The following is a 56,103-nucleotide window of genomic DNA, read 5'->3' as shown; positions in this document are numbered from 1 at the left end:
GGGAGTTAGATCATGGCAAATATCGGTTTCATCGGCCTCGGCATCATGGGCACCCCCATGGCGCGCCACCTTCAGAACGCTGGCCACACCGTCTTCACCTCGAAGTTCTTCATCCCGCCGCACAAGGATCTGGTCGACAACGGCCTGCAGATCGTCGAGAGCCCGAAGGCGCTTGCCGAAACGGTCGACACGATCATCCTGATGCTGCCCGACACCCCGGAAGTCGAAGACGTGCTCTTCGGCCAGAACGGCGTCTCCTTTGGCCTCAAGGCCGGCAAGCTCGTCATCGACATGAGCTCGATCTCGCCGATCGCCACCAAGGAATTCGCCAAGAAGATCCGTGAAACCGGCGCGGAATATGTCGACGGTCCGGTCTCGGGCGGTGAAGTCGGCGCCAAGAACGCATCGCTCTCCATCATGGCCGGCGGTTCGCAGGAAGCCTTCGACCGGGCGCTTCCGCTCTTCCAGCTCATGGGCAAGAACATCACGCTCGTTGGCGATTGCGGCGATGGCCAGGTGACCAAGGTCGCCAACCAGATCATCGTGGCGCTCACCATCGAAGCCGTTGCCGAAGCCCTCGTCTTCGCCTCCAAGGCCGGTGCCGATCCGGCACGCGTGCGCTCGGCGCTGATGGGCGGCTTTGCCTCCTCGCGCATTCTCGAAGTGCACGGCGAGCGCATGGTCAAGCGTACTTTCGATCCGGGCTTCCGCATCTCGCTGCACCAGAAGGACCTCAACCTGGCTCTCCAGGGCGCCAAGACGCTGGGCGTTTCGCTGCCCAACACGGCTTCGACGCAGGAACTCTTCAATCAGTGCGCCGCCCATGGCGATGCAGGTCTCGATCACTCAGGTCTCGTCACGGCGCTGGAGCGCATGGCGAACCACGCCGTCGCATGACGGCCTGACCGGGCGGGGAGGGGAGCCCCGCCCGGTCATCCTTTCTGGAGGAGGAAAGACAGCCTCTCATCCCGCCGGCCGTTTCGCAGGAGACGGCGCTGGCGTGCGGATGAGGGGCTGTTTAATATGATACGCCCGCCTGTTTGCCCGCATGATTTGGAGGAACCGCATGCCGCCTGTCGCCGATCCGCGCGCCTTTCTTGAAAACCTCTTTTCCGTTGCGGTCGCCGCCGCCGACCCGGACAAGGTCCTGGCCGCCAACCTGCCGGAAAAGCCGAAGGGCCGCACGGTGGTGATCGGCGCCGGCAAGGGCGCCGCGCAGATGGCCCGCGCCTTCGAGCGCCTGTGGGACGCGCCGCTGACCGGCGTCGTCGTCACGCGCTACGGCTATGCGGTGGCCTGCGAACGCATCGAAATCCTCGAAGCCGCCCATCCCGTGCCCGATGACAGCGGCCTTCTTGCTTCCGGCCGGCTGATGGCCGCCGTACGCGGCCTGACGGAAGACGACCTTGTCGTCGCCCTCGTCTGCGGCGGCGGCTCGGCCCTTCTGCCGGCGCCCGCCGGCGACCTGACGCTTGCCGACGAGATTGCCGTCAACAAGGCCCTGCTCGCCTCCGGCGCGCCGATCAGCGCCATGAACGCCGTGCGCAAGCAGGTCTCGCGCATCAAGGGCGGCCGCCTTGCCGCGCTCGCTCATCCGGCCCGCGTCGTCTCGCTGGTCGTGTCCGATATTCCGGGCGACAATCCCGCCCTCGTTGCCTCCGGTCCCACCATTGCCGATGCGACGACCCGCGCCGATGCGCTCCGCCTCATCGAGCGCTACCGCCTCGACCTGCCCGAAGCCGTCATGCGCCATATCCGCGACGGCAAGGACGAGCCGCCGCTGCCGTCGGACGCGCGCTTTGCCCGCAACGAGGTGAAGCTGGTCGCCTCCGCCGCCGTCTCGCTGGAAGCCGCAGCGCAAGCCGCGAAGAAGGCCGGCGTCGAAGCCGTCATCCTGTCGGACGCCATCGAGGGCGAGGCTTCGGAAGTCGGCCGTGTCCATGCCGCCATTGCGGCGGAAGTCGTGCGCCGCGACCGGCCGTTCCGCAAACCCGTCGTCATTCTCTCGGGCGGTGAAACCACCGTGACGATCAAGGGCAAGGGCAAGGGCGGCCGCAACGGCGAGTTCCTGCTTTCCTTCGCCTGCGCCACCGATGGCCTCGAAGGCCTGTTTGCGCTGGCGGCCGATACGGACGGTATCGACGGTTCGGAGGACAATGCCGGCGCCTTCGCCGACGGGACCACCGTTGCGCGCTTCGCCGACAAGGGCAAGGATGCGGCCGAGTTCCTGTCGCGCAATGACAGCTGGTCCGTCTTCGATGCGCTGGGCGATCTCTTCGTGCCCGGCCCGACCGGCACGAACGTCAACGACTTCAGGGCGATCCTCATCCAGTGACGAACGCTCCGCCCGAAAAGACGAAGGCCGGCGAAGACGCCGGCCTTTTGCGTTTCAGGCCTTGCCCGATTCCCAGCCCAGCATGGCGCGCTTGCGCGTCAGGCCCCAATGGTAGCCGGTGAGTGCGCCGCTCTTGCCCAGCGCCCGGTGGCAGGGCACCACGAAGGAGATGGGATTGCGGCCGACGGCAGCGCCGACGGCGCGCGAGGCGGTCGGCTGGCCGAGCTTTTCGGCGATGGAGGAATAGGTGACGGCGCAGCCCATGGGAATGCGCAGCAGCGCCTCCCAGACGCGGACCTGGAAATCCGAACCGATCAGCACGACGCGCAGCGGCTCCTTCGGGTCCCAGCGCTCCGGGTCGAAGATACGTTCCGCATAGGCGGCGGTCGCCTCGCGGTCCTCGACATAGTCGGCATTCGGCCAGCGCGAGGACATGTCCTCGAAGGCATCCATGCCGTCCGTCTCGTCGGTGAAGGCAAGGCCGGCGAGCCCCCGGTCGGTGATCATCACGAGCGCCTGGCCGAAGGGGGAGGGGTGCAGGCCGTAGCGGATCGTCAGGCCCGCCCCACGCGCCTTCCATTCGCCGGGCGACATGGCCTCGTGCGTGACGAAGAGATCATGCAGCCGGCCGGGGCCGGAAAGGCCCACCTCGAAGCTCGTTTCGAGCAGCGGCAGCTCTTCCTGGCGCAGCAGGCGCTTGGCGTGGTCGAGCGTCACGGCCTGCAGAAAGGCTTTCGGTGAAAGGCCGGCCCAGCGGGTGAAGGTCTTCTGCAACTGTGTCGGCGACTGGCCGAGACGGCCGGCAATATCCTCCAGCCCCGGCTGGTCGCGATAATCCTCGGTGATCATCTCGATGACGCGGCGGACGGTCGTGTAGTCGTCGCCTTCGGGGGTGATGTCGGTCTGCAACGTCGCGGCAATATTCATCGTTCTTCTCCTGTGCCGCCAGAAAAGCACGCCCTTGGCGTGCTCGCCACCCGATTCCTGCCGATCCCTAATATCCCCGCTTCACGCGGGCAAGCGCGCCGGAAAAGGCGGAGGCGAAGCGCTCGCGGTCGTCGAGCGGCAGGAAGGTGCCGATCTCGGTCTCGCGGCCGTTGCCGCGCAGGCGCATGGCGGTGATGCCGATCTTGGCCTTGCGCGAGACAAGGAAGCGCGCCCAGAACGGGTTGAAGACGGTCTCCGTCTCCTTGCCGGCCGGGCTGATCTTGCGGATGGAAATGTTGGTGCGCGAGAGCGAGACGATTTCCTTCGCCTTGGCCGCGCGGTTGTTCAGCCAGAAGGCGCCGAAGAGGATCAGGAAATCCACGCCGAAGAACATGACCACCGGCCAGGCGCCGGAGATCATGAAGACGGCCATATGGGCGAAGCTGAGCGCGCCCGCGATGATGAAGAACACGCGGTGCCCGTTCCGTCCGAGCGAGCGATAGGGGTGCAGCTCGGCGGAAAAGACCGGCAGGTCGTTCATCGTGATGTCGGCGTTGCCTTGGGTCATGACGCATGACTATAGAAGCAGGATGGAAAACGGAAAGACCAAAAAGAACGCGCCCCCCGCCCCGCAGCGCCGCAAGCCGGCCGCGCGGGTGAAGAGCCTCTATTCGCAGGACGAACTGAAGGAAATCTTCCGGCGCTTCTCCATCCAGCGGCCGGAGCCGAAGGGCGAGCTGGAGCATGTGAATCCGTTCACGCTCGTCGTCGCCGTGGCGCTGTCCGCCCAGGCGACGGATGCCGGCGTCAACAAGGCGACGCGCGCGCTTTTCAAGATCGCCGACACGCCGGAAAAGATGCTCGCGCTCGGCGAGGAGAAGGTCCGCGACTACATCAAGACGATCGGGCTTTACCGCAACAAGGCGAAGAACGTCATCGCGCTCAGCCAGATGCTCGTCGACCGCTTCGGCAGCGAGGTGCCGCGCACCCGCGAGGAGCTGGTGATGCTGCCGGGCGTCGGCCGCAAGACGGCCAATGTCGTGCTCTCCATGGCCTTCGGACAGGCGACGATGGCGGTCGATACGCATATCTTCCGCATCGCCAACCGCCTGCGCCTCGCGCCCGGCAAGACGCCGGACGAGGTTGAGGAGAAGCTGATGCGGCTCATCCCCGACGAATATCTCTACCACGCCCATCACTGGCTGATCCTGCACGGGCGGTACTGTTGCAAGGCGCGCAAGCCCGAATGCGAGCGCTGCGTGATTGCCGATCTCTGCAAGTCGCCGGAAAAGACCTGCGACATACCGGCCCCGCTGGTCGAGCTGCCGGCGCAGATGTTCGGCCCTACGCCCTGACGAGCCCGTCGAGAAGCGCCGCGATCGCGTCCTCATAGGCTTTCCGGTCGGCGCCCGCCTCGATGGCGATTGCCGCCCGGTCGAAGGCGGCGGAGAGGAGGCCGGTCAGCGCCTCCAGCTTTCCGGCGTCCGCGCCCGGCCCGAGCAGGCCGGCAAGACCCGTCTTCAGCGTGCCCTCGGCATTGTCCCGGTCGATGTCGCTCACCGCCTCGAAACCGAGCACGGCCGGCGCTTCGAGCAGCAGCAGGCGCGTGCGGCCAGGCACCGCCATCGCGTCGAAATAGGCCGACGCGCCGAGCAGCAGCGCCGCCCGCGCGGAGCCCGCCGGTATGGAGACGGCTTCGATATGCGACGCCACCGCTTCGGCCTCGCGTTCCAGCGTGGCGCGGAAGAGCGCCCTCTTGTCCTCGAAGTGATGGTAGAGCGCGCCGCGCGTCACCCCGGCCTCGGCCACGATGTCGGGCGTCGCCGTCTCCGCATAGCCCTTTTCCACGAAAAGCCGCCGTGCGGCCTCGATCAGGGCGAGGCGTGTCGCCTCCGTGCGTTCCTTGTTGCTGCGTGCCATTGCGCCTCTTTACATACAAACAGAATGTATGTTAATTGATGGAAACATACAGACTGTATGTTAAATCCAACGAAAGGGAAAGCGATGAAGACGACCAGTTACTATCCCGTGATCATGACCGACGATGTCGCTGGCACGGTGGCCTTCTACGAGGCGCATTTCCGCTTCGAAGCTCTCTTCACCAGCGACTGGTATGTCCACCTCCAGTCGAAGGAGGACGAGAAGGTGACGCTCGCCGTGCTCGACGGCAGCCACGAGACGATCCCGGCCGTGGGCCGCGGCAAGGTCTCGGGTCTGCTGCTCAATTTCGAGGTCGAGGATGTGGATGCCGTCTATGCGGCCCTATGCGCCGCGGGCCTCCCGATCCTGCGCGATATCAGGGACGAGGATTTCGGCCAGCGCCACTTCATCACCGCCGATCCCAACGGGGTGCTGATCGACGTGATCAAGCCGATCCCGCCAAACGCGGATTATGCGGCGCTGTACGACGCGTCAGTTCTGCCGCAGTGAAAAGCCGGGGTCCTTGCGGCTCAGCGCCTTGTGCAGATGCACCATCAGTCCGGCGGCAAAGAGCGGCGTCAGCAGGTTGACGACCGGGATCGCCAGGAAGGCCGTCACCAGCATGCCCGCGATGAGCACCGTGGACGCGTGCTTGGCGCGGAACAGCCGCGCTTCCGCCGGCGTGCGGTGGCGCATCGCCGCGAATTCGAAGAATTCCCGGCCGAGCAGGTAGCCGTTGACGAGGAAGAAGGCGACGAGATTGACGCCGGGAATGAACAGCAGGAACAGGGCGAGGAGGTTGCCGAGGAGGACGATGCCGAGGAACTTGACGGAGCCGGCGATCGCCTGTCCGAGTGGCAGCGCGACGCCCGGCCTGTCCGCGGCGTAGTCGCGCTTCTCGATGACCTCGGCGACGTCGTCGAGGAAGAAGCCGGCGATGATCGCCGTCACGGGTGCCAGCAGCAAGGCAAGGCCGAGTGCCAGGCCGAGGCTGGCGACGATACCGAAGACGAAGGTGAGCCAGCCGGCCCATTGCGGCAGGTCCGGCATCATCGCCCCCTCGAGCCATGGCCAGGCGAAGGCGATGAAGCTCTCGCGCAGGCCGAACCAGAGAACGACGAGGGCAAGGAAGGTGAGGCCCAGGACCTTCCAGAAGACGCTGCGCGTCTCGGGCGCGAAAAGATTGGCGAGCGAAAGCCGGGCAGCGTCGAAGATCATCGAAAACTCCTGTTCGCCCTCGCATGTAGGATGTGGAAAAGCCGGCGGCAAGGCGCGTCGCGACGGCCGGCATTAAGCCCGCGTTAAACGGCCGCTCCTAGACTTTCGCGCACCCGCAGGAAGCCGGGCCGCCAGAAAATCAGGGAACTGTCATGCGTAATGTTCGGATCAGCAGGCTCCTGCCCGCGCTTTTTGCCCTCATGGTCGTTCTGGGCGCGCTGCAAGGCGCCGTCGCTTTCCGTTCCCTCTCGGCGATGACCGGCCATATCGAGCGCATCGGCACCGAGCGCATGCCGCAGATGAGCGCGATCCTGCAGCTTAGCCACGCTTTCGCCGAACTCAACGCCACCTATTCCGAACACCTCCTGTCGATGGACCCGGACGAGATCGGCCGCGTCGAGGCGCGCATCAAGGAACGGGCGGACGCCTTTGCCGGCATGGTGGCATCCTACGCCGCCGCCAACAGCGCGGATGCGGCCACGGTCACCGAGGTCGACGGCATCAAGGCGACGCTGAAGACCTATCTCGATGATGCGGCCAAGCTGATCCAGTTCTCTGCCATCGCGGCCAAGGGCCCGGCGCTGGAAGTCTACAAGGGGCCGATGCAGGCGAGCGCCGATGCGATCACAACGTCGCTCAACGACCTCGTCGCGCGCACCCAGGCGGTGACGGACGAGACGATCCAGGCCGCCCGCGGCGAGGAAGGCACCGCCTTCGCGCTGACCTGGGCCGCGCTCGCCGCCGCAATGGGCCTTGCCATTGCGGCCGTCTTCCTCGTCAACCGCCGCGTCGTGAAGCCGCTGAACGGCCTTGCCGGTGCGATGAAGCGCCTCGCTTCGGGCGATACGGCTGCTGCCATTGCCCATGCCGACCGCACGGACGAGATCGGCGAGATGGCGGGTACGGTCGCGGTTTTCCGCGACAACGCCGCCGAGCGCCAGCGCCTGGAGCGTCAGGGTGAGGACGACCGCCGGCGGGCCGAGAGCGAGCGCCATGCCCGCGACGCCGAGCGTACCCGCGACAGCGGCCGCGTGCAGGAGGCCGTCGCCAGCCTTGCAGAAGCGCTGGGCAGGCTTGCGGGCGGCGACATGACCTGCCGTATCGATAAACCCTTCGACGGCGATCTCGACCGCTTGCGAGAGGATTTCAACGCCTCCGTCGCGCGCCTCAGCGATGCGTTGCGCGAAGTCGGCGAGAACGCCCGGGCGATCGATGCCGGGGCGAGCCAGATCCGCGCTGCCGCCGACGATCTGTCGCGCCGCACCGAGCAGCAGGCCGCTTCCGTCGAGGAGACCGCCGCCGCGCTGGAAGAAATCACCACCACCGTCAAGGATTCGACCCGCCGGGCGGAAGAAGCCGGCGCGCTCGTCGCCCGCACCCGTTCGGGCGCGGAAAAATCCGGCGAAATCGTGCGCCGCGCCGTCGCGGCCATGCAGGAGATCGAGAAGTCCTCCAGCGAGATCACCAGCATCATCGGCGTCATCGACGAGATCGCCTTCCAGACCAATCTGCTTGCGCTCAATGCCGGCGTGGAAGCCGCGCGTGCGGGAGAGGCCGGCAAGGGTTTTGCGGTCGTGGCGCAGGAGGTGCGCGAGCTTGCCCAGCGTTCGGCCAAGGCGGCCAAGGAGATCAAGACGCTGATCAATACGTCCGGCGAGCAGGTGCGCGCCGGCGTGTCGCTGGTCGGCGATACCGGGCGCTCGCTGCAGACCATCGTCACCGAGGTTCAGGAGATCAACGGCCACGTCCAGGCCATCGTGGAGGCCGCGCGCGAACAGTCGACCGGCCTTTCTGAGATCAACACGGCGGTCAACGCCATGGACCAGGGCACACAGAAGAATGCCGCCATGGTGGAGGAGACCACGGCGGCCAGCCATGGCCTCGCCTCGGAAGTGCAGGCGCTGAATGCCCTGATCGCCCGGTTCGACGTCGGCGGCGCCGCGGCTCCCGGCCGCACCATGCACGCGCCGCATCTGCATATCGTGCCGGCCACGCCCCCGGCGCCGCCGGTCGCGCCCGCGCCGGAACCCAAGGTCGCGCGCAAGTCTCCCGGTCAATGGAACATCAAGGCCGCCTCCGAAAGGTCCCGCCCCGTCACCTCGCCCGCCCTCGCCCTCAGCGAAAAACTCGCCGGTGCGCTTGGCGTGCGGCAGGACAAGGGGAATGACGGGGATTGGGAAGAGTTTTGAGATCGGCCTGACGCGAAGGGCGGCGGCGCACATCGTTGCCGCTGCCGACCCTCAGCCAGAACCCGCCATCCTTCCGATTTGATCCGGCAGGATGGAGAAGAGGGCGGCGTGTTCGCGAGAGAAAGGCCAGGTTACGCCTGTTCCTCGCCCGGCGGATAGGCATGGGTCTTACCGCGGAAGTCGCGCACGCGGAAACAACCGTCGCCCGCCTCCTCCACCGCCGTGGAATCCGCCCGCACCTTGCCGTGCCCGCCGGGAATATCGAGGATATAGGCCGGCTGGCAGAGGCCGGAAACGCGGCCGCGCAGCCCTTCGACCAGCGCCCGGCCCTCGGCGAGCGTCAGGCGGAAATGCGCGGTGCCGGGCGCAAGGTCCGGGTGGTGCAGGTAATAGGGCTTGATGCGGTTTTCCACGAAGGTGCGCATCAGGTCGGCCAATACGGCGGCATCGTCGTTGACACCCTTGAGCAGCACGGTCTGGCTGATCATTACCAGGCCCGCATCGACGATGCGTCCTATGGCGGCGCTTGCCTCGGCCGTGAATTCGCGGGGATGGTTGGCGTGAAGCGCCACATAGGTCGTCTTGCCGGAGGCTTTCAGCGCGGCGATGAGGGCGGCGTCGACCCGTGCGGGATCGACCACCGGCACGCGGGTGTGGAAGCGCACGATCTTCACATGCGCGATGGCGGCCAGCCGTTCCAGGATCGCCTGCAGGCGGCGCGGGGAAAGCACGAGCGGATCGCCGCCCGTCAGGATGACTTCCCAGATTTCCGGCCGTTCCGCGACATAGGCGATGGCGGCATCCAGCGCCTTGGCGGACAGCGTGCCGAGCCCTTCCGGTCCCACCATCTCGCGGCGGAAACAGAAGCGGCAATAGACCGGGCAGACATGCACGGCCTTCAGCAGCACGCGGTCCGGATAGCGGTGCACGATGCCCTCGACGGGGCTGTGGGCAAGGTCGCCGATCGGGTCGGCGCGCTCTTCCGGCAGGGTGACGAGTTCGGCCGCATCGGGAACGAACTGGCGGGCGATGGGATCGTGCGGATCGTTCCGGTCGATCAGCGGCACCAGCGCCGGCGTGATGGCGACGGCATACCGATCGGCCACGGCCGTAGCGCCGGCGCGCCCGGCCTCGGAGACGAGGCCGGCATCCACGAGTTCGGCGACTGTCGTCAGGCTGCGCGCGGCCGTCATGCCTGCGTCTCCGCGACCGGCGCCCAGAGCACCTGGTCGATGCGCGCGGCGCCCGTCGCCAGCATGACCAGCCGGTCGAAGCCGAGCGCAATGCCGCTCGCCTCGGGCATGAGGGCGAGCGCGGCGAGGAAATCCTCGTCGAGCGGATAGGTCTCGCCGTAGACGCGGGCCTTCTCCGCCATTTCCAGCTCGAAGCGGCGGCGCTGCTCGGTAGCGTCCGTCAGTTCGCCGAAGGCATTGGCGAGTTCCACGCCGCAGGCATAGAGCTCGAAGCGCTCGGCGACGCGCCCATCGTGCGGGGCGGGCCGCGCCAGCGCGGCCTCGGCCGTTGGATATTCGCACAGGATGGTGGCGCGGCCGAAGCCGAGTTCCGGCTCCACCTTCTCCACCAGCACGCGGCTGAAGAGGTCGGCCCAGGTATCGTCCGCGGCGACCCGCAGTCCGGCCGTCCGCAGGCGCGCGGCAAGACCCTCGCGATCCGTGGAGCCGTCGGTGTGGATCGTCGCGAGAAGGTCGATGCCGGCATGCCGCGTGAAGGCATCGGCGACGGTCAGCCGCTCCGGGGTGAGTGCCGGGTCGCAGGTCGCGCCGCGATAGCTCAGCATCGTCGCGCCCGTGACCTCGGCGGCAAGCGTGAGCATCGCGCCGCAGTCCGCCATCAGCACGTCATAGGTCTCGCCTGCCCGGTACCATTCCAGCATGGTGAATTCGGGATGGTGCAGCGGCCCGCGCTCGCGGTTGCGGTAGACATGGGCGAAGCAGGCGATGCGCTGCTCGCCGGCTGCCAGGAGCTTCTTGCAGGCGAATTCCGGCGAGGTGTGCAGGTAGAGCGGCGTCGCGGTGCCGGCATGGCCGATGGCGGCGGTCGCAAAGGCGTGCAGATGCGCCTCGTTGCCGGGCGAGACCTGCAGCGTCGCGGTGTCGACCTCGATGAAATCACGCGCCGCGAACCAGCCGCGCAGCGCCGCCTGGATACGGTTGCGCGCGAGAAGGAACGGCCGGCGGTCGGCATGGACGTCGGGCGTCCACCAGGGCGAAGGCTTGGGGCTTGTGGCGCTCATGTGACAGGTTTCTTCAGCCGAACCGGCGGTGAGACTGGTCTTTTGCCGGAATATAGGATAGTTGCGGCCCCGAAAACGGTTTTTCAGCGTTCGGGAAAGCGTCTCTTGGCGGTCCTCTACGACGCGATCCATCCAGTTACAAGGAAGACTTATGGTAAAGATCATCGCCTCTTCCGTCCGCAAGGGCAATGTCCTCGAGGTCGAAGGCAAGCTCTATGTCGTGCTGACGGCGCAGAACTTCCACCCCGGCAAGGGCACGCCGGTCACGCAGATCGACATGCGTCGCATCTCGGACGGCACGAAGGTCTCCGAACGCTACCGCACGACCGAGCAGGTCGAGCGCGCCTTCGTCGAGGACCGCGAGCACAACTACCTCTACGAGGACGGCGACGGCTTCCACTTCATGAACCCGGAAAGCTACGACCAGCTCACCATGTCGCATGACGACATCGGCGACCTGAAGGCTTACCTCCAGGAAGGCATGACGGTCATCCTGTCGGTGCATGAAGGCGTTGCCATCGCCATCGACCTGCCGCGTCACGTCACGCTCGAAATCACCGAGACGGAACCGGTCGTCAAGGGCCAGACGGCCTCCTCGTCCTACAAGCCGGCGATCCTGTCGAACGGCATCCGCACGCTGGTGCCGCCGCACATCACGGCCGGCACGCGCGTCGTCATCGCGACGGAAGACGGCTCCTACGTCGAGCGCGCCAAGGACTGATCGGTCTCGCACCGAGGCATCGAGCCGCCCGCCGGAAACGGCGTGGCGGCTTTTTTCTTTCAACTTCCGCAAAATCCGTTAAGACCGAATCCCGGCTCTTACCAAATCGAGACGGGACTTCCGCATGACCAAATTCGACGTGCTGACGGTCGGCAACGCCATCGTCGACATCATCGCGCGCTGCGACGAGAACTTCATCACCGACAACGGCATCATCAAGGGCGCGATGAACCTCATCGATGCGGACCGGGCGGAACTGCTCTATTCCCGCATGGGCCCGGCGCTCGAAGCCTCCGGCGGCAGCGCCGGCAACACCGCCTCGGGCGTTGCCAGCTTCGGCGGCAAGGCCGCCTATTTCGGCAAGGTCGCGAACGACCAGCTCGGCGACATCTTCATCCATGACATCCGCGCCCAGGGCGTGCATTTCGAGACGAAGCCGCTTCAGGGCACGCCGCCGACCGCCCGCTCGATGATCTTCGTGACGCCGGACGGTGAGCGCTCGATGAACACCTATCTCGGCGCCTGCGTCGAGCTTGGCCCTGAGGATGTCGAGGAGCAGGTCGTCGCCGATGCCAAGGTCACCTATTTCGAGGGTTATCTGTGGGATCCGCCGCGCGCCAAGGATGCGATCCGCGAATGCGCCCGCATCGCCCATGCCAATGGCCGCGAAATGTCGATGACGCTGTCCGACAGTTTCTGCGTCCACCGCTATCGCGGCGAGTTCCTGGATCTCATGCGCTCCGGCACCATCGACATCGTCTTCGCCAACAAGGCCGAAGCGCTGGCGCTCTACGAGACCGAGGATTTCGAGGAAGCCCTGACGCGCATCGCTGAGGATTGCCGGCTTGCAGCCGTCACGATGAGCGAGGAAGGCTCGGTCATCCTGACGAAGGGCGAGCGGACCAAGGTGGACGCGATCAGCGTGCCGAGCGTGGTCGACACGACGGGCGCAGGCGATCTCTACGCCGCCGGCTTCCTGTACGGCTATACGGCGGGTCGTTCGCTGGCCGATTGCGGCCGCCTCGGCAGCCTTGCCGCCGGCCTCGTCATCCAGCAGGTCGGCCCTCGGCCGCTGCTGTCGCTGGCGGAAGAAGGCCGAAAGGCCGGCCTTATTTGAAGGCTTCGCCGGGATAGGCGCCCCAGATCTCGTTCTGCGAGACCCAGCCGGCCGTGCCGTCCACTTCGGCACGGCACCAGTCGCCGTTGCATTCGCCGACCTTGACCACGACGCCAGGCTGGATCTTGGCGACCAGCGTGGCGTTCGGCATGCCTTCGCGGCGCATGTTGACGAAGATGTTGTCGCCCTTGCCGCGCATCCACGGTGCGGCGACGGCGGTACGCTCGCCGGAGAGCAGCGCCTGGTTCACCCAGCCCTCGGTGCCGTCGGCATCGCGGATGCGGCGCCAGTTATCGTATTCCTGGATGATTTCCACCGGCATGCCGGATTTGAGGTAGCGCCAGGCCACGGCATAATCGACGCTGGGGCCGACGCGGAGGTTGACGCTCTTGGCCTTCAGGCTGACGAAGCGCGGCAACGGCAGGCCGCTCGGGCCCTTGGCCGCCTGGGCATGGGCGAACTGGACGCCCGCGACGGATACGAGGATGCCCGCAAGGGCGGCAAGGCTGAGACGCACGACAAGGTTACGCATGGAAAATCCGCACATATTTTTGAAGGACATCGGGCTGCCGGACCGGTGCAAGATGGCAAATCGCGGGAACGGCCCCATGGGCGGATTGTCTTCGCGACCGGGTCTGGTAGAAAATGCCCCTGATGAAGCAATCCTTGCCCAACTTGGTTAAGGACCCGTCAACAGGACGCCGGAACATCCCATGACGCAGAAGAAAAAACCGAAGGTCTATATCACCCGCCGCCTGCCAGAGGTGGTGGAGACCCGGATGCGCGAACTGTTCGACGCCGAACTCAACATCGACGACACGCCGCGCAGCCAGCCCGAACTCGTCGCCGCCGTGAAGAGCGCGGACGTGCTCGTGCCGACGCTGACGGACCGAATCGATGCCGCGCTGATTGAGCAGGCCGGGCCGCAACTCAAGCTGATCGCCTGCTTCTCCAACGGCGTCGACAATGTCGATGTGGAGGCGGCGGCGCGAAAGGGAATCACCGTCACCAACACGCCGAACGTCCTGACCGAGGATACGGCCGACATGACGATGGCGCTGATCCTCGCCGCACCGCGCCGCCTCGCGGAGGGTGCACGCATCCTTACAGACCGCCGGGGCGAATGGTCGGGCTGGTCGCCGACCTGGATGCTCGGCCGGCGCATCTGGGGCAAGCGTCTCGGCATCGTCGGCATGGGCCGCATCGGCACGGCCGTCGCAAAGCGCGCCAAGGCCTTCGGCCTTTCCATCCACTATCACAACCGCAACCGCGTGAATCCCCAGACGGAAGACGCGCTGGAAGCGACCTACTGGGACAGCCTCGATCAGATGCTCGCCCGCGTCGATATCGTTTCGGTCAACTGCCCCTCGACACCCGCCACCTTCCACCTGCTTTCGGCCCGCCGCCTGGAGCTGATGCAGCCGACCAGCTACATCGTCAACACGGCGCGCGGCGGCATCATCGATGAGACGGCGCTGATCAAGTGCCTGCGGGAAGGCAAGATCGCCGGCGCCGGCCTCGACGTCTTCGAGAACGAGCCGTCGGTCAATTCGAAGCTCCTCAAGCTGGCCGCGGAAGGCAAGGTCGTTCTGCTGCCGCATATGAGCTCGGCGACGATTGAGGGCCGCGTCGACATGGGCGAGAAGGTGGTGATCAACATCCGCACCTTCTTCGACGGCCACCGCCCGCCGGACCGGGTGCTGCCGAGCCGGGTCTAAAGCGACTTGCGCATCTCGATGGCGGTGATGCGCGTAAAGCCGGGATGGGCGTAGGCGCCCGTCCGCACGAAACCCCAGCGGGCGAAGGTTTCATGGTTGGCGGTCAGCTCGATGCGGGTTTCGAGCCGCAGGGCCGGCAGGTTCCTTGCGCGGGCGAGCGCTTCGGCGCGCTCCAGCAGGCGACGGCCGAGACCCTTGCCCTGCTGGTTGCCGGCAACCGCGAGCTTGCCGATATAGAGCGCCCCGTCTTCAGGCCGGCAGAAGATGCAACCGACGAGGGCCTCTCCATCCTCTGCCATGAAGGCGATCTCCTGCTGGGCCTTGGCGGCAAGCGTCTCCGGCGTCAACAGATGGGCGGACGACGGCGGGTCGATGATGCCGTCCATGGAAGCGAAGGCCGCAAGGATGAGCCCCAGCAGATCCTCCCAGCGGTCGAAATCCGGGCCGATCTCGACGATATCCGTCATCGGGCCTCCGGTGTGCGCCGCTTGTATTTCAGCGTCTCGAATCGCGCAGCCAGCCCGTCGTAGAGCAGCAGCCGTCCGACCAGTGGTTCGCCGGCGCCCGTGACCAGCTTGATCGCCTCCATCGCCATCAGCGTGCCGATGACGCCCGTCAGCGCGCCGACGATGCCGGCCTCCGCGCAGGCGGGCACGACGCCGGGCGGCGGGGCGGAGGGGAAGAGATCGCGGTAGCCGGGATTGAGCGCCCCGTCCGCGCCAGCCGTATAGGGCTTCAGCACCGTCAGCGACCCGTCGAAGCGGCCGACGGCGCCGGTGACGAGCGGAATGCGTGCTGCTTCCGCCGCATCGGCCGCGGCATAGCGCGTATCGAAATTGTCCGAACCGTCGATGAGAAGGTCGTAGCCGGCCAGCATGCGGGGGGCATTGTCCGCGGTAAGCCGCTCGGCGATGCCGGTGAAGCGCACATGCGGGTTGAGACGGGAAACCGCCGCCTCGGCGCTGGCGATCTTCGCCGTGCCGAGGCCCGCGGTGTCGTGGATCACCTGGCGTTGCAGGTTGGAAAGAGAGACCGTGTCGTCGTCGAGAACGCCGATATGGCCGATGCCCGCGGCGGCGAGATACTGGATGACCGGCGCGCCGAGGCCGCCTGCCCCGACGATCAGCACATGGGCCGCCTTCAGCTTCTGCTGGCCTGCCCCGCCGATCTCGGCGAGCACGATATGGCGGCGGTAGCGGTCGATCTCTTCGGAACTCAGCGGGTCGGTCATGAAAGGATGCCTCCGTTCGAGACGGTGAGAAACTGCGCGCGCGCGCCAAGCGCATCGAACATCGCACGGTCGGTGCCGGTCATGAAGGCCTGGCCGCCGAGCGCATCGACGCGGTCGAAGAGCGCGGCCCTGCGGCCTTCGTCGAGATGGGCGGCGATTTCGTCGAGCAGCAGCACCGGCGCATGGCCCGTCATGCTGGCCACGAGACCGGCATGGGCGAGGATGAGACCGACAAGCAATGCCTTCTGTTCGCCCGTCGAGCAGCGCTCGGCCTCCATGTCCTTCTCGCGGTGGCGGATGAGGAGGTCGGCGCGGTGCGGGCCGTCCAGGGTGCGGCCGGCGGCGGCGTCGCGGTAGCGGCCGTTTTGCAGCATCTCGAGATAGATCTCCTCGACCTCGTAGGCCGGGCGCAGCCATTCCTCGTCGAGAAAGCCGGACAGGCGCATCGTGGCGGAGGGGAACGGCCCGTCGTCGCGCGCCGCCTCCACCAGGCCTGAGAGGAGACCGACGAGTTCGTGGCGGGCATGGGCCATGGCGACGCCCAGCTCGGCCATCTGCTTTTCCAGCCCCGTCAGCCAGACGGGGTCGGGCCGCGGTTCGGAGAGCAGGCGATTGCGCCCGCGCATCGCCTTCTCGAAATCCGTCGCCCGGCGGCCGTGCTCGGGATCAAGCGACAGCACGAGCCGGTCGATGAAGCGGCGACGGTCGGCCGAGGGGCCGGTGAAGAGACCGTCCATCGAAGGGGTGAGCCAGAGCACGCGCAGGTGATCGAGCAGTTCGTCGACCGTGCGGGCCGGCGTGCCGTTGATGCGCAGTTTCCGCGCCTGTCCGTCCTCGCCGCCTTCGGTGCCGGTGCCGATATCGACCTCGCCTGTCATGCCCTCGAGGGTGGCGAAGACGGAAAAGCCGTTGGCACTGCCGGCGCGCGGCACGTCGCCATAGGCGGCGCGGCGCAGGCCCCGGCCGGGCGAGAGGAACGAAACGGCTTCCATGAGATTGGTCTTGCCTGCGCCGTTCTGTCCCGTCAGTACGACATGCCGCCCGTCGAGCGGCAGCGACAGGCCCGCATAGTTGCGGAAATCCGTGAGTTTGAGGCGGGAGAGGAAGACCTTGTGCGGCATGGGTCGAGAGCTAGAGCATTTTTCGCCGGAGTGGAATCACTTCGCGGCACATTCGTCGGGCAACAACAGAAAGATGGGATGGCGGGCCGGCGGACACAACCGTGTGAGCGCGGTTGCTTCACGCAGCGGCAGCGGGTAATCCAAGGGTCCGCCCGCTTTGCACACTCCCCTCCCAGCCAGCAGGTTCCCCTTGTCCGCACGTCCCGTCTTTGCCCGCAGTTTCTCCGCCTTCCTCTTCGACATGGACGGCACGCTTCTCAATTCCGTTGCCGCCACCGAGCGCGTCTGGGGCCGCTGGGCGCTGAAGCACGGGCTCGACGTTGCGACCTTCCTGCCCACCATGCATGGCGTGCGCGGCATCGACACGATCACCCGGCTCGGCCTGCCGGGCGTCGACCCGGCCGAGGAGGTGAAGGAACTGGAACGCGGCGAGCTCGAGGATCTGGGCGGCATCGTGCCCATTCCCGGCGTCCTGGCCTTCCTTGCCGCGCTGCCCGCCGACCGCTGGGGCATCGTGACCTCGGCGCCCGTGGCGCTCGCCCATCGCCGCCTTGCCGCCGCCGGCATCCCGCTGCCGAACATGATCGTAACGGCGGAAGATGTCAGCAAGGGCAAGCCCGCGCCGGAAGGCTATATCCTCGGCGCCACGCGCCTCGGCTTCGATCCGGCCGATTGCCTCGTCTTCGAGGATGTGCCGGCAGGCATTCTGGCCGGCGAGAGCGCCGGCGCGCATGTGGTCGCGATAACGGCGACGCATCACCACGCCATCGAGACCAGCCATCCCCGCCTGTCGAGCTACGAAGACGTCGCCACCGAAATCGAGGCGGATGGCAGCCTGCGGCTCGTCTACACGGCGGGCTGAACGATCAGGCGGCCGGCTTTACTTCGATGCCGGCCAGCACCATGTCGAGCACGCCCTCGATCTCGGCGTCGGAGACCTCCAGCCGCTCGGTGAGGAGGCGGCTCCAGGCGAAGCTCGAAAGCATTTCCATCACCAGTTCGGGGTGCACGTCATCGCGCACCTCGCCGCGCGCCTGTGCTTTCTCGATGATCTTGCCGCTCTGGCTGCGGCGCTCGGCCATATAGGCGGAAAGGGCGGCGAGCGCATCCGGCTCGCCCTGTGCCTTCGCCACCACGCAACGGAAGACCGCGCCGCTGGTGCCTTCGCCCCAGGTGGCCAGAAGCCCTGTCAGATAGGCCCGCAGGTCGTCGCGCACATTGCCCTTGTCGGGGAAATTGAAGTTCACCTTCTTGCGGCAATGATAGACGTCGAGCAGCAGCGCGGCCTGCGAGGGCCACCAGCGATAGATGGTCGGCTTGCCGGCGCGCGCGCGCCGCGCCACCGCCTCGATGGAAAAGCCGCCGAGCCCGTTTTCCAGAAGCACCGCTTCGGCCGCCTGAAGGATCGCCTCCTGGCTGGCGGGGTTGCGCGTGGCGCCGATGGAGCGGCGCGGAGCCTGTGTCTCTGCCTCTGTCATGTCCATTTCCTTTTTTCCTGCTGTAGCACGAAAGGTACTTGAACGGAACGTTTCGTTTCTATATAAACGAAACGTTCCGTTCTATAAAGGCTCCTTAGATGACCCAGGCCTCTCCCGCCCGCAAACTCTCCAAGCCGCATCTCGCGCTTGCCACGCTCCTGCCCGTCTATCCGCTGATCACCGCGATACTCTTCATCGTGCTGCCGCTGACCGAGGGCTGGACCACCTGGCAGCGCACGGCGGTCATTACGCCGATCATGGTGTTCGCCATGGTCTTCGTGGTTTCCCCCTTCGTGCAGAAGCGCTTCGCCAACTTCATCCTGCGCGTAAAATGAAAAAGCCGGGGTCTTGCGACCCCGGCTTTCCTTTGGTCCGGTTCTAAAATGCTCAGGCGGCCGGCTGGCGCGTCTTGCGCAGGTAAGGCAGCACCGTATCGAAGGAGCCGAAGCGCGTGATCGCGTCTTCGTTGGAAACGGCGGCGGTGATGATCACGTCGTCGCCCTGCTGCCAGTTGGCCGGCGTTGCGACCTGATGCTTGCTGGTGAGCTGGATCGAATCGATCGCGCGCAGGATTTCCGCGAAGTTGCGGCCCGTCGTCATCGGGTAGGTGAGGATCAGCTTGATCTTCTTGTCCGGGCCGATGACGAAGACCGAGCGCACGGTGGCGTTGTCTGCGGGCGTGCGACCTTCCGAGCTTTCGCCGGCAGCGGCCGGCAGCATGTCATAGAGCTTGGCGACCTTCAGGTCCTTGTCGCCGATCAGCGGATATTCGACGTCGAAGCCGGTGGCGGTGCGGATGTCGGCCTTCCACTTGGTGTGGCTGTCGACCGGATCGACGGAGATGCCGATGATCTTGACGCCGCGCTTGCGGAATTCGCCTTCGATGCCGGCCATGGCGCCAAGCTCGGTGGTGCAGACCGGGGTGAAGTTCTTCGGGTGCGAGAAGAGCACGGCCCAGCCGTCGCCGATCCACTCGTGGAAGCCGATCTGGCCGGCCGTGGTGTCGGCGGTGAAGTCCGGAGCGATGTCGTTGATGCGAAGGCTCATGGGTTCGTCCTCTCTGTCGTGCGGGGAGCGCGGGCAAGGTGCCCGCAAGAATAGGTCCGGCCGGTAGATAGACCGAAAAACCGGCCTTGCCTATAGCGGCACGCTGCCGCGCGGAGGCGGGAAAGAGCGCAACTTTGCGCCGATCGCGGCGCGGGGAAGACGCCTTTCGGCAAGTCCTCGCCGAGACGCCAAACCGTTCTCTAAAGCCGGTGCGGGAAGGAAAGGCGATTTTATTTCAAACGGACGGGAAAACCGTCCCTCAGCCGTCGATTTCCGCGCGTCCGCTGGTGAGATCGATAATCAGGCGGCCGATCTCTTCGGCCCTTTCCGCCGGCACGCGGAAGGAAAGGCGCGCGCCCGTATCGTGATAGGTTTCCTCGTCCATCACCAGGCCGGCAAAGGCGGCAAGCCGCGCCTTGACCAGCGCGAGGTCGGAAAAGCCGAGCGAGACGGAGAGTGCGGTGCGCTCGACATATTCGGTCTTGACCGCTGCGCGCAGGCAGGTCGCCGCCGTGCCGCCATAGGCGCGAATGAGGCCGCCGCTGCCGAGCAGGATGCCGCCGAACCAGCGCGTCACCACCACCAGCGTGCGGTCGAGCGCCTGGCCGTCGATGGCCTGCAGGATCGGCTTGCCGGCGGTGCCGCTCGGTTCGCCATCGTCGCTGAAGCGATAGGCCTGACCGATGCGCCAGGCCCAGCAATTGTGGTTCGCCGCCGGTACCGAGACCTCGGCCAGCCGCGCCTTCGCCTCTGCCTCGCTGTCGACCGGGCAGGCAATGGCGAGGAACCGGCTCTTGCGGATCTCCTGCTCGAAATGTTCGGGTCTATCCAGCGTGTACAAGGCGGTTACCGGGTGGGTCGTGACCGTCTCGTATCCGTTCCGGCCCGCAGGCTTCAAGGGGCAAGTAGAACACTAAATCTATAGACTATTGACAGTCGCCACGATTTCGCCATGATGCTGAACGGATCGTAACAACGACGGAGGCAGTGGCATGATGTATCTCGGTGGCGTGACGCTCGGTTACTTCAACCTCTATCCGGTCGGCTTCCAGCCGAAGACCGAAGACGCCGGTTCCGACAAGGATCGGGGCAGCGTCACGGAAGAACGGCTTCCGCTCGAAGGCAGCCGTCTTTCCGCATCCCGCCGGCCGGTCCAGTGGCCGGTGCACGTCTTTTTCTGACGCGCCCTGAAAAATCATCCCTGATTTCTTGCAAGTCCCCGGCCGTCGTCGTCAGAAGGCCGTGATGGATTCGAGGCTGAGGCCGCGGATATCGCCGGACGGTCTTGTCGCCGGATCGGTGCCGGGGCGCGGCGCAAGGCGGATCTGCTTCACGCTATCGGGCGCGAGGTGGAACCAGTTGTCCGACGGCAGGAAGCTCTCGGCCTCGATCGCCACGGATTGGGCGAAGCGTTCCGCCGACAGATCGAGCACCCAGCCCTTTGCATCCTGATGAAGCATGGCCGTGAGCTTGGCGGGAACCGCCGCCGCCCGGCCGCGCGGAAAATGGAATGCCTCGGCGACCACGGCTCCGTCCGTATCGACCAGCCGGCCGACCGTCACGTCATGCGCGGGCGCGCCGAAGCGGAAGGCATAGGTCGTATCGAAGAAGGCGCCGAAGAGCTCCGTTGCCGGCAGCGTCAGCGCCGCATGCGGCGCAAGCGCGAGCTCCCTGCGGCCCGAAACGACGGGCTGGCGACCGTGGCGCAGGCAGGTGAGCTCCAGCGTCAGGTGCCGTTCGTCGGCGCTGTCGTTGATCACATGCGCGTCGAGACCGTTCGTGCCCTCGTCGGAAAGAACGATCTGCACCGGACGGAAGGCGCGGCGCAGCGCATGCCAGGCGGATTTCGGCAGGCCCGTCGCATCGACGATGCCCCAGCCGGCGCCCGGCAGGAGATCCTGGAAGGTCCAGACGAGCGCCCCGTTGCAGGTTGATTGCGGGCGGCGCCATTCGGCGAAGGTCGCCTCCATCACCTCGCCGACGGCGGCGCGCGAGAGATCGAGATAACGGGCCGGATTCTCGCGGCGCAGGCGCGCCGGGTCTTCGCCGTAGAGGAGGCCGAGATAGTGGTCGCGCACGTCCTCGAAATCCCAGGAGGCGCCGCGGTCGCGCGGCACGCGGGCCTTCCAGCGCGGGTCGTGCACGGCCGGCACCGGCAGGTGGCTGTCGAGCGTCGGTTGTTCCGGCACATTGGCGAAGGCGAGGCTTTCGGCGGCGAAGCGCACCCCGGCGCGGCGCGCATCCTCCAGCGGCCGGCAATAGGCGCCGACACCGTAATAGTGCGTGACGCCGGCATTGGGCGAAAAGGGCATGGCGCCGCCGCTCGGGGCGTTCTCCACATAGGGCACGTCGGGCCGATGCGCGGCGACGAGGGCAGGCAGGATGTCGCGCGTCAGCGGGCCGGCCCAGGCCGCTTCCGGCAGGCCGAGCATGGCCGCCTGCTGGTCGATCTCGCTGCCGCCGCACAGGACGGCAAGGCAGGGGGCCGCGGCCGTGGCGTCGAGGAACTGCGAAGCCTCCCTGCGCACGGTCTCGATGAAAGCGGGATCGTTAGCCGGGTAATCGAAATTGGCGAACTGGAAATCCTGCCAGACCATCAGCCCCAGCTCGTCGCACAACGCGAAGAAGTCAGGCGTCTCATAGGCCATGGTGCCGCCGATGCGCAGCATGTTCATGTTCGCTTCGGCGGCGAGCGTCAGCAGCGGTTCGTAGCGTGCGCGCTCACCCGGCAGGTCGACGATATCGGCATTGGTCCACACCGCGCCGCGGCAGAAGACCCTCGCGCCGTTGACGATGAGGGCGAAGTCGCGGCCATCGGCGCCGCGGTCGATCTCGATGCGGCGGAAGCCGGTGCGGCCGAGCTTGTGGCGCGCGCCATCGACGACGAGCCAGATATCGTGCAGCACGGGCGCGCCATGCGTGCGCGGCCACCAGGCTTCGACATGGGGAATGGTGAGGCTGGCGCTGAAACTGTGATCGCCATTGGCAATCGCTTCGACGCTGACGCCGCCGCATTCCACCCTTGGCGTGGTCGCGCAGTCGAGCGTGAAGCCGATCTCCAGCTGGCCCTTGCCGTTTTCGTGAAGGCGCGCGGAGAGGCGGATGTCCGAGGCATGGGCAGGGGTCGGCCGCGACAGGCGGACCGGCCGCCAGGGGCCGGCCGCGTGAACCTCGGGGCACCAGCCGGGCATGCGGCCGAGCAGCGTGGTGCGAACGAGGCGCAGGCCCTGCGGCGTGATCATCTGCGGCCGCCAGCGGGCGCGCGGTCCGCGTTTTTCCAGATGCGGTTTCAGCGCGCGGAAGCAGAGGGCGAGGCGGTCGCTGCCGGTCAGCGTGACGGGCAGATCGTGGCGCACGAACATGCTGTCGCAGGCGTGCACGAGCGCGCCGTTCCACCAGATCTCGGTGATCGTCGCAAGACCGTCGAAATGCAGCACGGCATCGCCAGGGGCTTCGCCGGAAAGGTCGAGCACGTACCAGGCGTCGAGGTGGTCGAGCGGTTCTGGCGCGGTGCGGTCGAAGCGGCCGGCGCGTTCGAGCGCGCCTGCGACGGTGCCGGGTACAGGCGCGTCGAGGAAATCGGAAAGGTCCTGCAGCGCTGCCGGGTCGGCAGCGGCGCCGGCCGGTGTCAGGGCCATGCGCCAGCCGGTGGAGAGCGCCTTTCCGGTCTCGGACATTCCGTCTTCCTTCAGTCGATGCGGGCGGCCAACAGGGCCATCAGATTATCCCACGCTTCGATCGCAGGATCGAGCGCCGTTGCCAGCGGATCGAACTTTCGCCGCGTCACGGCGCGGGCAAGCTGGAACTGCACGGACTTCGCCGTCTCGGAAATTTTCCGCGCGGCGTCGGCAGCCTCGTTCCCGGTGCCCAGCCAGTCGAGATGGCTGCCGGCAAGCTCGAAATTGGCGCCGAGCTGGCGCAGCGTGTTGAAGGCATATTTGTGGAAGAAACCGAAGGGGCGGTCCGCCACGGCCTCGACCTGCTGCGGAAACACCTTCGCAAAGGCCGCGACGGGGTTTTCCGCCGGGCGCCGTGCAAAATGCGCGGCAAGCAGGCGCTTGGCCGCCTGGCGCAGATGCGCCGCGTCGGGCCGCTGCTCCGGGAATTTTGAAAATTCCGTATAGGGCAGGAAGGGCAGGTCCTCCGGGCCATCGTTCAGATGGAAGAGGCCGTCGAAATCCTCGCCTTCCAGCCGGAAGAAGCCGGCATTGTGGAAGTAGTCGAGCCGCTTGTTTTCAAGGTCCAGCCGGTTGATCGCCACCGTCGTCTTGCCGTGCTCCTGCCGGTAGGCGACGCCGCGGGTATCGGGCATGTAGAAACTGTCCATCTCGACGAGGCAGAGCCGGCCGCGCGCGATCTGCGTCGCGACATGGCTCTCCACCCGGTCGAAAATGGCCAGTTCCGTGCACCGGATACCGTAGAGCGTTTCGAGGTCTTCCAGCGGCACCTTGAAGAAGGTGAACTGGTCGCCCTCGAAATCCTGGGTCAGCGAAAAGCCGAGCATCGCCTCCGGGGCGGTGCCGAACGCGTTCAGCACCTCGATCCAGAGGTCGACATAGCAATTCGTCTCCGGCCACATGCGCTCCGCGTCGTGCAGCGCGTGCGGCCGGTAGGTCTCGGGATCAAGCCCGGCGAAGACGGCGGTCATGTCAGTCCTGGTATCCCAGCACCTTGCGGACATCGACCGGCCAGGCGGCGATGTCGAGGCCGTGGCGGGCGAAGAGGGCAAGCGCAATGCGCTCCAGGCCGAAACCGACGCAGGCGGTGTGCGCGACGTCGCCGTTTTCGAGGTTGAGCCCCCATTTCGCGCCGAACGCGTCCTGGTGGTAGTTGAAGCTCATGCAGGCGGTCGGCTTGGCGGCCGAGGTCACCGGGATGAGCAGCTCGAACTTCAGGTTCTGGTCGCGCTGGTTGTTGGCGAGCATGCGGCCGGCGCGGCCGAAGAACGGGTCGTTGGCCACGTCCATCGTCACGTCGAGGCCGAGCTTTGCCATCATTTCGAGGCCGCGATCCATCCAGGTCTGGCGGAAGGTCGTCACATGCTCCTGCGTGCCCATGCAGACATATTCGCGCATGCGGAACAGCTGCTGGCGGGCCGGGTCGTTCGACGGCTCATGGCGGAAGCAGTAGGACTGGAGATCGTAGAGGCCACCCTTGGCCGGCAGGCGGCCGCGCTTGGCGATCGTCGGGTAGAGCGGGTAGCAGGCCGCCGGCGTCAGCACGATGTCCGTCGCCTTCTGGTCCTTGGTCCAGTCGCCACCGACCTCCATGCATTGCAGGAGGCTCATATGGTCGAGTTCGCCGCCGCAGAAGCTGTGCACGGTGCCGGCAAGCTGCGGGAAGCTCTTCATGTAGCCGCTGGATTCGAAATGCGCGCGGTTCATGCCCGGCGGAAAGCGCATGGCTTCCGCGCCATCGACGCCGCCATAGGCGTCGATCAGCCGCTCGAAGCGGGCAATGACGTCCTCGAAGGCGCCGCTGCGGCCGTAGAGGCCTTCGACGCCCGTGTCGATGAGAAGGCCCGTATCGAAGAGCCGGTCGAGAAGGGAGGTCTGCATGTCCATGGTGTCACCCGATCAGGCTGGTGTCCTGCTTGTGGACAAGCAGGAGGTTCGACGTGTTGCCGAGGATGCGGTCGTTGGAAATCATCAACTGGGCGGAATGCGCGTCGCGCAGGTGCCGGCCGAGGCTGAACGGAGTGCCGTTCTTGTAGCCCATGATGCCGACGATCAGCATGGCCTGGTTGATGATGGCGAGGATCGTCTCGGAGGAGGCGATCTTAACGTTGTTCATCGCCACGGCGAAGCCCATGGAAGAAAGCCGGTCCGGGTCCGCCTTGGCGGCTTCATATTCCTTGAGGCCGGCGATGGTGTTGGACTTGACGAGCTGCAGCAGGTTCGACGCCTCGGCAAGGCGCAGCGCGCCGGGCGGCGTCACGCCGGGGCTCTTGCGAGCCGCGGCGCGCACGAAGGCCTGCGCCCGCGAGACCGCGTTGACCGCGATGCCGTACCAGACCGCGCTCCACAGCAGATGCGAGGTTGCGAGCATCGACTGGGCGGCGATTTCCGCGAAGGGCTTCGGAAGGATCTGCGCCTTCGGCGCCTCGCCCTTGAAGAGCCAGCCGTCCGAGCAGGTGCCGCGCATGCCGAGCGTATCCCAGACATGGGTCTGCTCCAGCGTGTACTGGTCCTTGGTGAAGACGGTCATGACCTGATCGGTCGAGGCTGCATCCGCGTGGGAGCGGGAGGTGATCAGAATGGCATCCGCATGGGCGCCGTAGGAGATGACGGTGGCGTCCTTGCTGAGACGGCAGGTGTCGCCATCGATCTCGATGGCGCAGATGCTGTTGCGCAGGTTGCCGCCGATGCCGCCTTCGGTCGTCGCCGAGGCGAGCAGCAGCTGTTCGTCGGAGACCCGGCGCATGAAGGCCGAGTGCCAGGCATCGCCCGCCCCGTGCGAAACGAGGCTCGACAGCTTGATATGGTGCATGGCGAAGACCATGGCCGCCGCCGAGCAGCTCTGGCCGAGCAGCGAGCAGACCTCGGCGATCTCGGAGATCGAGGCATCCTCGCCGCCAAGGCTGGCGGGAATCTGGATGGACAGCAGCCGCTCGGCGATCATGGCGTCGACCGCTTCCCGGGGGAAACGGCCCTTGACGTCCACGTCGTCGGCATGGGCCGCGGCCACGGCGGAAACGCGCTCGGCGCGTTCCGTGAGGCTGGAGCCGATGGTGAGGGTCATTCGGCGGCCTCCGCATTGCCGACGAGGCTCGAAACGGCCCGCGTGATCGCGTCGATGCTCTGGAAGGACTTGCGGTTGAGCAGGTTGTCGGGGAACTCCACGTCGAAGGCTTCCTCGATGCCGAGCATCACCTGCACGGAGGCGAAGGAGGACAGGCCCGCCGCATAGAGGTCGGCATCGTCGGCGAGCGTATCGACCGGAACCGGGAGGCCGCCGTGTTTGCCCAGGATATCACGGATCTTCTGCTTCATGTTCTTCTCCATCGCTTCTTGCGGCCGGACAGCTGGCCTTTGCTTATCGTTCCCGGAAGGCTTACGCCGCGGTCGATAAGATCGGCTGAAGGGACATGGATAAGATTTTGTGAAACCCTGGCGGGCGCTGGATCACCTTGAAACGCGAGGTTTCCGTCAATTCTGAAGAAATCCTGAGCAAGGCTGATTCCCCAGCAGGTTGCGGGAAGGTGGCACTGTCCCGCAACGATACGGATTGCCCCCGTTCAGCTTTCGTTAGCCACGTTGCAAAAGCGCGCGGGAAAACGGGAATCCCTGCCCAAAAAGAGGTTTACGGCAGCGCGGGGCAGGCATCCCGCCTGGCGGGGAGGGCGCCACCCGCCGCCAGCGCGGCAAGCTGCGGCCGGTCGCCGGCGGGAGTCGGCTGGATGTTGAGCGGCTCGTCCGCCGACCACCAGTCGCCCGCCGCCCAATAGGTCCAGCCGGTCCAGACGCCAGCCTCCTTGCGCACCAGCGCCGTCATGCGGGCAAGGCCATCGAGGCAGGCCGGTTCGGCCGAGCCGCCGAATTCGCCGAGGAAACCGCGTTTGCCGTTGCGCTTCAGCCAGTCGGTAAAGCGCTCCAGCGCCTTCACTGCATCGTCCGCCCGCGCACAGGCGGCGGCCTTGCCGGAGAAATCGCCGTCGAGATACTGGTGCACCTCGTAGGCGTGATTGTTGGCGGGGTCTTCGATGCCGAGCATGACGGTGCCGTTGGCGCCACCCTCCCGTGGTTCCTCCCAGCTATGCGCGCCCGTCCAGATCGTGCCCGGCACGAGCACCAAATTCATCGCACCCGTTTCCCGGATCGCCGCGATGGCGGCGTTGGCGGTGGCGAGCCATTGCGGGGCGGGCATGTCGTGCGGCTCGTTCATCAGGCCGAACTGCACGCCGGCATCGTCCTTGTAGTCCTCGGCAAGCCGCCGCCAGAAATCGGCGAAGGCGCTGTCCGGTACCGCCGGAGAGCCGATCTGCCCGTCGTCATAGTAGCCGTAGTTGTGCGGGTCGAGGATGACGGTCATGCCGGCCGCGCGCAGCGCCTTGACGGTCGCCGCAAGCCGGTCGCGTTCCGCCTTGTCGAAGCCGCGGCCAAGGCGCGGCTGCAGCCGCTCCCACTTGAACGGCAGGCGCACGGCATTGAACCCCTTGCCGGCGACATAGGCGATGGTTTCGGCGGAGGGGTAGATGTAGTCCTTGCCATAGGTGCCCCGTCCCGTGCCGAACTCGGCGCCGGCCAGGTTGATGCCGGCAAGGCAGGCCGCGCCGGCCTGGGCGGGCATGGCGAGCGCCGTGAGGCAGGCCGTCAGCCGAAAAAGCGCGCTCGCGGAAAATGAGGATCGCATGCCATGCCTCCATCGCCGCGCGCATCATGCCGGGGCCGGGCCGATCAAGCGGCAGGCAGCGTTAAGGCCGCGTTAAGCCTGCCCTTGCCGGTGCGGTGGATTTAGGCGATTGCCAGCGGGAATGCATCCGTCTAGAGCCGGAGGCATCTCTCGCGGGCGCTCTCCCCGCGCCGCCAACAGGTTCCGCTCCATGACCGTCTCCGAGACTGCCGCTCCCCTGTCCACCGCGAAGCGCCATCCGCTCCGGGTGCTGCTCTCGCTTGTCAGCGAAGAGAAGGGGCGCGTCCTGCGCGCCGTTGCCTCCTCCGTCATCAACAAGGTCTTCGACGTCATGCCGGAAATCCTCATCGGCATCGCGCTCGACGTGGTGGTGCGCGGCAAGGATTCCTTCGTGGCGAAGGTCGGCATCACCGATCCGGTGCAGCAGCTCACCCTGCTCGGCATCGCCACCTTCCTCATCTGGTTCGGCGAGTCGCTGTTCGAATATTTCTACCAGATTCTCTGGCGGGGCCTGGCGCAGGACGTGCAGCACCGGCTGCGCATCCTGTGCTACGACCACGCCCAGCACCTGCCGACGAGCTTCTACGAGGAAAACCGTTCCGGCGACCTCGTCGCCGTGCTGAACGACGACATCAACCAGCTCGAGCGTTTCCTCGACCGCGGCGCCAACGAGCTGATCCAGACCTTCTCCGCCGTCATCCTCGTCGGCGCGGTGTTCTTCATCGTCAGCCCGCTCATCGCGGTCATCGCCTTCACGCCGGTGCCGGCGATCATCGCGGGCGCCTTCTGGTTCCAGCGGCGGGCGCAGGCGCGCTACGATGCGGTGCGGGCGCGGGCCGGCGGCCTCGGCGCACGCCTCACCACCAACCTGCAGGGCCTGCAGACCATCCGGGCCTTCGGCGCCGAGGCGCGCGAGACAGCCTCGCTGACGAAGGAAAGCCTCGGTTATGTCGAGGCGAACCGTGCGGCGATCCGTGTCTCCTCCGCCTTCATCCCGATCATCCGCATGGCGATCCTTTCCGGCTTCCTCGCCACCTTCCTCATCGGCGGCTGGCTGACGCTGACCGGCCAGATGCAGGTCGGCGCCTATGGTCTCCTCGTCTTCCTCACCCAGCGCCTGCTCTGGCCGATGACCGGCCTTGCCGAGATCGCCGATCTCTACGAGCGCGCCATGGCCTCCACCCGCCGTATCCTGCGCCTGCTCGACGAGCCGCGCGGCGAACCGCACGGCGATCACGAGGCCGCGGTCGCCGGACGCTTCGAGATCGACGGCGCGGGTTTCCGCTATGCGACGAGCCCCGGCGGCGTCACGGATATCAACCTCGCCATCAAGGCGGGCGAGACGGTGGCCCTCGTCGGCCCCACCGGCAGCGGCAAGTCCACGCTCATCAAGCTGCTCGGGCTCTTCATCCGCCCGCAGAAGGGCCGCATCCTGCTCGACGGCGTGCCGCTTGCGGACTGGTCGGGCGCACGGCTGCGCAAGAGCATGGCCTGGGTGCCGCAGGAGGTGACGCTGTTTGCCGGCTCGATCGCCGACAACATCGCCTATGGCCGGCCGGAGGCGGGCCGCGCCGCGGTGGAAGAGGCCGCGCGCATGGCGGAAGCGGATGGCTTCATCCGTGACCTGCCCGACGGTTACGACAGCCAGATCGGCGAATACGGCCAGAAGCTCTCCGGCGGCCAGCGCCAGCGCATCGCGCTCGCCCGCGCCCTCCTCATCGACCCGGCCATCCTCATCCTCGATGAGGCGACGAGCGCGGTCGACAACGAGACGGAAGCGGCGATCCAGCGTTCGCTGGCCAAGATGAAGGGCAAGCGCACCGTGATCCTCGTCGCCCACCGGCTCTCGACCGTGGTCCATGCCGACGCCATCCACGTGATGGAAGCGGGGCGGATCATCCAGTCCGGTTCGCACAGTGACCTGGTCGACCGTCCCGGGCTCTATCGCAACCTCTGGAACATTCAGACGGGGCATGCGGAGATTGTCGAGGACTGAGGTTTCGGCCGGAGCGGACGGGGCGGGCTGCTCCGCGTGAAGCAGCCCGCAAGAGGTCAGTGCGCCTCGTCCCAGTTCACCGCGGCACGGGCGTCCACCTTCAGCGGCACCTTCATCGACAGCGCCGGCATGGAGGCGTTTTCCATGACGTCGACGATGACGGGGATGGTCTTGTCGACCTCGCCGTCCTCGACCTCGAAGATCAGTTCGTCGTGAACCTGCAGGAGCATGCGGGCCGAAAGGCCGGCGGCCGCAAGGGCCGGTTCCATCTTCACCATGGCGCGGCGGATGATGTCGGCGGCCGAACCCTGGATCGGCGCGTTGATCGAGGCGCGCTCGTTGAAGGCGCGCACCGAAGGGTTGGACGACTTGATCTCCGGATAATGCGCCCGGCGACCGAAGATCGTTTCGACATAGCCATGCTCCCGGGCAAAGGCCTTGGTGCTGTCCATGTAGTCCTTGATGCCGGGGAAGCGCTCGAAATACTTCTTGATGTAGTCGCTTGCCTCTGAGCGCTCGATGGAGAGCTGGTTGGCAAGGCCGAAGGCCGAGATGCCGTAGATGATGCCGAAATTGATAGCCTTCGCGCGGCGGCGGATTTCCGACGGCATTCCGGCGACCGGCACGCCGAACATTTCGGAGGCGGTCATGGCGTGAATGTCGACGCCGTCGGCAAAGGCCTGCTTCAATTGCGGGATCTCGGCGACATGGGCAAGCACGCGCAGCTCGATCTGGCTGTAGTCGGCCGAAACCAGCTTGTGGCCGGGCGTCGAGATGAAGGCCGTGCGGATCTTGCGCCCTTCGGCCGTGCGAACGGGAATGTTCTGCAGGTTCGGGTCGGAGGAGGAGAGGCGGCCGGTCGTCGTCGCGGCAAGCGCATAGGACGTGTGCACGCGCTTCGTCTCGTGATGCACGAAGCCGGGCAGCGCATCGGTATAGGTGGATTTCAGTTTGGTGAGCTGGCGCCAGTCGACGATCTTGCGCGGCAGGGGAACGCCCTGTGCGGCAAGATCCTCCAGCACCTGCGCGGAGGTCGACCATTGGCCGGTCTTGGTCTTCGACGCGCCGGGCAGGGCCATCTTGCCGAACAGGATGTCGCCGAGCTGCTTGGGCGAGCCGATGTTGAAGCGTTCGCCGGCCAGCTCGTAGATCTCGTCCTCGAAGGCGGCCGCACCCTGCGCCAGCTCGCCGGAAAGGCGCGAGAGCACCTGACGGTCGATGGTGATGCCGCGCTCTTCCATGCGGGCGAGCACCGGCACCAGAGGGCGTTCGAGGCGCTCGTAGACGGTCGTCATGCGCTCGGCGGCAAGCCGCGGCTTGAGCACGTGCCAGAGGCGCAGCGTCACGTCGGCGTCTTCCGCCGCATAGGCCGTGGCGCGGGCGATATCGACCATGTCGAAGGTCTGCGCGCCCTTGCCGGAACCGGCGACGTCCTTATAGGCGATCGGCTTGTGGCCGAGCCAGCGTTCCGAAAGCGTGTCCATGCCGTGCGTCGTCACGCCGGCATCGAGCGCGTAGGACATCAGCATCGTATCGTCGAAACCCTGAACGGTGATGCCGTGGCGGCGCATGACGAGATAGTCGTATTTGAGGTTCTGCGCCACCTTGAGGACCGACGGATCCTCCAGCAGCGATTTCAACCGTTCGAGCGCGGCGCGAATCGGAATCTGCCCTTCGGCAAGCCCGCCGCCGAGAAGATCGCCGACGCCTGTCTTGTGGTTCAGCGGCACGTAGCAGGCGCGGATCGTGGCGCCCGTCGGGTCCTTCGCATTATCGGCGATGGCGAGCGAGAAGCCGCAAAGCTCCGCCTGCATGGCGTCGAGCGAGGTCGTCTCGGTATCGAAGGCGACGAGGCCGGTTTCGCGCGCAGCGGCGATCCAGCGGTCGAGCGTCTCGAGGTCGCGCACCGTCTCATAGGTGGAATGGTCGATAGGTCCGGCGGAGAAACGTTCCGCGCGCGCGGCCGCCAGCGCTGCGGGCGTCGCTTCGCCCGGCCGCGCGGTCGGCAGCAGGATTGCCGCCGCCTCGGCCGCGGTCTCCTTGCCATCGAGCACCAGAGCGGGGCCGGCGACGTCGCCCTTGTCGAGATCGGGGCCGTGCGCCTCCGCGCCCCATTCGACCGGCACGTTGGCTGCCTCGATGGCGCTGGCGTCGCAGGCACAGTCTTCCGCCACGCGCCGCGTCAGCGTGGTGAATTCCATGGCTTTCAGGAAGGCGATGAGCTTCGGTCCGTCCTGCGGATGCAGGATCAGCGCGTCGAGCGGCATGTCGAGCGGCGTATCGGTCTTCAGTGTGACGAGCTGGCGCGACAGCAGCACGAGTTCGCGGTTGGCGATGATATTCTCGCGCCGCTTGACCTGCTTGATCTCCTCGGCGCGGGCAAGCAGCGTGTCGAGGTCGCCATATTCCTCCAGAAGCTGGGCGGCGGTCTTCGGGCCGATGCCCGGCACGCCCGGCACGTTGTCGGTGCTGTCGCCGGTCAGCGATTGCAGGTCGATCATCTTTTCCGGCGGCACGCCCCATTTCTCGATCACTTCGGGAATGGAGATCTGCTTGTCCTTCATGCCGTCATACATCGAGACGTTGGACGTCACGAGCTGCATGAGGTCCTTGTCGGAGGAGACGATGGTGACGTCCGCGCCGCTTGCCTCGGCAAGCCGCGCATAGGTGGCGATCAGGTCGTCCGCCTCGTAGCCTTCCTTCTCGATGCAGGGCAGGTTGAAGGCGCGCGTCGCGTGGCGGATGAGGCCGAACTGCGGGATCAGGTCTTCCGGCGGCGCGGTGCGGTTCGCCTTGTACTGATCGTAGAGTTCGTTGCGGAAGGTCTTCGAGGAATAGTCGAAAATGACCGCGAAATGGGTCGGCGTCACGCCCACGTCGGTGTTGCGCGCATCCTTCAGCAGCTTCCACAGCATGTTGCAGAAACCCGAGACGGCATTGACCGGCAAACCGTCCGATTTGCGGTTGAGCGGCGGGATGGCGTGGAAGGCGCGGAAGATGAAACCGGAGCCGTCGACGAGGAAGAGATGATCACCTTTTTTCATGGGGTGAATGGATAGCGCGGGCGGCCTGCCGCGTCCATCGTTCATTGCGCCCGGCAGGGCCTTTCAAGGCCCCACAGAGCCTCACGCGAACGTTACCAATTTGTAATTTTCCGGGCGGCTTGAATCCCTTGAAAAGCCACATTCGGACACACAAATATTCCTCATCGGCACCTGATCAAGCCGCTGTCTGGCATACGGCCTGTCCCCCGCCGCGCCAGACTGAGGACAAAGGCCTTATCCCCCTCTCCGGGCCTTTGTCCATAATTCGGAAGAAGCCGCCGCGACAAGCCTCCTGTCGCCGGCGGCTTCTTTCATTCCGGGCGATGCATCGCCTGCGATCCATGCTTCCGATCCCCGCCCCATCCCTGCCCGATCCCTGCCCGATCCCTGCCCGATCCCTGATTGTCTTCCGCCGCGAACCGGCATAGCCTTCCCTCCATGGACTTTGACCGGAAGGAGTCGGTGGCATACCTCGCCAATCTCCTGGCGAAGGCGGCGTCCCGCGCACTTCAGGCGCGGGCGGATGGAGCCGGCTTTGCGCCCGGCCAATTCCCCGTGCTGCTGGAATTGTGGAGCGGCGACGGTCTCACCCAGCGCGAATTGCTCGACCGGCTCGATATCGAACAGGCCACCATGGCCAACACGCTCTCCCGCATGGAGCGGGACGGGCTCATCTCCCGTCGCCGTCATCCCAAGGACAAACGCGCCCAGCTCGTCTTTCTCACGACGCGCGGCAGGAGCCTGCGCGAGACGGCGCTGACGGCCGCCTCCGCGACGGAAGAGGCGCTGTTCCAGGGCTTCCGCCGTTTCGAACGGGAGCTGGTTCTGGAATATATGCGCATGGCGCTCGCCAATCTCGGGCGCGACCCGCGCGTCTGAGCGTCGCAAGGCCGTCAGAGGATTTGCTCTCGCCGACACGATCGGTCTAATGTCGCGCCGCAGTGCTTCTGATTTGTGCCTGTTGCCATCGCAAGGCCGCGTCCCGCGTCCTGGCGCAGCAGGCTTTAGGGATTCGACCATGACCAATATTCTCCCCGTCCTCGACCGCGCCAGCGCCGATATTCCGGCCAGCCTCGAACGCCTGTTCGAGCTGGTGCGCATCAAGTCCATCTCCACCGATCCGGCCTTCAAGGCGGAGTGCCGCCGCGCGGCGGAGTGGCTGGTCGCGGAACTGCGCTCGCTCGGCTTCAACGCCACGGTGCGCGACACGCCCGGCCATCCGATGGTCGTGGCCCATCACGACGGCGCCCGGCCTGACGCGCCGCATGTCCTGTTCTACGGTCACTACGACGTCCAGCCGGTCGACCCGCTGAACCTGTGGGACAACGATCCCTTCGAGCCCGCCGTGCGCGAGGTCGAGGGCGGCCGCCGCATCATCACCGGCCGCGGCACCTCCGACGACAAGGGCCAGCTGCTTACCTTCGTGGAAGCCTGCCGTGCCTACAAGGAAACGGTCGGTGCGCTGCCGTGCCGCGTTACCATTCTTTTCGAGGGCGAGGAGGAATCGGGCTCGCCGTCGCTGAAACCGTTCATCGAGGCCAATGCCGCGGAACTGACGGCGGACTTCGCCCTCGTCTGCGACACCAGCATGTGGGACGGCGATACGCCGGCGATCTCGGCAGGCCTGCGCGGCCTCGTCGGCGAAGAGGTGATCGTCAAGGCGGCGGACCGGGATCTGCATTCCGGCTATTTCGGCGGCGCTGCGGCCAATCCCATCCACATCCTCACCGACATCCTCGCCGGCCTGCATGACGAGACCGGCCGCGTGACGCTCGACGGCTTCTACGAGGGCGTGGAAGAGACCCCGACGCAGATCAAGGCGGCCTGGGAAACGCTCGGCAAGACGGCGGAAAGCTTCCTCGGCGAGATCGGCCTGTCGATCCCCTCGGGTGAAAAGGGCCGCTCCGTGCTGGAACTCACCTGGGCGCGCCCGACGGCCGAGATCAACGGCATCACCGGCGGCTATACCGGCGAGGGCTTCAAGACGGTCATCGCGGCGGAAGCCTCGGCCAAGGTCTCCTTCCGCCTCGTCGGCAAGCAGGACCCGGCCAGGATCCGCGACGCGTTCCGCGCCTATGTGCGCGCCAAGATCCCGGCGGACTGCTCGGTGGCCTTCCACGCCCATGGCGGCTCGCCGGCGATCCAGCTTCCCTACGATTCGGACCTCCTGAACAAGGCCAAGTCCGCGCTGTCGGACGAATGGCCCAAACCGGCCGTCGTCATCGGCATGGGCGGCTCCATCCCGATCGTCGGCGATTTCCAGAAGATGCTCGGCATGGAATCCCTGCTCGTCGGCTTCGCGCTGTCGGACGACCGCATCCATTCGCCGAACGAGAAATACGAGCTGCGCTCCTTCGAGAAGGGCATCCGCTCCTGGGTGCGGATCCTCGCCGCGCTCGCGGCGCGCTGACGCAGATGTGATGACGATGTTGGCCGGCATTAACCGCGAAGAACGGAAATGCTGGCCAACTGATCAACGACAAGGGCCGCACGCCGCAAGGCGATGACAGGCCCGCACGATGGGGAAAGGGCAAGGATGGCGCCAGGACGGAACGTGAAGGATTTCTGCTGCTCGGGCGGCGATGCGCTGGAAACCGGGGGCAAGGCAGGATGAAGCGGCTCAGGAAGTTCTTCTGGCCGCTCGTCAGTACCATCGCCATCGCCCTGTCGGTCTATATTCTCTACAGGGACCTGCGCGGCCTTTCGCTCGACGAGTTCGTGGCGAGCCTGCACGCCATTCCCGTCTCCGGCTGGGTCCTTGCCTGCCTCGCCACGCTTCTGGCCTATGCGGCGCTCGCGGCCTACGATCACCTGGCGCTCGAACATCTCGGCCACCGCATCTCGCTGTGGTTCATCACCCTGACCTCCTTCACCACCTATGCCCTGTCGCACAATATCGGCGCCTCGGTCTTCTCCGGGGCGCTCGTGCGCTACCGGGCCTACACGTCGAAAGGGCTGACGGGATCGGAGGTCGGGCTTCTCGTCGCCTTCTGCTCCTTCACCTTCGCGCTCGGCACCGTCATGCTGTTCGGCTTCGTGCTGGTGCTGGAGCCCGAGATCATCGGGCGGTTTTCCAATTTCCTGCCCATCGAGGCGGCGCTCTCCACCGGGTTCGTCATCCTGGCGCTGGTAGCGCTCTATGTCGTCGGCAGTCTCGTTGGCTTCAAGCCGGTCAACACCCGCTGGCTGAAACTCGAATATCCCAAGCCGTCGCTGGTTTTCCGCCAGCTCATCATCGCGCCCATCGAACTGATCGGCGCGGCGGCGATCATCTATTTCGTGCTGCCGGCAGAGGGCAATCCCGGCTATTTCGTCGTGCTCGGCATATTCCTCGCCTCCTTCTCCGTCGCACTGCTCTCGCATGCGCCGGGCGGCATCGGCGTGCTGGAACTCGTCTTCATCGCCGGTCTGCCGGATATGGATCCCGCGGCGGTGCTGGCAGCACTCGCCGTCTTCCGCCTGTTCTACCTCATCATTCCCTTCATCATGGCGCTGGTGGTGATCCTCGTCTACGAGCGGTCGCGTTTCATCGCCCGGTCGCGCGGCGGCGAGGATTGAAACCGCAGATGGTTTCGGTTCATGCACGGTTCAGGCGAATTCTTTCATGCTGTGATCCGTCTAGTTCACTGTAAAACAGTGACATCCAAGGGAGACCGACATGAAGACAACGATCAAGACCGGCCTTTCCGCCGCCCTGGCCGCCGCCATGTTCGCCACGACCTTCGTCGCAGCGCCGGCTTTCGCCATGCCGCTGCCGAACGCCGGCGTTTCTCAGACCTCCAACGTCGAGCAGGTGCAGTATTATCGCGAACGTCGCGGCTGGCATAACGGCCATCGCGGCTACCGTCACGAGCGCCGTGGCTATCGCCGCCACTCGGACGGCTGGTGGTATCCGCTGGCGGCCTTCGGCGCGGGCGCGATCATCGGTGGCGCGATCGCCAATGACGGCTATGCCGAGCCGCGCTACGAGGGCATCAATCCGCGCCACACCGACTGGTGCTATGCGCGCTACCGCTCGTACCGCGCCTATGACAACACCTATCAGCCCAATTACGGCCCGCGGCGCGAATGCCTCTCGCCCTATTATTGAGACAGGTCTTTCGGGCGGCTCACGGGCCGCCCGATCTCTTCCCGGGTCGGGGCCTTGTCGCTAAAGGCATGAACGCGCGTTCACCGCTTCTTAACCACCCCTTAAATCGCCGCATTTAAAGTTCAACGGACGGCAACGTTCCGAGGGCACAACCGACCGCTTATGGCAGCCAATCGAAAATCCCAGCGCATCGAACCGTCCTTCCAGGCATCGGGAGGACGCGAAGACGACGACGACTTCCACGTCGGCGCGGGTGATCGTGTTGCCGGCGGCGGGGGCCGCAAGGGTCGTGGCAAGCCGCCGAAGGCCGAGCGGCCGCGGCGCGGCGCCTCCGCCCGGCGCCGGGAACCGTCCGGCGGCATTTTCGGCCTCTTCCGCAGGCTCGTCTACTGGTGTGTCGTGCTCGGCATCTGGGGCGCCATCGGCGTCGGCGGCCTCGTTCTCTACTACGGCGCGCGCATGCCGAGCGCCACGAGCTGGTCGATCCCGGACCGGCCGCCCAATATCAAGATCCTCGCCGTCAGCGGCGACGCCATCGCCAACCGCGGTCTCACCGGCGGCGAGGCGCTGTCGCTGGAAAACATGTCGCCCTATATCCCGCAGGCCGTCATCGCCATCGAGGACCGGCGCTTCTATTCGCATTTCGGCATCGACCCGCTTGGCCTTGCCCGCGCCATGCTGACCAACATCACCACCGGCCGCATGGTGCAGGGCGGCTCGACGCTGACGCAGCAGCTCGCCAAGAACATGTTCCTCTCGCCGGAGCGCACGCTGGAGCGCAAGGTGCAGGAAGTGCTGCTCGCCCTCTGGCTGGAGCATAAATATTCCAAGGACCAGATCCTTGCGATGTATCTCAACCGCGTCTTCTTCGGTTCCAATTCCTACGGCGTGGAAGCCGCGTCGCGGCGCTATTTCAACAAGTCGGCCCGCGACGTGAACCTCGGCGAGGCAGCGTTGCTCGCCGGTCTTCTCAAGGCGCCTTCGCGCCTTTCGCCCGCCCGCGATCCGGAAGCGGCGGAAGCGCGCGCCCAGGTCGTTCTCGGCGCCATGCGCGAGGAAGGCTACGTCACCGACACCGAGATCAAGACCGCGATGTCGCAGACGCCGGCCCGCGCCAAGAGCTACTGGTCCGGCGCGCAGCACTATGCCGCCGACATGGTCATGGCCCAGCTTCCCGGCATGATCGGCGACATCAAGGAAGACCTCGTTGTCGACACGACGATCGATCTCGATCTCGAGAAGAAGGCCGACGAGGCGATCTCCGCCGTGCTGGACAAGGAAGGCGAGAAGCTGAACGCTTCGCAGGCCGCGCTCGTCTCCATCGACGGCACGGGTGCGATCCGCGCGCTCGTCGGCGGGCGAGACTATGCGGAAAGCCAGTTCGACCGTGCCTCCAAGGCCAAGCGCCAGCCCGGTTCGGCCTTCAAGCCCTTCGTCTACGCGGCGGCGCTGGAAGCCGGCCGTTCGCCGCTTTCCGTGCGCAACGACGCGCCGGTGAAGATCGGCAAATGGACGCCGGAGAACTACGACCAGAAATACCGCGGCGAGGTGACGCTCGCCTCGGCGCTCGCCAATTCGCTGAACACCATCGCCGCCCAGCTCGTCATGGAGGTCGGCCCGGACGAGGTGATCAAGCTCGCCCGCCGGCTCGGCATCGAATCGGAGCTGCAGTCGAACGCCTCCATCGCGCTCGGCACCTCGGAGGTGACGCTGGTGGAGCTGACCGCCGCCTATGCGCCCTTCATGAACGGCGGCTACAAGGCGACGCCGCATATCATCCGTCGCATCTCCACCTCGGACGGCAAGGTGCTCTACGAGAACACCTACGACAATCCGCCCCGCGTGCTGGAGCCCAACATCGTTTCCCAGATGAACGGCATGATGATGCGCGTCATCACCGAGGGTACCGGCAAGAATGCCCGCATTCCCGGCTGGCCGGCCGCCGGCAAGTCCGGTACGACGCAATCCTTCCGTGACGCGCTCTTCGTCGGCTATACGAGCAACCTGACGACCGGCGTCTGGTTCGGCAACGACGACGGCAAGTCGATGAAGAAGGTGACGGGCGGCGGGCTTCCGGCCAAGGCCTGGAGCCAGTTCATGACCGCCGCCCATGCCGGCCTGTCGCCCTCGCCGCTCTTCGGCACGGTGAACGGCGAGCCCGTTCTGGACGGCACCCAGCCGGTGCCGCAGGAAGGCGGCGACGAACTCTTCGACATCATCTCCCGTACGCTCGGCACCGACGAGCGGCCGGCCGGCAACGGCGAGGCGGTGGCAAGCGACCAGACCGGCGCGGCCCCCCTCGACGACGGCCTCATTCCGCCGGCCGAGGTCGGCGGCGAACGCCAGACGGGCACGCGTCGCACGACGCTCCTGGATTTCCTCGTCGGCGGCTGACGCCATCGCGCGGCAATGCCTGACGGACGCGCCGCCAGGCCCGGCAATGGCGTCGCCGCGTCACCCGTTTTCCCGGAATTTGCGGCCGAGACGTCGCCTTTCCCGGGGCGGAGGCGCTTTCCGTCCGCAAGGCCCGCAAGAACTTCACGCGATCCCTTGAATCGCGCGGGCGATTGCGGTTGATTGCGGATTGGGACGACGGTGTAGGAATTCCTTCCAGACATGCTGATTTTCGCGCGCTTTGCGGCGCGGCAATGTCTTGCAGTCGTCTGGAGGCGTCCTTATATACCCCGCAAAGCTTCGGATCGGTCCGGCGCTTTCGATAAGACCATACCATTAGGGGCTGCCAAAAGAACGCCTGAATGGGTTCCGGCAGTTCGCTTGAAGGAGAGAATGACATGGCTAAAGTAATCGGTATCGACCTCGGGACGACCAATTCCTGCGTCGCCGTCATGGATGGCAAGGACGCGAAGGTCATTGAGAATGCCGAAGGCGCGCGCACGACGCCTTCCATGGTCGCCTTCACCGAAGACGGTGAGCGGCTGACCGGCCAGCCGGCCAAGCGCCAGGCGGTCACCAACCCGGAAAACACCCTGTTCGCCGTCAAGCGCCTCATCGGTCGCCGCTACGACGACAAGCTCGTCGAGAAGGACAAGGGTCTCGTTCCCTACAAGATCGTCAAGGGCGACAATGGCGATGCCTGGGTCGATGCCCGCGGCAAGGGCTATTCGCCTTCGCAGATCTCCGCGATGATCCTGCAGAAGATGAAGGAAACCGCTGAATCCTACCTCGGCGAGACCATCACGCAGGCCGTCATCACGGTTCCGGCCTACTTCAACGACGCGCAGCGCCAGGCGACCAAGGACGCCGGCAAGATCGCGGGTCTTGAAGTGCTCCGCATCATCAACGAGCCGACCGCTGCCGCGCTCGCCTACGGCCTCGACAAGAAGGACGGCAAGACCATCGCCGTCTACGACCTTGGCGGCGGCACGTTCGACATCTCGGTCCTGGAAATCGGCGATGGCGTCTTCGAAGTGAAGTCGACCAACGGCGACACCTTCCTCGGCGGTGAAGACTTCGACATGCGTCTGGTCAACTACCTCGCCGACGAGTTCAAGAAGGACCAGGGCATCGACCTGAAGAACGACAAGCTTGCCCTGCAGCGCCTCAAGGAAGCTGCCGAAAAGGCCAAGATCGAGCTGTCCTCCTCGCAGCAGACCGAGATCAACCTGCCGTTCATCACGGCGGATGCGACCGGCCCGAAGCACCTGACGATGAAGCTGACCCGCGCCAAGTTCGAGGCTCTGGTCGACGATCTCGTCCAGCGCACCGTCGCACCGTGCAAGGCAGCCCTCAAGGATGCCGGCGTCACGGCGGCCGAGATCGACGAAGTCGTTCTCGTAGGTGGCATGAGCCGCATGCCGAAGGTGCAGGAAACCGTCAAGCAGCTGTTCGGCAAGGAGCCGCACAAGGGTGTCAACCCGGATGAAGTGGTCGCCATGGGCGCCGCCATCCAGGCCGGCGTTCTGCAAGGCGACGTCAAGGACGTTCTGCTCCTCGACGTGACCCCGCTGTCTCTCGGCATCGAAACGCTGGGCGGTGTCTTCACCCGTCTGATCGAGCGCAACACGACGATCCCGACGAAGAAGTCGCAGACCTTCTCGACCGCCGAAGACAACCAGTCGGCCGTGACCATCCGCGTCTCGCAGGGCGAGCGTGAAATGGCTGCGGACAACAAGCTGCTCGGCCAGTTCGACCTCGTCGGCATTCCGCCGGCGCCGCGCGGCATGCCGCAGATCGAAGTGACCTTCGACATCGACGCCAACGGCATCGTGCAGGTTTCGGCCAAGGACAAGGGCACCGGCAAGGAGCACCAGATCCGCATCCAGGCCTCCGGCGGTCTTTCCGACGCCGACATCGAGAAGATGGTCAAGGATGCCGAAGCCAATGCCGAGGCGGACAAGAAGCGCCGTGAGGCCGTCGAGGCGAAGAACCAGGCCGAAAGCCTGATCCACTCCTCGGAGAAGTCGCTGAAGGAATACGGCGACAAGGTCACGGAAGCCGACCGCAAGGCCATCGAGGACGCAATTGCCGCCCTCAAGACTTCGGTCGAAGCCTCCGAGCCCGACGCCGAGGACATCAAGGCCAAGACCAACACGCTCATGGAAGTGTCCATGAAGCTCGGCCAGGCGATCTACGAGGCCCAGCAGGCCGAAGAGAACGCCTCTTCCGGTGACGCCGGTGACGACATCGTCGACGCCGACTACGAAGAAGTGAAGGACGACAAGAAGTCGGCCTGAGCCTCCTGACATGCCGGCTGCGCCAGACGCAGCCGGTGCAACGGATCGTGAAAAGGCGGAAGTCAGCGCGAAGGGAAACAAGGCACCATGATCACTCCCGTTTGTCGCGGTGACGATGTCATGGCCTTCCCTTCGCCCGGCTTCCGCCTTTTCGCATGCGCAGATCACGGCAAATCCGGCGGAATCGTGAAAACGGTTTTGCATCCGGGTCTGCGAAGAGATATTGCGCAGGCTGACGGCAAGCTTCCCGATACACAATAACAAGACCGTTCCCGCGAAACGGACGTGAACCCGAATGGCAAAAGCTGATTTTTACGAGACGCTGGGTGTCTCCAAGACCGCCGACGAGAAGGAGCTGAAGAGCGCCTTCCGCAAGATGGCGATGAAGTACCACCCGGACAAGAATCCGGGCGATGCCTCCGCCGAACAGAAGTTCAAGGACGTCAACGAGGCCTACGAGACGCTCAAGGACCCGCAGAAGCGCGCGGCCTATGATCGTTACGGCCACGCCGCCTTCGAGCAGGGTGGCATGGGTGGCGGCGGCTTCGGCGGCGGCGGTTTCCAGGGCGGCGGCTTCTCCGACATCTTCGAGGACATCTTTGGCGAGATGATGGGCGGCGGGCGCCAGCGACGCTCCTCCGGCGGGCGCGAGCGCGGCGGCGATCTCCGCTACAACATGGAAATCTCGCTGGAAGAGGCCTATGCCGGCAAGACCGCGCAGATCCGCGTGCCGACATCCATCACCTGCGATGTCTGCACCGGAACGGGCGCCAAGCCCGGCACGAGCCCCAAGACCTGCGCCACCTGCCAGGGGTCGGGCCGCGTGCGCGCCGCCCAGGGCTTCTTCTCCATCGAACGCACCTGCCCGACCTGTCATGGTCGCGGTCAGACGATCAGCGATCCCTGCACCAAGTGCCACGGCAACGGTCGCGTCACGGAAGAGCGCTCGCTGTCGGTCAACATTCCGGCCGGTATCGAGGACGGCACGCGCATTCGTCTGTCCGGCGAGGGCGAGGCGGGCGTTCGCGGCGGGCCTGCGGGCGACCTCTACATCTTCCTGTCGGTCAAGCCGCACGAATTCTTCCAGCGCGACGGGGCGGACCTCTATTGCACCGTGCCGATCTCGATGACGACGGCAGCGCTTGGCGGCACCTTCGACGTCGCGACGCTCGACGGCACCAAGTCGCGCGTCTCGGTGCCCGAGGGCACCCAGGCCGGCAAGCAGTTCCGCCTGAAGAGCAAGGGCATGCCGGTGCTGCGCTCGAGCCAGGTCGGCGATCTCTATATCCAGATCCAGATCGAGACGCCGCAGAAGCTTACCAAGCGCCAGCGCGAGCTCCTGAAGGAATTCGAGGAGATTTCGTCGAAGGACAACAATCCGGAATCGGCCGGCTTCTTCGCGCGGATGAAGGAATTCTTCGAGGGCTGATCGGTCCTCGAAACAAGAAAAGCCCCGGCATGCCGGGGCTTTTTTTTGTTAGTCGAACGGGTGAGTGGCCCGGCTCAGTGGGCACCGGACATGTCGCCGAGGACGTCCTTGGACTTCACCGTCGAATCGGCGTTCAGCACGTAGACCATCGGCACGCCGGTCGCCAGATTCAGCTTCAGGATCTCTTCCTTGGAAAGCTTGTCGAGCACCATGACGAGCGAGCGCAGCGAGTTGCCATGCGCGGCGACCAGCACCTTTTCACCGCGCAGCACGCGGGGCAGGATTTCCGTGAGGTAGTAGGGCCAGACGCGGGCGCCGGTGTCGCGCAGGCTCTCGCCGCCCGGCGGCGGCACGTCGTAGGAACGGCGCCAGATATGGACCTGCTCCTCGCCCCACTTGGCGCGGGCGTCATCCTTGTTGAGGCCCGAGAGGTCGCCGTAGTCGCGCTCGTTGAGAGCCTGGTCGCGGATCGTCTCGAGGCCCGGCTGGCCGATCTCGTCGAGGATCAGCCCCAACGTCTTCTGCGCGCGGGTGAGGTCGGAGGTGAACGCGATGTCGAATTTGATGCCGGTCTCGGCCAGCGCCTTGCCGCCGGTCTTGGCTTCCTCGACGCCGAGCGCCGTCAGGTCCGGGTCGCGCCAGCCGGTGAAGAGGTTTTTCAGGTTCCATTCGCTCTGGCCGTGGCGAACGAGGACGAGGGTTCCGCTCATATGGTCTGTCTCCTAACGCTGACTTAGTTGAGCCCGAGCACGTCGAGCATGGAATAGAGGCCTGGCTTCTTGTCGCGTGCCCAGAGGGCCGCCTTGACGGCGCCGCGGGCGAAGATCGAACGGTCCGTCGCGCTGTGCGACAGCGTGACCATTTCGCCTTCGCCAGCCAGCATCACCGAATGTTCGCCGATGACCGAGCCGCCGCGCAGCGTTGCAAAACCGATCGTGCCGGCGGGACGCGGGCCGGTGTGGCCGTCGCGCACGCGCACGGAGTTCTCCACCAGCGAGATCCCGCGGCCCCTGGCGGCGGCGTTGCCGAGCAGGAGGGCGGTGCCCGAGGGCGCGTCGACCTTGTGCTTGTGGTGCATTTCCAGCACCTCGATGTCCCAGTCGGAAGCGCCGAGCGCGCGGGCTGCCTTTTCCGTCAGCACGCCGAGCAGGTTCACGCCGAGGCTCATATTGCCCGACTTGACGATGCGGGCATGGCGTGCGGCGGCCTTGATCTTCTCGTCGTCCGCCGCCGAGCAGCCCGTGGTGCCGACCACATGCACGATGCGCGCCTGTGCGGCGAGGCCGGCAAATTCGATGGTGGCGGCCGGCGCGGTGAAGTCGAGCACGCCTTCTGCCTCCAGGAAGGTCTCCAGCGGCTTGTCGGTGACGGGAACGCCGATCGGCCCGAGGCCGGCAAGTTCGCCGGCGTCGCGGCCGACGAAGGGCGAGCCTTCGCGCTCGACGGCAGCGAACACTTCCGCGCCCTCGATGGCGTGGATGGTGCGGATCAGCGTCTGGCCCATGCGGCCGGCGGCCCCGACCACGACCAGCTTCATTGCGTTGCCGCTCATGTCTCGTTCCTGTCTGTTATTTGCCCGTGCTGCCGGCGGGCGCCTGAAGGTTGTTGAGGCGAGCGTAAAGGCCGTTCTCGCGAGCCGCAAGCTCATCGTGCGTGCCTTCTTCGGCAACCGTGCCGTCCTGCATGACGATGATCTTGTCGGCGCGCACGACGGTCGACAGGCGGTGCGCGATGACGACCACGGTGCGCCCGCTCATCGCCTCGTCCAGTGCCTTCTGCACGGCCTGTTCGGATTCGGTGTCGAGTGCGGAGGTCGCTTCGTCGAGCAGCAGGATCGGCGCATTGCGCACCAGCGCGCGGGCGATGGAGAGGCGCTGGCGCTGGCCGCCGGAAAGCGTCACACCGTTTTCCCCGACGGGTGTGTCATAGCCGAGCGGCTGGGCGAGGATGAAGTCATGCGCATAGGCGTGGCGCGCCGCTTCCTCGACCTCGGCATCCGTGGCGTCGGGACGGCCATAGCGGATATTGTCGCGGATCGTGCCCTCGAAGAGATAGGGCTGCTGGGAGACGTAGGCGATGCCGTTGCGGAGCGACTGCTTGGTTACATGGGCGATGTCCTGCCCGTCGATCAGGATCGCGCCTTCCGCCGGGTCGTAGAAGCGGGGAATGAGGCTGATGACGGTGGACTTGCCGGCGCCGGAGGGGCCGACGAGCGCCGTCGTCTTGCCGCCCTCGGCCGTGAAGGACACGCCCTTCAGGATCGTCTCGGTTTCCGAATAGCCGAAGCGCACGTCGCGGAAGGCGATGGTCGCATCGGAAATGGCGAGCGGCTTGGCGTCGGCAAGGTCGGCCTGGCGCGGCTTCAGGTCGAGGATTTCGTAGATCATGCGCGCATTGACGGCCGCGCGCTCCAGCGAAACCTGAAGGCGGGCAAGGCGGCGGGCCGGGTCGTAGGCCATCAGAAGGGCCGCGACGAAGGAGAAGAACGCCCCCGGCATCACGCCGGCATAGATCGAGCGGTAGGCCGCATAGGCGAGCACGCCGGAAATCGCAAAGCCCGCAAAGGTTTCGGTCATGGGGGCCGTGCGTTCGGTCAGCCGCGCGATGCGGTTCGACCGGCTCTCGGCCTCGCCGATGATGGCTTCCACCTTGGTCTTCAACTGGGCCTCCATGGTGAAGGCCTTGACGATGGTGATGCCCTGGACCGTCTCCTGCATGGCGCCGAGCACGTGGCTGTTCAGTTCCACGGCCTCGCGCGTCGCATTGCGCAGGCGCTTGGAAACGTAGCGCAGGCCGAGCAGCAGCGGTGGGGCGACGAAGAAGACGATGAGCGTCAGCAGCCAGTCCTTGGAGAGCATCACGCCGATCAGCGCGATGAGGGTCAGCACGTCGCGGGCAAGCGAGGTGACCGTCATGTTCAGCACGTCGCGGATGCCGGTGACGTTCTGGCTGATCTGCGCGGCGAGATAGGCCGAGCGCGACTCGTTGTAATAGCTGACGCTGAGCGCCATCAGGTGCGAATAGAGCCGCCGCTGGTAGCGCGCGACGATGTTGTTGCCGATCTTGGTCAGGATGACGGCTTCGTAATAGGTCGCAAAGCCGCGCAGCACGAAGGCGGCGAAGATCGCGCTGCAAATGATCATGACGAGGTCGGCGCGCTTGTTGGCGAAGGCCTCGTTGACGACCGATTCCATGATCCAGGCCGTAAAGGCCGTCGTCAGCGCCACGACGGCGAGGCAGCCGATGGCCATGGCGTAACCACGCACATGCTCACGGCCGTTCTCGGCAATGACGCGTTTGAGCACGGTGGCGACGGTGTCGGAGCTGATGGGATTGCGCTCGGTTCGACTCTTATCGGCCAATGGCTTGACTTTCCTCGACGGTCTCGACGACGGCCGGCAGGACCGGCGCGTTGGCCCGCTCTATAGGGGGTCAGTCCGCCTTTGGCGAGTCCGGGCTGCGGCAAAGCCTTGCCGAAAGACTCACCTTTTCCAGTGGCGTCCCTCCGTTGCAACACCGAATCGATCCGGCATGCGCGCGAAGGCGGCAAGGCCGGCGAGGGCCGCGACGGGATGGGTGACGACATAGGTCGGGATGGAGCCGAGCAGGGCGCTGTGCGGCGCCTTGTCCTCGAAGGCGGCGCGGAATTCCGGACCGCGCAGGGCGGGCAGGATCTTCTGCGAGATGCCGCCGGCAAGGAACACGCCGCCCTTGGCCATGAAGATCATCGCCATGTCGCCGGCAACGCGTCCGAGATAGGTGGAAAACAGCGACACGGTCTCGACGGACGTACGGTCCTCCTGCGCCAGTGCCTTGGCGGTCACCTCGGCGGGCGTCGTCAGCGGCGCGTCGATGCCGTCGGCGGCGGCGATGGCATGGTAGATGTTCATGATGCCGCGTCCGCACAGCAGCTGCTCGGCGGAAATGCGGCCTTCGATCGGCTCGAGGAAAGGCCAGATCTGGTAGTCGCGCTCGCTGCGCGGGCCGACGTCGATATGGCCGCCTTCGCCCGGAACCGGAATCCAGCTCTGGCGGGCGTAGACGAGGCCGGCGACGCCGAGGCCGGTGCCGGGGCCGAGCACGGCGCGCGAGGCGGCGTGGCGCTCGGTGCCGGGGCCGATCTTTTCACGGTCGCCCTCATCGAGCGAGGCGACGGCCAGCGCCTGCGCCTCGAAGTCGTTGACGAGCAGCACGTCCTCGAAGCCGAGATTGGCGATCATGTCGCGCGGACGCACCACCCAGGGGCAATTGGTCAGCGGCACCTCGTCGCCCTCGATGGGGCCGGCAAGCGCCAGGATCGCCGAGCGCGGCTGCACCGAGCTCCTGTCGAGGATGCACTGCTGCAGCGCGTCGTCGATATTCGGGAAATCGGCGGTCTGGACGATGGGGAACTGTTTCGGCTCGGCGAAGGCATCCACCAGCAGCGCGAAGCGCGCATTGGTGCCGCCGATATCGCCGACGAGGATGGGGAAGGGGAGGTTCGTGTCGTTGTCGCCCGGCCGTGCCATCAAGCTGTCCCGTTCGTTCGCGTGGATGGTTCGCTTTCGCTACCTGCGGTGAAGGTTGCCGTCAATCGGCGGCGAAGTCGAGCAGGCGTTCCGCCGTCGCCCGGTTCAGCGCCATCGGAATGTCGTAGACGATGGCGAGCCGCATCAGCGCCTTCACGTCCACGTCATGCGGCATGGGGGTGAGCGGATCGACGAAGAAGATGAGGAGGTCGACCTCGCCGGTCGCGATCAGCGCGCCGATCTGCTGGTCGCCACCGAGCGGGCCGCTCTTGAGGCGGGTGACGTCGAGGTCGGGGCAAGCATCGAGAACCCGGCCGCCCGTCGTGCCGGTCGCGACGATCTTCGCCGTTGCCAGAACCTTTTCGTACTGGGCGGCAAAGGCCGCCATGTCGTCCTTCTTCTCGTCATGCGCGATGAGCGCAATGCATTTCTGGCGCGACATAGGCGTTCCCTGCAGGAATTAAATCGATTTGAACGCCTTATACAAAAGCGGTGGCGCCTTGAAAAGCCCCGCGGTCGCGGGGCTCGCGCGCAAACGCCTTGCGGGCATCCTAGTGGAGCGGCCGGGGAATCGGGATCGGGATGAGCGCCGGCAGCATCGTATCGGCGGCGATCACCGATTCGATCGTTCCAGCCGCGCTTGTCGTCGCCCCGTCCCCGTCCGAGAAGGCAAGCGCTGAGGAGGCGCCGCCGTTGCCCTGATAGGTCATCTCCTGCTCCGAGGACGGCGAAGCGCTGGCAAGCACCGTGCCGCAGGCCTTGGGCAGGTCGGAGAGCATCACGTAGCGCGGCTTGACCGGCTTGGCATCCGGCTTGGGCTTGGGCTTTTCCCAAGGTTCCTTGGTGAACCACCAGGCAAGAGACGCATCGCAGCCGTCGCCGGCCGGCACCTTCGCCTGCGGCTTGCAGCCCGCCGCGCCCTGCGGGCACTTGATGCGGATGTGGAAGTGCTCGTCATGGCCGTAGATCGGCCGCACCTTGCCGAGCAGCGACCGGTCGCCCTGCCAGGTCTCGCAGAGTTTCCTCTTGATCGCCGGATTGACGAAGACGCGCTCGACCTGCGGATAGCTTGCCGCCTTCATCACGAGGCGGGCATGGGTGGAGGTCCAGCGGCGCGAATCGACCGTGAGGAACTTGCTCTTGTCGAGCATGGAGGTGAAGGGCAGCTTTTCGCGTTCCTGCGCGGACATGCGATGATCCGGCATCGGCGTGAACCAGATGTCGGCGTCGAGGCCGACCTGGTGCGAGGCATGACCCGAGAGCATCGGCCCGCCGCGCGGCTGAGAGATGTCGCCGAGCAGCAGCCCGGGCCAGCCGAGCTGCTGTGCGTCCTGCGAGAACTGTTCCAGCAGCGCGATCATCTGCGGATGGCCCCAGCGCCGGTTGCGCGACAGCCGCATTGCCTGCCAGGCCGGGCCGTCCGTCGGAATCGCCACGGCGCCGGCGATGCAGCCCTTGGCGTAGGAGCCGTAGGAGGCGGTCGCCATCCTGGCCGGCAGGCGCTTGGCGCCGAAGAGTTCCTTGGCCGGTCGCTCTTCGGCCGCAAGCGGCGAGGCGAGCGCGGTCAGCGCAAGGCCGGCGGCGGCAAGGCAGGTGACAAGGCGGGAAAAGAAGGAATGCGCAGGCATGGTTCGGTCTCGAAAGTCGCAATCGTTGCGAAAGGTTAAAGGATCATCCTTTCGCGGAGATGAATCGTCGGCCGCAATAGGCGGGGCAAAAACGGCCGCTTTGATGGCAGGCCTGTCAATTGCCCGGATTTTGCCTATTCTTTGCGCCATGCTTCGGCACGCAATAGGAAAGGGAATGGGCATGCAGGCTGCCTTCGGGAGATATGGGTTCACCGCCGTTCTGGCGCTTTCGCTGGCGGTTGCCGGCAGCGTGCGGGCCGAAGACGCGGCAAACCAGACCTGGCGCATCGGCATTTCCACCATCGGCGACCTGAAGCATCCCGATGGTTTCGACCGGTTCGGCTACGTCAATCCGGATGCCCCCAAGGGGGGCGAGCTGAAACTGTCCAATACCGGTACCTACGACACGTTCAATCCCATCCTAGCCAAGGGGGAAGTGGCGACCGGCGTCTCCTCGCTCGTCTACGATACGCTGCTGAAGAACGCCGAGGACGAGATCACCGCGTCCTACGGCCTGCTCGCCGAGGGGGTTTCCTACCCGGACGACATCTCCACCACGACCTTCCGCCTGCGTGCGCAAGCCAAGTGGGCGGATGGCCAGCCCGTGACGCCGGAAGACGTGGTCTTCTCCTTCGAGAAGGCCAAGGAGCACAATCCGCTCTATGCCAATTACTACAAGCATGTCGTCTCGGCGGAAAAGACCGGCGAGCGCGACGTGACCTTCCGCTTCGACGAGAAGAACAACCGCGAACTGCCGAACATCCTCGGCCAGTTCCCGATCCTGCCCAAGCACTGGTGGGAGGGCACGGACGCCAAGGGCAAGAAGCGGGATATCGCCCGCACGACGCTGGAGCCGGTCATGGGCTCCGGCCCGTACAAGATCGCGTCCTTCCAGGCCGGCGGTTCGGTGCGCTTCGAGCGGCGCGACGACTATTGGGGCAAGGACCTCAACGTGAATGTCGGCCAGTACAATTTCAGCACGATCACCTACAGCTATTACGGCGACAAGAATGTGGAGTTCGAAGACTTCCGCGCCGGCAATGTGCATTTCTTCCAGGACAACAGCGCCAGCCACTGGGCGACGGCCTATGACTTCCCGGCCATGAAGGATGGCCGGGTGGTGCGCGAGGAGATCGAGAACCCGCTGCGCGCCGCCGGCATCATGCAGGCCTTCGTGCCGAACCTGCGCCGGGACAAGTTCAAGGACCAGAAGGTCCGCGAGGCGCTGAACTACACCTTCGATTTCGAGGACCTCAACCGCAACCTTGCCTATAATGCCTATACGCGCGTCGACAGTTATTTCTGGGGTACGGAGCTTGCCTCTTCCGGTCTGCCGGAGGGCCGCGAGAAGGAAATCCTGGAGGAGCTGAAGGACAAGGTTCCGCCTTCCGTCTTCACCACCACCTATACCAACCCGGTGGGCGGCGAGCCGCAGAAGGTGCGCGAGAACCTGCGCAAGGCGCTCGGCCTCTTCAAGGAAGCGGGCTATGTTCTGAAGGGCAACAAACTCGTCAATGCCAAGACGGGCGAACCCTTCGGTTTCGAGCTGCTCCTGTCCAATCCGTCCTTCGAGCGCACGGTCACGCCCTTCATCAACAGCGCCAAGAAGATCGGCATCGACGCGCGCATCCGCACGGTCGACGCCTCGCAGTACACCAACCGCGTCCGCAGTTTCGACTACGACATGATCTACGGCATCTGGGCGCAGTCGCTCGTGCCCGGCAACGAGCAGATCGACTATTGGGGCTCGGCTTCCGTCAACCAGCCCGGCTCCAAGAACTATGCCGGCATCGCCGACCCCGCGATCGACGAACTGATCCGCAGGGTCATCTTCGCGCCGAACCGCGAGGAACTGGTCGCGACCACCCATGCGCTCGACCGCGTGCTGCTCGCCCACCAGTATGTGATCCCGCTCTTCTATTCCAGGGCCCAGCGCATCGCCTACTGGAACAGCCTCGCCCGGCCGCAGGAATTGCCCTATTACGGCCTCGGTTTCCCCGATGTCTGGTGGTCCAAAAACGCCGCAAAATGAGCCGGGGCTTGCGCCGCCCGGCGTCCTCGGCTCCATATAGCGGGAACGAATCACCGGCGCGGCAGGCGGCGGCAGAATGGAAGGGTTGGGCTTGACCGGCTGGACATCCACGCATGCTATCAAGGCGGGTGAACGCTGATGGGCGCCTATATCCTGCGCCGTATTTTGCTGATGATCCCGACGATCTTCGGCATCATGGCGATCTCGTTCGCGATCGTGCAGTTCGCGCCGGGCGGCCCGGTCGAGCAGGTCATCGCCGACCTGACGAACCAGGGCGGCGGCGATCGCCTGTCCGGCGGCAGCGACATGATGCAGGAGGTCAGCCAGGACAGCGCCTATCGCGGCGCACGCGGCCTCGATCCCGAATTCATCGCCAAGCTGGAAAAGCAGTTCGGCTTCGACAAGCCGCCGCTCGAGCGCTTCTTCACGATGATGTGGGATTACATCCGCTTCGATTTCGGCGAGAGCTTCTTCCGCAACATTTCCGTGGTCGATCTCATCGCCCAGAAGATGCCGGTTTCCATCTCGCTCGGCGTCTGGATCCTCATCTTCTCCTATGCCATCTCCATTCCGCTCGGCATCAAGAAGGCGGTGAAGGACGGCTCGGCCTTCGACGTCTGGACCTCCGGCATCATCATCATCGGCTATGCCGTGCCGAGCTTCCTCTTCGGCATCCTGCTGATCGTTCTTTTCGCCGGCGGATCCTTCCTCGACTGGTTCCCGCTGCGCGGCATCGTCTCGGACAATTTCGACAGCCTCGCCTGGTGGCAGAAGCCGCTCGACTACATGTGGCACATGACGCTGCCGCTGATCACGCTGCTGCTGTCCGCCTTCGCCACGACGACGCTGCTGACGAAGAACTCCTTCATCGACGAGATCAAGAAGCAATATGTCACGACGGCCCGCGCCAAGGGCCTCAGCGAGAACCAGGTGCTCTACGGCCACGTCTTCCGCAATGCCATGCTGATCATCATCGCCGGCTTCCCCGGCGCCTTCATCTCGGCCTTCTTCACCGGCTCGCTGCTGATCGAATATATCTTCTCGCTCGATGGCCTCGGCCGCCTCGGCTACGATTCCATTGTCCGGCGCGACTATCCCATCGTCTTCGCCACGCTCTTCATCTTCTCGCTGATGGGCCTCGTGGTCTCCCTCATCTCCGACCTCATCTACACCTGGGTCGATCCGCGCATCGATTTCGAGCGGAGGGACGTGTGATGAGCGCTGTCACCAACACGGCTCCCGTCGCCCCGCCGAAGAAGGGCCTGCTCTCGCCGACCAACAAGCGGCGCTGGGAGAATTTCCGGGCGAACCGGCGCGGCTACTGGTCGCTCTGGATCTTCCTCGTCATCTTCGTGCTCAGCCTCTTCGCCGAGTTCATCGCCAACGACCGCCCGATCCTTGCCTCCTACAAGGGCGAACTGCTCTTCCCCGTCGTCGTCGATTATCCTGAGGAGAAGTTCGGCGGCTTCCTCGCCGAGACGGACTACCGCTCCGACTTCATCACCGAGGAGATCGAGGCGAACGGCTGGATGATCTGGCCGCCAATCCGCTATTCCTACAGCACCGCCAATTCCAATATTCCGCATTCCGCGCCCACCGCGCCCTTCTGGCTGATGTCGAAGGAAGAGCGCTGCGCCGGCTATCCGAACGGTGCCGCGGACGTGAACTGCAATCTCAGCAATCTCAACTGGCTCGGCACCGACGACCAGGCGCGCGACGTGTTCGCCCGCGCCATCTACGGCTTCCGCATCTCGGTGCTCTTCGGCCTCGCGCTGACGATCTGCTCGGCGGTGGTCGGCGTGACGGCCGGCGCGGTGCAGGGTTATTTTGGCGGCTGGACCGACCTTCTGATGCAACGCTTCATCGAGATCTGGTCCTCGATGCCGGTGCTCTACATCCTGCTCATCATCGCCGCGATCCTGCCGCCGGGCTTCTGGATCCTCTTGGGCATCATGCTGCTCTTCTCCTGGGTCGGTTTCGTCGGCGTGGTGCGCGCCGAGTTCCTGCGCGCCCGCAATTTCGAATATGTCCGGGCGGCGCGCGCGCTCGGCGTCGGCAATGCGACGATCATGGCGCGGCACCTGCTGCCGAACGCGATGGTCGCGACCCTGACCTTCCTGCCCTTCATCCTGTCGGGCTCGATCACCACGCTCACCTCGCTCGACTTCCTGGGCTTCGGCATGCCGCCGGGTTCGCCCTCGCTCGGTGAACTGATCGCGCAGGGCAAGGAGAACCTTCAGGCGCCGTGGCTCGGCCTCACCGCCTTCATCGTCATGTCCGTCATGCTGTCGCTGCTGATCTTCGTCGGCGAAGCGACGCGCGACGCCTTCGATCCGAGGAAGACCTTCCGGTGAGCGCTCCCGAAACCATCCTCTCCGTCCGCGACCTGTCGGTGGCCTTCCACCAGGGCGGCAACACGTCGCTTGCCGTCGACCGGGTGTCCTTCGAGATCAGGCGCGGCGAGGTCGTCGCGCTTGTCGGCGAATCCGGCTCCGGCAAGTCGGTGACGGCGAATTCGATCCTGAAGCTGCTGCCCTATCCCGCCGCAAGTCATCCCTCGGGCGAAATCCGCTTCAACGGCAGGGACCTCCTGAAGGCCTCGGATGCGGAGCTGCGCAACGTGCGCGGCAACGACATCACCATGATCTTCCAGGAGCCGATGACCTCGCTCAATCCGCTGCATTCCATCGAGCGGCAGATCGGCGAGATCCTGAAGCTGCACCAGGATATCGAAGGTCCCGCCGCCCGCGCGAAAACCCTCGAACTGCTCAATCAGGTCGGTATCCGCGAGCCGGAAAAGCGCCTCTCCGCCTATCCGCACGAGCTGTCGGGCGGCCAGCGCCAGCGTGTCATGATCGCCATGGCGCTCGCCAACCGCCCGGAACTGCTGATCGCCGACGAGCCGACGACCGCGCTCGACGTCACCGTGCAGGCCCAAATTCTGGAACTGCTGAAAAACCTCAAGGAAGAGCACGGCATGTCCATGCTCTTCATCACCCACGACCTCGGCATCGTGCGCAAATTCGCCGATCGGGTCTGCGTGATGACCAAGGGCAAGATCGTCGAGACCGGCCCGGTCGAGGAGATCTTCTCCAATCCGCAGCATGCCTATACGCGCCACCTGCTCGCCTCCGAGCCGCGGGGCGAGCCGCGCCCGGCCGATGACAGCCAACCCGTCGTGGTGGAGGCGGAGGACGTAAAAGTCTGGTTCCCGATCAAGGCCGGGTTCCTGCGTCGCGTGGTCGATCATGTGAAGGCTGTCGACGGCATCGACCTGAAACTGCGCGCCGGCCACACGCTCGGCGTCGTCGGCGAATCAGGCTCCGGCAAGACGACGCTCGGCCTCGCGCTGACGCGGCTCATCGCGTCGAGAGGCCGCATCGCCTTCGTCGGGCAGGATATCGCCAACCGCACCTTTGCCGAGATGCGGCCGCTGCGCCGGCGCATGCAGATCGTCTTCCAGGATCCCTACGGTTCGCTCTCGCCGCGCATGTCGGTTGCCGATATCGTGGCGGAAGGCCTGAAGATCCACGAGCCTTCCCTTTCCGACGCCGAGCGCGACCACCGCGTCGCCGCTGCGCTGGAGGAAACGGGTCTCGACCCTGCGACCCGCTGGCGCTACCCGCATGAATTCTCCGGCGGCCAGCGCCAGCGCATCGCCATTGCCCGCGCCATGGTGCTGAAGCCCGAATTCGTCATGCTGGACGAGCCGACCTCGGCGCTCGACATGAGCGTGCAGGCGCAGGTGGTCGAACTGCTGCGCGACCTGCAGGCCAGGCACAATCTCGCCTATCTCTTCATCAGCCACGATCTCAAGGTCGTGCGCGCGCTTGCCAACGACATCATCGTCATGCGCGGCGGGCGCGTGGTGGAGAAGGGGCGTGCGAAGGACATCATCGAGCGACCGGGCGAGGCCTATACCAAGGCCCTGATGGCCGCCGCCTTCAATCTCGAAGCCGTCCGCATCGAGACGATCAGCCAGTAGCAGCAGGAAGCAGCATGTCGACGAAAAGCCCGGTCATCATCGATCTGAAATTCGATCAGGAGCAGGTCGCCGCCGCGCTCAAGGGCGCTTTTCCGGATCGTGAGGTGATCAACCTCCTGCATCCCGCAAACCGCAACCGCGATCTCTCGGGCATCGACTATGCCGTGGTCTGGAAGCCGGGCGCCGACCTCTTCTCGCGGGCGAAGGACCTAAAGGTCGTCTTCTCCGGCGGCGCGGGCGTCGATCACGTCGTAACGCTGCCTGGCCTGCCGGACGTGCCGCTTGTCCGCTTCGTCGACGATACGCTGACGACCCGCATGAGCGAATGGGTCGTCATGCAGTGCCTCCTGCATCTGCGCCAGCACCAGACCTATGAGGCGCAGCGCGAAAGGCGCGTCTGGCGTGAACTCGTCCAGCCCGAGGCGAAGGAAATCACCGTCGGCATCATGGGCTTCGGCGTGCTCGGGCAGGATTCGGCGAAGAAGCTGAAGACGCTTGGCTTCAACGTCATCGGCTGGTCGAAGAGCGGCCGCAGGGTCGAAGGTTTCGAGACCTATGACGATGCCGGTCTCGACGCCTTCCTCGCCCGCACCGATTTCCTCGTCGGCCTGCTGCCGCTGACGCCGGATACGCGGAACATCTACAATACCGGCCTCTTCACGCGGCTCAGCCGGAAGGGTCCGTTCGGCGCGCCTGTCTTCATCAATGCCGGTCGCGGCGGCAGCCAGGTCGAGGCCGACGTCGTCGCATCGCTCAACGACGGCACGCTCCGCGGCGCCTCGATCGACGTCTTCCAGCAGGAACCCCTGCCGCTCGAAAGCCCGTTCTGGTCGATGGACAAGGTCTTCATGACCCCCCACGCCTCCGCCGCCTCCGATGTCGCGGCCCTTTTCCGCCACGTCTCCCGTCAGATCGAACGGCTGGAAAGCGGCAAGCCGCTGGAGCATCTGGTGGACCGCAGCGCGGGGTATTGAGCCCAGGATCCATCCACAGGGCTCCGCACAAACGAAAGACCCGGATGCAGGGGACATCCGGGCCTTCGGGGAGGTCAGTCGGCGTAACGCTTACT

The 56,103-nt window shown here is 65.7% G+C and carries 51 protein-coding genes; 25 read left to right on the top strand and 26 right to left on the bottom strand.

The genetic code is table 11. The features are described 5' to 3' along the window. Positions 1-12 precede the first annotated feature (12 nt). Together V8U06_RS24490 and V8U06_RS24485 are read left to right on the top strand one after the other, a co-directional pair. A complete protein-coding gene (locus V8U06_RS24490) occupies positions 13-897 on the top strand; it encodes a 2-hydroxy-3-oxopropionate reductase (protein ID WP_226921344.1) in 885 nt (294 codons plus the stop codon). 169 nt (positions 898-1,066) lie between these two features. Continuing rightward, the gene (locus V8U06_RS24485) at positions 1,067-2,335 is read left to right on the top strand and encodes a glycerate kinase type-2 family protein (protein WP_226921342.1); all 1,269 of its coding nucleotides are present in this window, start codon (positions 1,067-1,069) and stop codon (positions 2,333-2,335) included. 54 nt (positions 2,336-2,389) lie between these two features. Here V8U06_RS24485 and V8U06_RS24480 read toward each other — a convergent pair whose 3' ends face one another. Then, positions 2,390-3,262 carry a methylated-DNA--[protein]-cysteine S-methyltransferase gene (locus V8U06_RS24480; RefSeq protein ID WP_427142896.1) on the bottom strand — a complete coding sequence of 291 codons (873 nt, stop codon included), beginning with the start codon at positions 3,260-3,262 and terminating at the stop codon, positions 2,390-2,392. 67 nt (positions 3,263-3,329) lie between these two features. Continuing rightward, positions 3,330-3,830 (bottom strand): DUF2244 domain-containing protein, encoded by a 501-nt coding sequence (locus V8U06_RS24475; protein WP_427142895.1) that lies wholly within the window; start codon positions 3,828-3,830, stop codon positions 3,330-3,332. 22 nt (positions 3,831-3,852) lie between these two features. On the opposite strand from V8U06_RS24475, the gene nth reads away from it, so the two are divergent. Next, positions 3,853-4,617, top strand: coding sequence for an endonuclease III (nth, locus tag V8U06_RS24470; RefSeq protein ID WP_427142894.1), 765 nt, complete (start codon positions 3,853-3,855; stop codon positions 4,615-4,617). Here the strand turns inward: nth and V8U06_RS24465 are convergent. After that, positions 4,607-5,182: a TetR family transcriptional regulator gene (locus V8U06_RS24465; protein WP_427142893.1), complete on the bottom strand. Its 576-nt coding sequence runs from the start codon at positions 5,180-5,182 to the stop codon at positions 4,607-4,609. The genes nth and V8U06_RS24465 overlap by 11 nt on opposite strands. An 84-nt stretch (positions 5,183-5,266) precedes the next feature. Between V8U06_RS24465 and V8U06_RS24460 the strand changes: the two genes are divergently transcribed. Next, positions 5,267-5,692: a VOC family protein gene (locus tag V8U06_RS24460; protein WP_427142892.1), complete on the top strand. Its 426-nt coding sequence runs from the start codon at positions 5,267-5,269 to the stop codon at positions 5,690-5,692. On the opposite strand, the gene V8U06_RS24455 is transcribed toward V8U06_RS24460, so the two are convergent. Further along, positions 5,675-6,400: a sulfate transporter family protein gene (locus V8U06_RS24455; protein ID WP_427142891.1), complete on the bottom strand. Its 726-nt coding sequence runs from the start codon at positions 6,398-6,400 to the stop codon at positions 5,675-5,677. The two genes, V8U06_RS24460 and V8U06_RS24455, sit on opposite strands and share 18 nt — an antisense overlap. Before the next feature lie 152 nt (positions 6,401-6,552). Here V8U06_RS24455 and V8U06_RS24450 point away from each other — a divergent pair, with 152 nt between their 5' ends. After that, positions 6,553-8,589, top strand: coding sequence for a HAMP domain-containing methyl-accepting chemotaxis protein (locus tag V8U06_RS24450; protein WP_427142890.1), 2,037 nt, complete (start codon positions 6,553-6,555; stop codon positions 8,587-8,589). Positions 8,590-8,720: 131 nt separating this feature from the next. Here V8U06_RS24450 and V8U06_RS24445 read toward each other — a convergent pair whose 3' ends face one another. Both V8U06_RS24445 and epmA read right to left on the bottom strand, forming a co-directional pair. Next, positions 8,721-9,782 carry a lysine-2,3-aminomutase-like protein gene (locus V8U06_RS24445; RefSeq protein ID WP_427142889.1) on the bottom strand — a complete coding sequence of 354 codons (1,062 nt, stop codon included), beginning with the start codon at positions 9,780-9,782 and terminating at the stop codon, positions 8,721-8,723. Further along, positions 9,779-10,843, bottom strand: coding sequence for an EF-P lysine aminoacylase EpmA (epmA, locus tag V8U06_RS24440; protein ID WP_427142888.1), 1,065 nt, complete (start codon positions 10,841-10,843; stop codon positions 9,779-9,781). The genes V8U06_RS24445 and epmA overlap by 4 nt, the downstream gene beginning before the upstream one ends. A 151-nt stretch (positions 10,844-10,994) precedes the next feature. Here epmA and efp point away from each other — a divergent pair, with 151 nt between their 5' ends. Further along, complete coding sequence (efp, locus tag V8U06_RS24435; protein ID WP_427142887.1) at positions 10,995-11,564, top strand: elongation factor P; 570 nt, start codon at positions 10,995-10,997, stop codon at positions 11,562-11,564. Positions 11,565-11,688: 124 nt separating this feature from the next. Beyond that, on the top strand, positions 11,689-12,681 hold the full coding sequence (locus V8U06_RS24430) for an adenosine kinase (protein WP_427142886.1): 993 nt from the start codon (positions 11,689-11,691) through the stop codon (positions 12,679-12,681). Here V8U06_RS24430 and V8U06_RS24425 read toward each other — a convergent pair. Then, a complete protein-coding gene (locus tag V8U06_RS24425) occupies positions 12,674-13,213 on the bottom strand; it encodes an SH3 domain-containing protein (RefSeq protein ID WP_226921317.1) in 540 nt (179 codons plus the stop codon). The two genes, V8U06_RS24430 and V8U06_RS24425, sit on opposite strands and share 8 nt — an antisense overlap. Positions 13,214-13,394: 181 nt before the next feature. On the opposite strand from V8U06_RS24425, the gene V8U06_RS24420 reads away from it, so the two are divergent. Continuing rightward, complete coding sequence (locus V8U06_RS24420) at positions 13,395-14,399, top strand: 2-hydroxyacid dehydrogenase (RefSeq protein WP_427142885.1); 1,005 nt, start codon at positions 13,395-13,397, stop codon at positions 14,397-14,399. Here V8U06_RS24420 and V8U06_RS24415 read toward each other — a convergent pair. The 3 genes from V8U06_RS24415 to recF are packed head-to-tail and all read right to left on the bottom strand — an operon-like array spanning position 14,396 to position 16,751. Continuing rightward, positions 14,396-14,866 carry a GNAT family N-acetyltransferase gene (locus V8U06_RS24415; protein WP_427142884.1) on the bottom strand — a complete coding sequence of 157 codons (471 nt, stop codon included), beginning with the start codon at positions 14,864-14,866 and terminating at the stop codon, positions 14,396-14,398. The genes V8U06_RS24420 and V8U06_RS24415 overlap by 4 nt on opposite strands. Then, positions 14,863-15,630 carry a molybdopterin-synthase adenylyltransferase MoeB gene (gene moeB / locus V8U06_RS24410; RefSeq protein ID WP_427142883.1) on the bottom strand — a complete coding sequence of 256 codons (768 nt, stop codon included), beginning with the start codon at positions 15,628-15,630 and terminating at the stop codon, positions 14,863-14,865. Before moeB ends, V8U06_RS24415 begins: the two co-directional genes overlap by 4 nt. Further along, the gene (gene recF / locus V8U06_RS24405) at positions 15,627-16,751 is read right to left on the bottom strand and encodes a DNA replication/repair protein RecF (RefSeq protein WP_427142882.1); all 1,125 of its coding nucleotides are present in this window, start codon (positions 16,749-16,751) and stop codon (positions 15,627-15,629) included. The genes moeB and recF overlap by 4 nt, the downstream gene beginning before the upstream one ends. 190 nt (positions 16,752-16,941) lie before the next feature. Here recF and V8U06_RS24400 point away from each other — a divergent pair, with 190 nt between their 5' ends. Continuing rightward, a complete protein-coding gene (locus V8U06_RS24400; protein WP_427142881.1) occupies positions 16,942-17,613 on the top strand; it encodes an HAD-IA family hydrolase in 672 nt (223 codons plus the stop codon). 4 nt (positions 17,614-17,617) lie between these two features. Here the strand turns inward: V8U06_RS24400 and V8U06_RS24395 are convergent, their stop codons facing one another. Next, the gene (locus V8U06_RS24395; protein WP_427142880.1) at positions 17,618-18,229 is read right to left on the bottom strand and encodes a TetR/AcrR family transcriptional regulator; all 612 of its coding nucleotides are present in this window, start codon (positions 18,227-18,229) and stop codon (positions 17,618-17,620) included. A 98-nt stretch (positions 18,230-18,327) separates the two neighbouring features. On the opposite strand from V8U06_RS24395, the gene V8U06_RS24390 reads away from it, so the two are divergent. Further along, positions 18,328-18,564 (top strand): hypothetical protein, encoded by a 237-nt coding sequence (locus tag V8U06_RS24390; protein WP_427142879.1) that lies wholly within the window; start codon positions 18,328-18,330, stop codon positions 18,562-18,564. Positions 18,565-18,616: 52 nt separating this feature from the next. On the opposite strand, the gene V8U06_RS24385 is transcribed toward V8U06_RS24390, so the two are convergent. Then, the gene (locus V8U06_RS24385; RefSeq protein WP_226921301.1) at positions 18,617-19,276 is read right to left on the bottom strand and encodes a peroxiredoxin; all 660 of its coding nucleotides are present in this window, start codon (positions 19,274-19,276) and stop codon (positions 18,617-18,619) included. Between the two features lie 259 nt (positions 19,277-19,535). After that, on the bottom strand, positions 19,536-20,117 hold the full coding sequence (locus V8U06_RS24380) for an IMPACT family protein (protein WP_427142878.1): 582 nt from the start codon (positions 20,115-20,117) through the stop codon (positions 19,536-19,538). 151 nt (positions 20,118-20,268) lie between these two features. On the opposite strand from V8U06_RS24380, the gene V8U06_RS24375 reads away from it, so the two are divergent. Further along, positions 20,269-20,457 (top strand): hypothetical protein, encoded by a 189-nt coding sequence (locus tag V8U06_RS24375; RefSeq protein WP_226921297.1) that lies wholly within the window; start codon positions 20,269-20,271, stop codon positions 20,455-20,457. 51 nt (positions 20,458-20,508) lie between these two features. Here the strand turns inward: V8U06_RS24375 and V8U06_RS24370 are convergent, their stop codons facing one another. The 6 genes from V8U06_RS24370 to V8U06_RS24345 all read right to left on the bottom strand — a co-directional run bounded on the left by V8U06_RS24370 (position 20,509) and on the right by V8U06_RS24345 (position 27,628). Beyond that, complete coding sequence (locus tag V8U06_RS24370) at positions 20,509-22,953, bottom strand: glycosyl hydrolase 2 galactose-binding domain-containing protein (protein WP_427142877.1); 2,445 nt, start codon at positions 22,951-22,953, stop codon at positions 20,509-20,511. 11 nt (positions 22,954-22,964) lie between these two features. Next, complete coding sequence (locus tag V8U06_RS24365) at positions 22,965-23,924, bottom strand: DUF1839 family protein (RefSeq protein ID WP_427142876.1); 960 nt, start codon at positions 23,922-23,924, stop codon at positions 22,965-22,967. A 1-nt stretch (position 23,925) separates the two neighbouring features. Beyond that, positions 23,926-24,840, bottom strand: coding sequence for an amino acid--[acyl-carrier-protein] ligase (locus V8U06_RS24360; protein WP_226921291.1), 915 nt, complete (start codon positions 24,838-24,840; stop codon positions 23,926-23,928). Positions 24,841-24,844: 4 nt separating this feature from the next. Beyond that, complete coding sequence (locus V8U06_RS24355) at positions 24,845-26,017, bottom strand: acyl-CoA dehydrogenase family protein (protein ID WP_226921289.1); 1,173 nt, start codon at positions 26,015-26,017, stop codon at positions 24,845-24,847. Further along, the gene (locus tag V8U06_RS24350; protein WP_226921288.1) at positions 26,014-26,268 is read right to left on the bottom strand and encodes an acyl carrier protein; all 255 of its coding nucleotides are present in this window, start codon (positions 26,266-26,268) and stop codon (positions 26,014-26,016) included. The genes V8U06_RS24355 and V8U06_RS24350 overlap by 4 nt, the downstream gene beginning before the upstream one ends. A gap of 310 nt (positions 26,269-26,578) precedes the next feature. After that, a complete protein-coding gene (locus V8U06_RS24345; protein WP_427142875.1) occupies positions 26,579-27,628 on the bottom strand; it encodes a glycoside hydrolase family 5 protein in 1,050 nt (349 codons plus the stop codon). A gap of 190 nt (positions 27,629-27,818) precedes the next feature. On the opposite strand from V8U06_RS24345, the gene V8U06_RS24340 reads away from it, so the two are divergent. After that, positions 27,819-29,624: an ABC transporter ATP-binding protein gene (locus V8U06_RS24340; protein ID WP_427142874.1), complete on the top strand. Its 1,806-nt coding sequence runs from the start codon at positions 27,819-27,821 to the stop codon at positions 29,622-29,624. Positions 29,625-29,680: 56 nt separating this feature from the next. Here the strand turns inward: V8U06_RS24340 and polA are convergent, their stop codons facing one another. After that, positions 29,681-32,668 (bottom strand): DNA polymerase I, encoded by a 2,988-nt coding sequence (gene polA / locus V8U06_RS24335; RefSeq protein ID WP_427142873.1) that lies wholly within the window; start codon positions 32,666-32,668, stop codon positions 29,681-29,683. A 438-nt stretch (positions 32,669-33,106) separates the two neighbouring features. Here polA and V8U06_RS24330 point away from each other — a divergent pair, with 438 nt between their 5' ends. The 8 genes from V8U06_RS24330 to dnaJ all read left to right on the top strand — a co-directional run bounded on the left by V8U06_RS24330 (position 33,107) and on the right by dnaJ (position 42,881). Continuing rightward, a complete protein-coding gene (locus V8U06_RS24330) occupies positions 33,107-33,547 on the top strand; it encodes a MarR family winged helix-turn-helix transcriptional regulator (protein WP_427142872.1) in 441 nt (146 codons plus the stop codon). Positions 33,548-33,686: 139 nt separating this feature from the next. Beyond that, positions 33,687-35,078, top strand: coding sequence for a M20/M25/M40 family metallo-hydrolase (locus tag V8U06_RS24325; protein WP_427142871.1), 1,392 nt, complete (start codon positions 33,687-33,689; stop codon positions 35,076-35,078). A gap of 200 nt (positions 35,079-35,278) precedes the next feature. After that, positions 35,279-36,226, top strand: coding sequence for a lysylphosphatidylglycerol synthase domain-containing protein (locus V8U06_RS24320; protein ID WP_427142870.1), 948 nt, complete (start codon positions 35,279-35,281; stop codon positions 36,224-36,226). A 100-nt stretch (positions 36,227-36,326) separates the two neighbouring features. After that, positions 36,327-36,758 (top strand): BA14K family protein, encoded by a 432-nt coding sequence (locus tag V8U06_RS24315; RefSeq protein ID WP_226921272.1) that lies wholly within the window; start codon positions 36,327-36,329, stop codon positions 36,756-36,758. A 162-nt stretch (positions 36,759-36,920) separates the two neighbouring features. Continuing rightward, complete coding sequence (locus V8U06_RS24310; protein WP_427142869.1) at positions 36,921-39,152, top strand: transglycosylase domain-containing protein; 2,232 nt, start codon at positions 36,921-36,923, stop codon at positions 39,150-39,152. Between the two features lie 398 nt (positions 39,153-39,550). Further along, positions 39,551-41,452 carry a molecular chaperone DnaK gene (gene dnaK, locus V8U06_RS24305; protein ID WP_427142868.1) on the top strand — a complete coding sequence of 634 codons (1,902 nt, stop codon included), beginning with the start codon at positions 39,551-39,553 and terminating at the stop codon, positions 41,450-41,452. A gap of 87 nt (positions 41,453-41,539) precedes the next feature. Then, complete coding sequence (locus V8U06_RS24300; protein ID WP_427142867.1) at positions 41,540-41,713, top strand: hypothetical protein; 174 nt, start codon at positions 41,540-41,542, stop codon at positions 41,711-41,713. A gap of 34 nt (positions 41,714-41,747) precedes the next feature. Beyond that, positions 41,748-42,881, top strand: coding sequence for a molecular chaperone DnaJ (gene dnaJ / locus V8U06_RS24295; protein ID WP_226921264.1), 1,134 nt, complete (start codon positions 41,748-41,750; stop codon positions 42,879-42,881). Between the two features lie 74 nt (positions 42,882-42,955). Here dnaJ and V8U06_RS24290 read toward each other — a convergent pair whose 3' ends face one another. The 6 genes from V8U06_RS24290 to mepA form a co-directional block, all read right to left on the bottom strand. Further along, entirely contained in the window at positions 42,956-43,591 is a 636-nt protein-coding gene (locus V8U06_RS24290; protein WP_226921262.1) for a 2,3-bisphosphoglycerate-dependent phosphoglycerate mutase, read from the bottom strand. Between the two features lie 23 nt (positions 43,592-43,614). Further along, a complete protein-coding gene (dapB, locus tag V8U06_RS24285) occupies positions 43,615-44,433 on the bottom strand; it encodes a 4-hydroxy-tetrahydrodipicolinate reductase (protein WP_427142866.1) in 819 nt (272 codons plus the stop codon). A gap of 16 nt (positions 44,434-44,449) precedes the next feature. Then, entirely contained in the window at positions 44,450-46,243 is a 1,794-nt protein-coding gene (locus V8U06_RS24280) for an ABC transporter ATP-binding protein (RefSeq protein ID WP_427142865.1), read from the bottom strand. A 120-nt stretch (positions 46,244-46,363) separates the two neighbouring features. After that, positions 46,364-47,389 carry a glucokinase gene (locus V8U06_RS24275; protein ID WP_427142864.1) on the bottom strand — a complete coding sequence of 342 codons (1,026 nt, stop codon included), beginning with the start codon at positions 47,387-47,389 and terminating at the stop codon, positions 46,364-46,366. A gap of 61 nt (positions 47,390-47,450) precedes the next feature. Continuing rightward, positions 47,451-47,831: a methylglyoxal synthase gene (locus V8U06_RS24270; RefSeq protein ID WP_427142863.1), complete on the bottom strand. Its 381-nt coding sequence runs from the start codon at positions 47,829-47,831 to the stop codon at positions 47,451-47,453. A 109-nt stretch (positions 47,832-47,940) separates the two neighbouring features. After that, a complete protein-coding gene (gene mepA / locus V8U06_RS24265) occupies positions 47,941-49,017 on the bottom strand; it encodes a penicillin-insensitive murein endopeptidase (protein WP_427142862.1) in 1,077 nt (358 codons plus the stop codon). Positions 49,018-49,198: 181 nt separating this feature from the next. Here mepA and V8U06_RS24260 point away from each other — a divergent pair, with 181 nt between their 5' ends. The 5 genes from V8U06_RS24260 (at position 49,199) to V8U06_RS24240 (ending at position 56,008) form a co-directional block, all read left to right on the top strand. Then, entirely contained in the window at positions 49,199-51,049 is a 1,851-nt protein-coding gene (locus V8U06_RS24260; RefSeq protein ID WP_427142911.1) for an extracellular solute-binding protein, read from the top strand. A gap of 138 nt (positions 51,050-51,187) precedes the next feature. Continuing rightward, complete coding sequence (locus V8U06_RS24255; protein ID WP_226921249.1) at positions 51,188-52,264, top strand: microcin C ABC transporter permease YejB; 1,077 nt, start codon at positions 51,188-51,190, stop codon at positions 52,262-52,264. Further along, the gene (locus tag V8U06_RS24250) at positions 52,264-53,403 is read left to right on the top strand and encodes an ABC transporter permease (RefSeq protein WP_427142861.1); all 1,140 of its coding nucleotides are present in this window, start codon (positions 52,264-52,266) and stop codon (positions 53,401-53,403) included. The genes V8U06_RS24255 and V8U06_RS24250 overlap by 1 nt, the downstream gene beginning before the upstream one ends. Beyond that, entirely contained in the window at positions 53,400-55,034 is a 1,635-nt protein-coding gene (locus V8U06_RS24245) for an ABC transporter ATP-binding protein (RefSeq protein WP_427142860.1), read from the top strand. The genes V8U06_RS24250 and V8U06_RS24245 overlap by 4 nt, the downstream gene beginning before the upstream one ends. Positions 55,035-55,048: 14 nt before the next feature. Beyond that, entirely contained in the window at positions 55,049-56,008 is a 960-nt protein-coding gene (locus tag V8U06_RS24240) for a 2-hydroxyacid dehydrogenase (protein WP_427142859.1), read from the top strand. The last annotated feature ends 95 nt before the right edge of the window (positions 56,009-56,103 follow it).

The organism is Shinella sp. G-2 (genome assembly GCF_050172695.1).
Lineage (GTDB): Bacteria > Pseudomonadota > Alphaproteobacteria > Rhizobiales > Rhizobiaceae > Shinella.
The sequence above is the reverse complement of the archived record's forward strand: the minus strand, read 5'-3'. Positions and strand labels throughout refer to the sequence as shown.

Bases quoted from the DNA above. Each gene is read 5' to 3' on its own strand.
- V8U06_RS24330 (WP_427142872.1), top strand. From the start codon at position 33,107: ATGGACTTTGACCGGAAGGAGTCGGTGGCATACCTCGCCAATCTCCTG.
- V8U06_RS24255 (WP_226921249.1), top strand. From the start codon at position 51,188: ATGGGCGCCTATATCCTGCGCCGTATTTTGCTGATGATCCCGACGATC.
- V8U06_RS24370 (WP_427142877.1), bottom strand. From the start codon at position 22,953: ATGTCCGAGACCGGAAAGGCGCTCTCCACCGGCTGGCGCATGGCCCTG.
- V8U06_RS24475 (WP_427142895.1), bottom strand. From the start codon at position 3,830: ATGACCCAAGGCAACGCCGACATCACGATGAACGACCTGCCGGTCTTT.
- V8U06_RS24345 (WP_427142875.1), bottom strand. From the start codon at position 27,628: ATGCGATCCTCATTTTCCGCGAGCGCGCTTTTTCGGCTGACGGCCTGC.
- V8U06_RS24450 (WP_427142890.1), top strand. From the start codon at position 6,553: ATGCGTAATGTTCGGATCAGCAGGCTCCTGCCCGCGCTTTTTGCCCTC.
- V8U06_RS24430 (WP_427142886.1), top strand. From the start codon at position 11,689: ATGACCAAATTCGACGTGCTGACGGTCGGCAACGCCATCGTCGACATC.
- V8U06_RS24315 (WP_226921272.1), top strand. From the start codon at position 36,327: ATGAAGACAACGATCAAGACCGGCCTTTCCGCCGCCCTGGCCGCCGCC.
- V8U06_RS24240 (WP_427142859.1), top strand. From the start codon at position 55,049: ATGTCGACGAAAAGCCCGGTCATCATCGATCTGAAATTCGATCAGGAG.
- nth (WP_427142894.1), top strand. From the start codon at position 3,853: ATGGAAAACGGAAAGACCAAAAAGAACGCGCCCCCCGCCCCGCAGCGC.
- polA (WP_427142873.1), bottom strand. From the start codon at position 32,668: ATGAAAAAAGGTGATCATCTCTTCCTCGTCGACGGCTCCGGTTTCATC.
- dnaJ (WP_226921264.1), top strand. From the start codon at position 41,748: ATGGCAAAAGCTGATTTTTACGAGACGCTGGGTGTCTCCAAGACCGCC.
- V8U06_RS24375 (WP_226921297.1), top strand. From the start codon at position 20,269: ATGATGTATCTCGGTGGCGTGACGCTCGGTTACTTCAACCTCTATCCG.
- V8U06_RS24275 (WP_427142864.1), bottom strand. From the start codon at position 47,389: ATGGCACGGCCGGGCGACAACGACACGAACCTCCCCTTCCCCATCCTC.
- V8U06_RS24270 (WP_427142863.1), bottom strand. From the start codon at position 47,831: ATGTCGCGCCAGAAATGCATTGCGCTCATCGCGCATGACGAGAAGAAG.
- V8U06_RS24455 (WP_427142891.1), bottom strand. From the start codon at position 6,400: ATGATCTTCGACGCTGCCCGGCTTTCGCTCGCCAATCTTTTCGCGCCC.
- V8U06_RS24325 (WP_427142871.1), top strand. From the start codon at position 33,687: ATGACCAATATTCTCCCCGTCCTCGACCGCGCCAGCGCCGATATTCCG.
- V8U06_RS24460 (WP_427142892.1), top strand. From the start codon at position 5,267: ATGAAGACGACCAGTTACTATCCCGTGATCATGACCGACGATGTCGCT.
- recF (WP_427142882.1), bottom strand. From the start codon at position 16,751: ATGCCGCACAAGGTCTTCCTCTCCCGCCTCAAACTCACGGATTTCCGC.
- epmA (WP_427142888.1), bottom strand. From the start codon at position 10,843: ATGAGCGCCACAAGCCCCAAGCCTTCGCCCTGGTGGACGCCCGACGTC.
- V8U06_RS24420 (WP_427142885.1), top strand. From the start codon at position 13,395: ATGACGCAGAAGAAAAAACCGAAGGTCTATATCACCCGCCGCCTGCCA.
- efp (WP_427142887.1), top strand. From the start codon at position 10,995: ATGGTAAAGATCATCGCCTCTTCCGTCCGCAAGGGCAATGTCCTCGAG.
- V8U06_RS24395 (WP_427142880.1), bottom strand. From the start codon at position 18,229: ATGACAGAGGCAGAGACACAGGCTCCGCGCCGCTCCATCGGCGCCACG.
- V8U06_RS24290 (WP_226921262.1), bottom strand. From the start codon at position 43,591: ATGAGCGGAACCCTCGTCCTCGTTCGCCACGGCCAGAGCGAATGGAAC.
- V8U06_RS24490 (WP_226921344.1), top strand. From the start codon at position 13: ATGGCAAATATCGGTTTCATCGGCCTCGGCATCATGGGCACCCCCATG.
- V8U06_RS24365 (WP_427142876.1), bottom strand. From the start codon at position 23,924: ATGACCGCCGTCTTCGCCGGGCTTGATCCCGAGACCTACCGGCCGCAC.
- V8U06_RS24385 (WP_226921301.1), bottom strand. From the start codon at position 19,276: ATGAGCCTTCGCATCAACGACATCGCTCCGGACTTCACCGCCGACACC.
- dnaK (WP_427142868.1), top strand. From the start codon at position 39,551: ATGGCTAAAGTAATCGGTATCGACCTCGGGACGACCAATTCCTGCGTC.
- V8U06_RS24480 (WP_427142896.1), bottom strand. From the start codon at position 3,262: ATGAATATTGCCGCGACGTTGCAGACCGACATCACCCCCGAAGGCGAC.
- V8U06_RS24425 (WP_226921317.1), bottom strand. From the start codon at position 13,213: ATGCGTAACCTTGTCGTGCGTCTCAGCCTTGCCGCCCTTGCGGGCATC.
- V8U06_RS24485 (WP_226921342.1), top strand. From the start codon at position 1,067: ATGCCGCCTGTCGCCGATCCGCGCGCCTTTCTTGAAAACCTCTTTTCC.
- V8U06_RS24445 (WP_427142889.1), bottom strand. From the start codon at position 9,782: ATGACGGCCGCGCGCAGCCTGACGACAGTCGCCGAACTCGTGGATGCC.
- V8U06_RS24390 (WP_427142879.1), top strand. From the start codon at position 18,328: ATGACCCAGGCCTCTCCCGCCCGCAAACTCTCCAAGCCGCATCTCGCG.
- V8U06_RS24360 (WP_226921291.1), bottom strand. From the start codon at position 24,840: ATGGACATGCAGACCTCCCTTCTCGACCGGCTCTTCGATACGGGCCTT.
- V8U06_RS24320 (WP_427142870.1), top strand. From the start codon at position 35,279: ATGAAGCGGCTCAGGAAGTTCTTCTGGCCGCTCGTCAGTACCATCGCC.
- dapB (WP_427142866.1), bottom strand. From the start codon at position 44,433: ATGAGCGGCAACGCAATGAAGCTGGTCGTGGTCGGGGCCGCCGGCCGC.
- moeB (WP_427142883.1), bottom strand. From the start codon at position 15,630: ATGACCGACCCGCTGAGTTCCGAAGAGATCGACCGCTACCGCCGCCAT.
- V8U06_RS24250 (WP_427142861.1), top strand. From the start codon at position 52,264: ATGAGCGCTGTCACCAACACGGCTCCCGTCGCCCCGCCGAAGAAGGGC.
- mepA (WP_427142862.1), bottom strand. From the start codon at position 49,017: ATGCCTGCGCATTCCTTCTTTTCCCGCCTTGTCACCTGCCTTGCCGCC.
- V8U06_RS24260 (WP_427142911.1), top strand. From the start codon at position 49,199: ATGCAGGCTGCCTTCGGGAGATATGGGTTCACCGCCGTTCTGGCGCTT.
- V8U06_RS24465 (WP_427142893.1), bottom strand. From the start codon at position 5,182: ATGGCACGCAGCAACAAGGAACGCACGGAGGCGACACGCCTCGCCCTG.
- V8U06_RS24355 (WP_226921289.1), bottom strand. From the start codon at position 26,017: ATGACCCTCACCATCGGCTCCAGCCTCACGGAACGCGCCGAGCGCGTT.
- V8U06_RS24310 (WP_427142869.1), top strand. From the start codon at position 36,921: ATGGCAGCCAATCGAAAATCCCAGCGCATCGAACCGTCCTTCCAGGCA.
- V8U06_RS24350 (WP_226921288.1), bottom strand. From the start codon at position 26,268: ATGAAGCAGAAGATCCGTGATATCCTGGGCAAACACGGCGGCCTCCCG.
- V8U06_RS24415 (WP_427142884.1), bottom strand. From the start codon at position 14,866: ATGACGGATATCGTCGAGATCGGCCCGGATTTCGACCGCTGGGAGGAT.
- V8U06_RS24340 (WP_427142874.1), top strand. From the start codon at position 27,819: ATGACCGTCTCCGAGACTGCCGCTCCCCTGTCCACCGCGAAGCGCCAT.
- V8U06_RS24300 (WP_427142867.1), top strand. From the start codon at position 41,540: ATGATCACTCCCGTTTGTCGCGGTGACGATGTCATGGCCTTCCCTTCG.